65 protein-coding genes (1 of these 65 only partly in view) are annotated in these 53,526 nt (G+C 64.9%); 29 read left to right on the top strand and 36 right to left on the bottom strand.

The window, feature by feature from the left end:
• The 7 genes from pilB to Q0C23_RS02705 form a co-directional block, all read right to left on the bottom strand.
• A protein-coding gene (gene pilB, locus Q0C23_RS02735; protein WP_291510848.1) for a type IV-A pilus assembly ATPase PilB crosses the window boundary here: on the bottom strand, positions 1-645 show its beginning. Its footprint begins 1,062 nt before the window's first position; 645 of the gene's 1,707 nt are visible here — the first part of the coding sequence; it begins with the start codon at positions 643-645; its stop codon lies beyond the left edge, outside the window.
• Positions 621-1,493, bottom strand: a complete 873-nt coding sequence (gene aroE / locus Q0C23_RS02730) for a shikimate dehydrogenase (protein ID WP_291510847.1) — start codon at positions 1,491-1,493, stop codon at positions 621-623. Before aroE ends, pilB begins: the two co-directional genes overlap by 25 nt.
• 2 nt (positions 1,494-1,495) lie before the next feature.
• A complete protein-coding gene (locus Q0C23_RS02725; RefSeq protein WP_291510846.1) occupies positions 1,496-2,692 on the bottom strand; it encodes an anhydro-N-acetylmuramic acid kinase in 1,197 nt (398 codons plus the stop codon).
• Positions 2,689-3,174: a peptidylprolyl isomerase gene (locus Q0C23_RS02720; protein ID WP_291510845.1), complete on the bottom strand. Its 486-nt coding sequence runs from the start codon at positions 3,172-3,174 to the stop codon at positions 2,689-2,691. The genes Q0C23_RS02725 and Q0C23_RS02720 overlap by 4 nt, the downstream gene beginning before the upstream one ends.
• Before the next feature lie 101 nt (positions 3,175-3,275).
• Positions 3,276-4,256 (bottom strand): ferrochelatase, encoded by a 981-nt coding sequence (hemH, locus tag Q0C23_RS02715; RefSeq protein WP_291510844.1) that lies wholly within the window; start codon positions 4,254-4,256, stop codon positions 3,276-3,278.
• Positions 4,253-5,029: an exodeoxyribonuclease III gene (xth, locus tag Q0C23_RS02710; protein ID WP_291510843.1), complete on the bottom strand. Its 777-nt coding sequence runs from the start codon at positions 5,027-5,029 to the stop codon at positions 4,253-4,255. The genes hemH and xth overlap by 4 nt, the downstream gene beginning before the upstream one ends.
• A 4-nt stretch (positions 5,030-5,033) precedes the next feature.
• Positions 5,034-5,639: a glutathione S-transferase N-terminal domain-containing protein gene (locus Q0C23_RS02705; protein ID WP_291510842.1), complete on the bottom strand. Its 606-nt coding sequence runs from the start codon at positions 5,637-5,639 to the stop codon at positions 5,034-5,036.
• Positions 5,640-5,738: 99 nt separating this feature from the next.
• On the opposite strand from Q0C23_RS02705, the gene rlmJ reads away from it, so the two are divergent.
• From rlmJ to prmB, 4 genes are read left to right on the top strand one after another with little or no spacing between them, the layout of a single operon-like run.
• Positions 5,739-6,614 carry a 23S rRNA (adenine(2030)-N(6))-methyltransferase RlmJ gene (rlmJ, locus tag Q0C23_RS02700; protein ID WP_291510841.1) on the top strand — a complete coding sequence of 292 codons (876 nt, stop codon included), beginning with the start codon at positions 5,739-5,741 and terminating at the stop codon, positions 6,612-6,614.
• Between the two features lie 6 nt (positions 6,615-6,620).
• Positions 6,621-6,899 (top strand): DUF2322 family protein, encoded by a 279-nt coding sequence (locus Q0C23_RS02695; protein WP_291510840.1) that lies wholly within the window; start codon positions 6,621-6,623, stop codon positions 6,897-6,899.
• Positions 6,900-7,661: an exodeoxyribonuclease III gene (locus Q0C23_RS02690; protein WP_291510839.1), complete on the top strand. Its 762-nt coding sequence runs from the start codon at positions 6,900-6,902 to the stop codon at positions 7,659-7,661.
• 8 nt (positions 7,662-7,669) lie between these two features.
• A complete protein-coding gene (gene prmB / locus Q0C23_RS02685; protein WP_291510838.1) occupies positions 7,670-8,584 on the top strand; it encodes a 50S ribosomal protein L3 N(5)-glutamine methyltransferase in 915 nt (304 codons plus the stop codon).
• 13 nt (positions 8,585-8,597) lie between these two features.
• Here prmB and Q0C23_RS02680 read toward each other — a convergent pair whose 3' ends face one another.
• Entirely contained in the window at positions 8,598-9,491 is an 894-nt protein-coding gene (locus Q0C23_RS02680; protein WP_291510837.1) for a LysR family transcriptional regulator, read from the bottom strand.
• A gap of 104 nt (positions 9,492-9,595) precedes the next feature.
• Here Q0C23_RS02680 and Q0C23_RS02675 point away from each other — a divergent pair, with 104 nt between their 5' ends.
• The gene (locus tag Q0C23_RS02675) at positions 9,596-11,179 is read left to right on the top strand and encodes an MFS transporter (protein ID WP_291510836.1); all 1,584 of its coding nucleotides are present in this window, start codon (positions 9,596-9,598) and stop codon (positions 11,177-11,179) included.
• On the opposite strand, the gene Q0C23_RS02670 is transcribed toward Q0C23_RS02675, so the two are convergent.
• Positions 11,107-12,015: a mechanosensitive ion channel domain-containing protein gene (locus Q0C23_RS02670; RefSeq protein WP_291510835.1), complete on the bottom strand. Its 909-nt coding sequence runs from the start codon at positions 12,013-12,015 to the stop codon at positions 11,107-11,109. The two genes, Q0C23_RS02675 and Q0C23_RS02670, sit on opposite strands and share 73 nt — an antisense overlap.
• Before the next feature lie 129 nt (positions 12,016-12,144).
• Here Q0C23_RS02670 and argS point away from each other — a divergent pair, with 129 nt between their 5' ends.
• A complete protein-coding gene (argS, locus tag Q0C23_RS02665) occupies positions 12,145-13,887 on the top strand; it encodes an arginine--tRNA ligase (RefSeq protein ID WP_291510834.1) in 1,743 nt (580 codons plus the stop codon).
• 39 nt (positions 13,888-13,926) lie between these two features.
• Positions 13,927-14,727 (top strand): SPOR domain-containing protein, encoded by an 801-nt coding sequence (locus tag Q0C23_RS02660; protein WP_291510833.1) that lies wholly within the window; start codon positions 13,927-13,929, stop codon positions 14,725-14,727.
• Here the strand turns inward: Q0C23_RS02660 and Q0C23_RS02655 are convergent.
• Positions 14,690-15,154 carry a YbjN domain-containing protein gene (locus Q0C23_RS02655; protein WP_291510832.1) on the bottom strand — a complete coding sequence of 155 codons (465 nt, stop codon included), beginning with the start codon at positions 15,152-15,154 and terminating at the stop codon, positions 14,690-14,692. The genes Q0C23_RS02660 and Q0C23_RS02655 overlap by 38 nt on opposite strands.
• Position 15,155: 1 nt before the next feature.
• Positions 15,156-15,965 carry a 16S rRNA (adenine(1518)-N(6)/adenine(1519)-N(6))-dimethyltransferase RsmA gene (gene rsmA / locus Q0C23_RS02650; RefSeq protein WP_291510831.1) on the bottom strand — a complete coding sequence of 270 codons (810 nt, stop codon included), beginning with the start codon at positions 15,963-15,965 and terminating at the stop codon, positions 15,156-15,158.
• A 65-nt stretch (positions 15,966-16,030) separates the two neighbouring features.
• On the opposite strand from rsmA, the gene Q0C23_RS02645 reads away from it, so the two are divergent.
• Complete coding sequence (locus Q0C23_RS02645) at positions 16,031-16,585, top strand: HNH endonuclease (RefSeq protein WP_291510830.1); 555 nt, start codon at positions 16,031-16,033, stop codon at positions 16,583-16,585.
• Between the two features lie 3 nt (positions 16,586-16,588).
• Here the strand turns inward: Q0C23_RS02645 and pdxA are convergent, their stop codons facing one another.
• From pdxA to Q0C23_RS02605, 8 genes are read right to left on the bottom strand one after another with little or no spacing between them, the layout of a single operon-like run.
• Complete coding sequence (gene pdxA / locus Q0C23_RS02640) at positions 16,589-17,578, bottom strand: 4-hydroxythreonine-4-phosphate dehydrogenase PdxA (RefSeq protein ID WP_291510829.1); 990 nt, start codon at positions 17,576-17,578, stop codon at positions 16,589-16,591.
• Positions 17,575-17,853 (bottom strand): S4 domain-containing protein, encoded by a 279-nt coding sequence (locus tag Q0C23_RS02635; protein ID WP_291510828.1) that lies wholly within the window; start codon positions 17,851-17,853, stop codon positions 17,575-17,577. The genes pdxA and Q0C23_RS02635 overlap by 4 nt, the downstream gene beginning before the upstream one ends.
• Positions 17,834-18,766 (bottom strand): ABC transporter ATP-binding protein, encoded by a 933-nt coding sequence (locus Q0C23_RS02630; protein ID WP_291510827.1) that lies wholly within the window; start codon positions 18,764-18,766, stop codon positions 17,834-17,836. The genes Q0C23_RS02635 and Q0C23_RS02630 overlap by 20 nt, the downstream gene beginning before the upstream one ends.
• Positions 18,756-19,094, bottom strand: coding sequence for an STAS domain-containing protein (locus tag Q0C23_RS02625; protein ID WP_291510826.1), 339 nt, complete (start codon positions 19,092-19,094; stop codon positions 18,756-18,758). Before Q0C23_RS02625 ends, Q0C23_RS02630 begins: the two co-directional genes overlap by 11 nt.
• Positions 19,087-19,689, bottom strand: a complete 603-nt coding sequence (locus tag Q0C23_RS02620) for a phospholipid-binding protein MlaC (RefSeq protein WP_291510825.1) — start codon at positions 19,687-19,689, stop codon at positions 19,087-19,089. Before Q0C23_RS02620 ends, Q0C23_RS02625 begins: the two co-directional genes overlap by 8 nt.
• A 19-nt stretch (positions 19,690-19,708) precedes the next feature.
• The gene (gene mlaD / locus Q0C23_RS02615) at positions 19,709-20,224 is read right to left on the bottom strand and encodes an outer membrane lipid asymmetry maintenance protein MlaD (protein ID WP_291510824.1); all 516 of its coding nucleotides are present in this window, start codon (positions 20,222-20,224) and stop codon (positions 19,709-19,711) included.
• A 14-nt stretch (positions 20,225-20,238) separates the two neighbouring features.
• The gene (gene mlaE / locus Q0C23_RS02610) at positions 20,239-21,021 is read right to left on the bottom strand and encodes a lipid asymmetry maintenance ABC transporter permease subunit MlaE (protein ID WP_291510823.1); all 783 of its coding nucleotides are present in this window, start codon (positions 21,019-21,021) and stop codon (positions 20,239-20,241) included.
• A complete protein-coding gene (locus Q0C23_RS02605; RefSeq protein WP_291510822.1) occupies positions 21,018-21,842 on the bottom strand; it encodes an ABC transporter ATP-binding protein in 825 nt (274 codons plus the stop codon). Before Q0C23_RS02605 ends, mlaE begins: the two co-directional genes overlap by 4 nt.
• Positions 21,843-22,018: 176 nt before the next feature.
• On the opposite strand from Q0C23_RS02605, the gene rpmH reads away from it, so the two are divergent.
• From rpmH to mnmE, 5 genes are read left to right on the top strand one after another with little or no spacing between them, the layout of a single operon-like run.
• Entirely contained in the window at positions 22,019-22,153 is a 135-nt protein-coding gene (rpmH, locus tag Q0C23_RS02600; RefSeq protein ID WP_004869469.1) for a 50S ribosomal protein L34, read from the top strand.
• Complete coding sequence (gene rnpA, locus Q0C23_RS02595; protein ID WP_291510821.1) at positions 22,150-22,494, top strand: ribonuclease P protein component; 345 nt, start codon at positions 22,150-22,152, stop codon at positions 22,492-22,494. The genes rpmH and rnpA overlap by 4 nt, the downstream gene beginning before the upstream one ends.
• A complete protein-coding gene (gene yidD / locus Q0C23_RS02590; RefSeq protein ID WP_291510820.1) occupies positions 22,494-22,712 on the top strand; it encodes a membrane protein insertion efficiency factor YidD in 219 nt (72 codons plus the stop codon). Before rnpA ends, yidD begins: the two co-directional genes overlap by 1 nt.
• A 14-nt stretch (positions 22,713-22,726) precedes the next feature.
• Positions 22,727-24,337 (top strand): membrane protein insertase YidC, encoded by a 1,611-nt coding sequence (yidC, locus tag Q0C23_RS02585; protein WP_291510819.1) that lies wholly within the window; start codon positions 22,727-22,729, stop codon positions 24,335-24,337.
• A 12-nt stretch (positions 24,338-24,349) separates the two neighbouring features.
• Positions 24,350-25,699: a tRNA uridine-5-carboxymethylaminomethyl(34) synthesis GTPase MnmE gene (gene mnmE, locus Q0C23_RS02580; RefSeq protein ID WP_291510818.1), complete on the top strand. Its 1,350-nt coding sequence runs from the start codon at positions 24,350-24,352 to the stop codon at positions 25,697-25,699.
• Positions 25,700-25,762: 63 nt separating this feature from the next.
• On the opposite strand, the gene Q0C23_RS02575 is transcribed toward mnmE, so the two are convergent.
• The 4 genes from Q0C23_RS02575 to Q0C23_RS02560 form a co-directional block, all read right to left on the bottom strand.
• Positions 25,763-26,206 carry an Hsp20/alpha crystallin family protein gene (locus Q0C23_RS02575; protein ID WP_291510817.1) on the bottom strand — a complete coding sequence of 148 codons (444 nt, stop codon included), beginning with the start codon at positions 26,204-26,206 and terminating at the stop codon, positions 25,763-25,765.
• 84 nt (positions 26,207-26,290) lie between these two features.
• Positions 26,291-27,238: a lysophospholipid acyltransferase family protein gene (locus Q0C23_RS02570; protein ID WP_291510816.1), complete on the bottom strand. Its 948-nt coding sequence runs from the start codon at positions 27,236-27,238 to the stop codon at positions 26,291-26,293.
• A 35-nt stretch (positions 27,239-27,273) separates the two neighbouring features.
• Complete coding sequence (locus tag Q0C23_RS02565) at positions 27,274-28,212, bottom strand: zinc ABC transporter substrate-binding protein (RefSeq protein WP_291510815.1); 939 nt, start codon at positions 28,210-28,212, stop codon at positions 27,274-27,276.
• Between the two features lie 68 nt (positions 28,213-28,280).
• A complete protein-coding gene (locus Q0C23_RS02560; protein WP_291510814.1) occupies positions 28,281-29,516 on the bottom strand; it encodes a carbohydrate porin in 1,236 nt (411 codons plus the stop codon).
• Between the two features lie 190 nt (positions 29,517-29,706).
• Between Q0C23_RS02560 and nadD the strand changes: the two genes are divergently transcribed.
• From nadD to Q0C23_RS02515, 9 genes are all read left to right on the top strand, one after another.
• On the top strand, positions 29,707-30,351 hold the full coding sequence (gene nadD / locus Q0C23_RS02555) for a nicotinate-nucleotide adenylyltransferase (protein WP_291510813.1): 645 nt from the start codon (positions 29,707-29,709) through the stop codon (positions 30,349-30,351).
• 16 nt (positions 30,352-30,367) lie between these two features.
• Entirely contained in the window at positions 30,368-30,721 is a 354-nt protein-coding gene (gene rsfS, locus Q0C23_RS02550; RefSeq protein WP_291510812.1) for a ribosome silencing factor, read from the top strand.
• Between the two features lie 6 nt (positions 30,722-30,727).
• The gene (rlmH, locus tag Q0C23_RS02545) at positions 30,728-31,201 is read left to right on the top strand and encodes a 23S rRNA (pseudouridine(1915)-N(3))-methyltransferase RlmH (protein WP_291510811.1); all 474 of its coding nucleotides are present in this window, start codon (positions 30,728-30,730) and stop codon (positions 31,199-31,201) included.
• A gap of 7 nt (positions 31,202-31,208) precedes the next feature.
• A complete protein-coding gene (locus Q0C23_RS02540; RefSeq protein WP_291510810.1) occupies positions 31,209-31,640 on the top strand; it encodes a hypothetical protein in 432 nt (143 codons plus the stop codon).
• Positions 31,637-32,527, top strand: a complete 891-nt coding sequence (locus Q0C23_RS02535) for a hypothetical protein (RefSeq protein ID WP_291510809.1) — start codon at positions 31,637-31,639, stop codon at positions 32,525-32,527. The genes Q0C23_RS02540 and Q0C23_RS02535 overlap by 4 nt, the downstream gene beginning before the upstream one ends.
• Complete coding sequence (locus tag Q0C23_RS02530; protein WP_291510808.1) at positions 32,514-33,128, top strand: nucleoside triphosphate pyrophosphatase; 615 nt, start codon at positions 32,514-32,516, stop codon at positions 33,126-33,128. The genes Q0C23_RS02535 and Q0C23_RS02530 overlap by 14 nt, the downstream gene beginning before the upstream one ends.
• Positions 33,121-34,611 carry a ribonuclease G gene (gene rng, locus Q0C23_RS02525; RefSeq protein ID WP_291510807.1) on the top strand — a complete coding sequence of 497 codons (1,491 nt, stop codon included), beginning with the start codon at positions 33,121-33,123 and terminating at the stop codon, positions 34,609-34,611. The genes Q0C23_RS02530 and rng overlap by 8 nt, the downstream gene beginning before the upstream one ends.
• Before the next feature lie 251 nt (positions 34,612-34,862).
• The gene (locus Q0C23_RS02520) at positions 34,863-35,585 is read left to right on the top strand and encodes a translation initiation factor IF-2 (RefSeq protein ID WP_291510806.1); all 723 of its coding nucleotides are present in this window, start codon (positions 34,863-34,865) and stop codon (positions 35,583-35,585) included.
• Positions 35,586-35,624: 39 nt separating this feature from the next.
• Positions 35,625-36,338, top strand: coding sequence for a hypothetical protein (locus tag Q0C23_RS02515; protein WP_291510805.1), 714 nt, complete (start codon positions 35,625-35,627; stop codon positions 36,336-36,338).
• Positions 36,339-36,378: 40 nt separating this feature from the next.
• On the opposite strand, the gene Q0C23_RS02510 is transcribed toward Q0C23_RS02515, so the two are convergent.
• The 3 genes from Q0C23_RS02510 to Q0C23_RS02500 form a co-directional block, all read right to left on the bottom strand.
• The gene (locus Q0C23_RS02510) at positions 36,379-36,585 is read right to left on the bottom strand and encodes a heavy-metal-associated domain-containing protein (protein WP_291510804.1); all 207 of its coding nucleotides are present in this window, start codon (positions 36,583-36,585) and stop codon (positions 36,379-36,381) included.
• A gap of 52 nt (positions 36,586-36,637) precedes the next feature.
• Complete coding sequence (locus Q0C23_RS02505; RefSeq protein WP_291510803.1) at positions 36,638-39,133, bottom strand: heavy metal translocating P-type ATPase; 2,496 nt, start codon at positions 39,131-39,133, stop codon at positions 36,638-36,640.
• A gap of 95 nt (positions 39,134-39,228) precedes the next feature.
• Positions 39,229-39,354, bottom strand: a complete 126-nt coding sequence (locus Q0C23_RS02500) for a hypothetical protein (protein WP_291510802.1) — start codon at positions 39,352-39,354, stop codon at positions 39,229-39,231.
• A gap of 77 nt (positions 39,355-39,431) precedes the next feature.
• On the opposite strand from Q0C23_RS02500, the gene Q0C23_RS02495 reads away from it, so the two are divergent.
• The 3 genes from Q0C23_RS02495 to Q0C23_RS02485 all read left to right on the top strand — a co-directional run bounded on the left by Q0C23_RS02495 (position 39,432) and on the right by Q0C23_RS02485 (position 42,787).
• A complete protein-coding gene (locus Q0C23_RS02495; protein WP_291510908.1) occupies positions 39,432-40,064 on the top strand; it encodes a hemolysin III family protein in 633 nt (210 codons plus the stop codon).
• Positions 40,065-40,074: 10 nt separating this feature from the next.
• Complete coding sequence (locus Q0C23_RS02490) at positions 40,075-41,424, top strand: MFS transporter (RefSeq protein WP_291510801.1); 1,350 nt, start codon at positions 40,075-40,077, stop codon at positions 41,422-41,424.
• Positions 41,425-41,599: 175 nt separating this feature from the next.
• On the top strand, positions 41,600-42,787 hold the full coding sequence (locus Q0C23_RS02485; protein ID WP_291510800.1) for an EAL and HDOD domain-containing protein: 1,188 nt from the start codon (positions 41,600-41,602) through the stop codon (positions 42,785-42,787).
• Between the two features lie 63 nt (positions 42,788-42,850).
• On the opposite strand, the gene Q0C23_RS02480 is transcribed toward Q0C23_RS02485, so the two are convergent.
• The 4 genes from Q0C23_RS02480 to hemC all read right to left on the bottom strand — a co-directional run bounded on the left by Q0C23_RS02480 (position 42,851) and on the right by hemC (position 46,275).
• Positions 42,851-43,456: an energy transducer TonB gene (locus Q0C23_RS02480; protein WP_291510799.1), complete on the bottom strand. Its 606-nt coding sequence runs from the start codon at positions 43,454-43,456 to the stop codon at positions 42,851-42,853.
• A gap of 94 nt (positions 43,457-43,550) precedes the next feature.
• Positions 43,551-44,558: a porphobilinogen synthase gene (gene hemB / locus Q0C23_RS02475; protein WP_291510798.1), complete on the bottom strand. Its 1,008-nt coding sequence runs from the start codon at positions 44,556-44,558 to the stop codon at positions 43,551-43,553.
• Positions 44,555-45,343: a uroporphyrinogen-III synthase gene (locus Q0C23_RS02470; RefSeq protein ID WP_291510797.1), complete on the bottom strand. Its 789-nt coding sequence runs from the start codon at positions 45,341-45,343 to the stop codon at positions 44,555-44,557. Before Q0C23_RS02470 ends, hemB begins: the two co-directional genes overlap by 4 nt.
• Positions 45,340-46,275, bottom strand: coding sequence for a hydroxymethylbilane synthase (gene hemC / locus Q0C23_RS02465; RefSeq protein ID WP_291510796.1), 936 nt, complete (start codon positions 46,273-46,275; stop codon positions 45,340-45,342). Before hemC ends, Q0C23_RS02470 begins: the two co-directional genes overlap by 4 nt.
• Before the next feature lie 124 nt (positions 46,276-46,399).
• Here hemC and pal point away from each other — a divergent pair, with 124 nt between their 5' ends.
• The 4 genes from pal to queC are packed head-to-tail and all read left to right on the top strand — an operon-like array spanning position 46,400 to position 49,185.
• Positions 46,400-46,981: a peptidoglycan-associated lipoprotein Pal gene (pal, locus tag Q0C23_RS02460; RefSeq protein ID WP_291510795.1), complete on the top strand. Its 582-nt coding sequence runs from the start codon at positions 46,400-46,402 to the stop codon at positions 46,979-46,981.
• Positions 46,982-46,998: 17 nt separating this feature from the next.
• The gene (gene ybgF, locus Q0C23_RS02455; RefSeq protein WP_291510794.1) at positions 46,999-47,832 is read left to right on the top strand and encodes a tol-pal system protein YbgF; all 834 of its coding nucleotides are present in this window, start codon (positions 46,999-47,001) and stop codon (positions 47,830-47,832) included.
• A complete protein-coding gene (queE, locus tag Q0C23_RS02450) occupies positions 47,833-48,474 on the top strand; it encodes a 7-carboxy-7-deazaguanine synthase QueE (protein WP_291510793.1) in 642 nt (213 codons plus the stop codon).
• A 24-nt stretch (positions 48,475-48,498) separates the two neighbouring features.
• A complete protein-coding gene (gene queC, locus Q0C23_RS02445; protein ID WP_291510792.1) occupies positions 48,499-49,185 on the top strand; it encodes a 7-cyano-7-deazaguanine synthase QueC in 687 nt (228 codons plus the stop codon).
• Between the two features lie 112 nt (positions 49,186-49,297).
• On the opposite strand, the gene tolB is transcribed toward queC, so the two are convergent.
• The 6 genes from tolB to Q0C23_RS02415 form a co-directional block, all read right to left on the bottom strand.
• Positions 49,298-50,572 carry a Tol-Pal system beta propeller repeat protein TolB gene (gene tolB, locus Q0C23_RS02440; protein ID WP_291510791.1) on the bottom strand — a complete coding sequence of 425 codons (1,275 nt, stop codon included), beginning with the start codon at positions 50,570-50,572 and terminating at the stop codon, positions 49,298-49,300.
• Positions 50,565-51,587 carry a cell envelope integrity protein TolA gene (gene tolA / locus Q0C23_RS02435; RefSeq protein ID WP_291510790.1) on the bottom strand — a complete coding sequence of 341 codons (1,023 nt, stop codon included), beginning with the start codon at positions 51,585-51,587 and terminating at the stop codon, positions 50,565-50,567. The genes tolB and tolA overlap by 8 nt, the downstream gene beginning before the upstream one ends.
• Positions 51,584-51,994, bottom strand: coding sequence for a protein TolR (gene tolR, locus Q0C23_RS02430; protein ID WP_291510789.1), 411 nt, complete (start codon positions 51,992-51,994; stop codon positions 51,584-51,586). The genes tolA and tolR overlap by 4 nt, the downstream gene beginning before the upstream one ends.
• Entirely contained in the window at positions 51,991-52,692 is a 702-nt protein-coding gene (gene tolQ, locus Q0C23_RS02425; protein WP_291510788.1) for a protein TolQ, read from the bottom strand. The genes tolR and tolQ overlap by 4 nt, the downstream gene beginning before the upstream one ends.
• Before the next feature lie 6 nt (positions 52,693-52,698).
• Positions 52,699-53,121 (bottom strand): tol-pal system-associated acyl-CoA thioesterase, encoded by a 423-nt coding sequence (gene ybgC / locus Q0C23_RS02420; RefSeq protein WP_291510787.1) that lies wholly within the window; start codon positions 53,119-53,121, stop codon positions 52,699-52,701.
• On the bottom strand, positions 53,114-53,526 hold a 413-nt coding region (locus Q0C23_RS02415; RefSeq protein WP_291510786.1), incomplete at its 5' end, for a Holliday junction DNA helicase RuvB C-terminal domain-containing protein. The genes Q0C23_RS02415 and ybgC, both read right to left, overlap by 8 nt.

Below are 53,526 nucleotides of genomic sequence, written 5' to 3'. Positions count from 1 at the left end.
CACGCGGATGTCGCGCTCGTAGGGTTCGAGGTGGATATCGGACACCCCTTTCTGGATGGCGTCCAGGAGCAGCTGCTGGACGAAGCGCACGACGGGGGCGTCTTCTACTCCCTCGGTGTCGCTGCCGAGGTCGAACTCGTCCGCGTCCTCGGTTTTCTTGCTGTCATTGACGAAGAGATCCTCGAGCTTACCCTGCATGCTGCTGGTAAAGGCGGCCACGGCCTTGGACAGCTTGTCTGCCTCTACCAGGATGGGGGTGACCTGGAGGCCGGTGTTGAACTTGACCTCTTCGATGGCCTTGAAGTCCGTGGGATCGGCCACCGCCAGGAACAGCATGTCGCGGTGGCGGGACAGGGGCAGGACCTGGTGACGCGCCATGAGCTGGCGGTCGACCTTGGCGACCACGGTGTCGTCTATCTGCACCGCCTCCAGATCCAGCATGGGCACGTTGTAACGATTGGAAAGGTAGGCCATGAGGGCTGGGGCCTTGACGGCGCCCTTGTCCACCAGGTGGAAAAGCAGGGGTCGATTGCCGCGCTTGGGGTCACCGGCCAGCTCGCGCAGCGTTGCCTCATCGCCCAGACCTTGGGCCGCCAGGGCCCGCAGCATGGGATTGAGGGTCAGGGTGTCTGGGCTGAGAGCCATTGGCGTAAACGCTCCTCGACGGGTTCCGGATCGGGCATCACTCCCGTCCACAGGGAAAAGCTTTCGGCCCCTTGCTCCACCAACATGCCGAGACCGTCCACCACCCGCAGACCACGGTCCAGCGCCGCCCGAATCAGGGGGGTGTGCAAAGGGTTATAGACGATATCGCAGACGCTGCCAGTGGGGTCCAGAAGCTCCAGGGCAAGTTCGGGATGGCTCTCGCCGTGCAGGCCGCGGGCGGTGCAGTTGACCACGAGACCCAGGTTGGGAAGGTGTGGGCGCAGGCTCTCCGGGCTCAGGGCCAAGGCGCGCAGAGGCAGGTGCGGGAAATCCTGTACCATGGAGTGCGCCCGCGCGAGGTCCCGATTGGCGAGGAGAATCTCTGGCACCCCGGCGCTGCCCAGGGCGTGGACGATGGCGCGCGCCGCCCCGCCCGCGCCGAGGATCAGGGCAGGCCGCAAGGCCCAATGATCGCCGGCGTGCCGCTGCAGGGCACGCAGGAAGCCCGGGGCATCGGTATTGTCCCCGCGCAGCCCGTCCGCCTCGAAGCGCAGAGTGTTGACAGCGCCAATAGCGGCGGCGTCCGGAGCGATCTGCGTGAGGTAAGGCAGGACCGTCTCCTTGTGGGGAATGGTCAGGTTCAGACCGCGCACGCCCGCGGCCCGCAATCCGGCCAGCACGAGACCCAGGTCCGTGCTGGTCGTGGGGAAGGGGGCGTAGACCAGGTCCTGTCCGGTCTGCGCGGCGAACAGGCGATGCATCCAGGGCGACAGACTGTGGCGGACGGGGTCGCCCAGGATACCGCATACCATGGCTGCGCCGCTGGGGCTGGGAACATCGTCGTGCATGATCACGGATTCTCGCCCATGCAACGTAATTTCGCCAGTAATTCCGCCCAATTGCTGCCCGGCAGGATAGTTCCCAGCACTATCGGCTGCCGCTGCCCCGTCACCTCGTGCAGGTCCAGAGCGACACCGCGCAGGCAGCGATCGCCGAGCCAGGCGAAGGCCGCCGCCTCCACGGCGAGATGCGGCAGGCCACCCTCCGGTGTGCCTTTGTAGAGGGGCAGATGGGGTAGGCGGTTGGCCAGCAGCGCCATGAGGAAGACGTTGTCGGCACCACCCCCAAACACCCAGAGCCCTTCCGCCGGCGCTGCCCAGGACTCCAGGCTCGTGGCAATGCTCTCGACGGTGAGCGCCGTGAGGGTGGCCAGAAAGTCGGCGGCACGGAACGGCCAGTCTCGCCACAGCGACCGTACGAGCTCTGCCGAGAAGTCCTCGCGCCCGGTGCTCTTGGGCGGCGGTCTGCGAAAGTAGTCCCAGGACAGCCAGTTCGCCAGGACCTCGGTGCGGACCTCACCCTGGCGCGCCCAGGCCCCGTCCGCGTCGTAACGCTGCTGCCCGCCACTCAGCAGCACTACCGCTGCATCCAGCAGGGCGTTGCCGGGACCGCAATCCCAGGCCAGAAGCGGACCGCCATCCTCCCGACCCGGCAGGACCGTGAGATTGGCGATGCCGCCAATGTTCAGAAAGAGGCGCGTGCGCTCCGCAGCGAAGAGGGCCTGTTGAAAGGGTGGCACCAGGGGTGCTCCCTGGCCACCGGCAGCCACATCGGCGCGGCGAAAGTCGTGGACGACGGTGAGGCCGGTGGCGACCGCAAGATCGGGCGCGGCGCTGAGCTGAATGGTGAAAGCGGGCTCATGCCGGGGCCGGTGGCGGATGGTCTGGCCGTGCACCGCGATGGCATCCACCCTGCCCCAATCGGCGAGGCAGGCAGCGGCGAAGCGAGCGTGTTCCAGGCCAAGCTCCCGCTCCAGCTGGGCGGCCGTTTCGAGGTCCTGCAGGGCGTTGGCGGCGACGATCCGCCCCTGCAAGGAAGCGGGATAGGGGTGGTGTCGGTGTCCCAGAAATACGGGACGCCCCTCGCTACCGCATTCCAGCAGGGCCGCGTCGATGCCGTCGGCGCTGCTGCCGGACATGAGCCCCAAAAGGCGCAGAACCTCGGCGCCAAGGCTGGCGCGCTCAGTGCCCTGGGTTCCCGGAGTCAATCGTGCTCGTGCGCCCCTGCGCCGTGGGGGTGGCCGTGTGCCAGCTCTTCCGCCGTCGCCGCGCGCACATTGCGCACGACGATGTCGAAGTTCAGGGTCATTCCGGCCAGGGGGTGATTCAGGTCTACCGTAACCTCACCCCCCTCGATCTCGATGATGGTTGCCAGCCGCGGACCCTCTTCCGTGTCGGTCTCGAATTGTGCTCCCACCTCGAGGGTTTCGGGATCGTCGAAATCCGACACCGAGACGATTTCCACCAGGTCCTCGTCCCAGTCCCCGTAACCCTCCTCGGGGGGGATGGTCACTTCCAGCCGGTCCCCTTCCTGGTGCCCGGCCAGAGCCTCCTCGAGGCCCGGTATGATACCGTGATGGCCGTGCAGGTAGACGAGGGGCTCCTCGCCTTCAGAACTGTCGATGAGCTCTCCCTCCTCGTCGGTGAGAGAGTAATCGATGGTGACGACGGTATCCTTGGCGATGATCATGGTGGCGGGTCCTCGGCTCGCAGGTTGAGGTGGCAGAATCCTTCAGGGAGTCTAAACCTTGTGCGGCGACGGGGAAAGCCGTCTTGTGTGCCGCAGCGGCGTCAGTCGTCCCAACCCTGCCAGTGTGGTGCGAGAATGCGGGCAAAATCCGCGATCCACTGAGGATCGTCGTTCAGTGCCGGAATGTAGTGCATGTCCCCGCCGCCCGCCTCGATAAAGGTCTCGCGCCCTTCGACGGCGATCTCGTCCAGGGTTTCCAGGCAATCGGCGCTGAAGCCCGGACACAGGCAGTCGACCCGACCGACGCCCGCCTTTCCCAAGGCTTCCAGGGTCTTGTCCGTGTAGGGCTGCAGCCACTTGGCTGGGCCAAAGCGGCTCTGAAAGGTCTGCAGGTAGCGCTCTGAATCCAGTCCAAGGGCTTCCACGAGGAGGGCCGTGGTGTGTTCGCATTGGCTCCGGTAGGGATCGCCCAGGGCGACACAGCGTTCCGGCAGGCCGTGGAAGGAAATGAGCAGCCGGTCCGGCTCCCCATGGGCCTGCCAGTGCTCGCGCACGCTGCGTGCGAGATTGGCGATATAGAGCGGGTGATTGTGCCAGTCGCGCACCAGGCGTAGGGCGGGAATCTCGCGCCAGCCCATGAGGGTGCGGGCGACGGCATCGAAAGTGGAGGCCGTCGTAGCCGCGGCATACTGGGGGTAGAGGGGTACCACCAGGATCTTGCGACAACCCGCGTCCCAGAGCCTCTGCATGCCCTTGGCCACGGACGGATTGCCGTAGCGCATGGCCAGCTCCACCTGCACCCTTCCCGCCCCTTCGCCATCCCAGATCTCCTGCAGCCCACGGGCAAGCCGCTGACTGTAGACGAGCAGGGGAGAGCCTTCGGGCATCCACACTCGAGCGTAGGCCCGCGCCGAGCGGGCCGGCCGAGTTAGGAGGATGGGGCCGTTGAGAATGGGCCACCACAGGATGGGCGGAATCTCTACCACCCGGCGATCGCTCAGGAATTCCCGCAGATAGCGGCGCAGGGCTGGAGTGGTGGGGGCATCGGGGGTGCCCAGATTGACCAAGAGTATGCCGATCATGGTGTTTGCTCCAGAAAGAGGGACACGGGCGCGTGATCCGAGGGGCGTTCCACAGCCCGCTGCTCACGATGCACGACCACCCGACGTACCTGTGGCCACAGGGCCGTGGATACGAGGATGAGGTCGATGCGCAGACCGCGATCGCGGCGAAAGCCGGCGGCGCGATAGTCCCACCAGGTAAATTCCCGACCCTCTGGATGGAGAGCTCGGTATGCGTCCACAAGCCCCAGTTCCTCCAGAGATCTCAGGGCGGCGCGCTCGGGGGGAGAACAGAGGATATCCTCGCCCCAGGCCTCGGCGTCGAAGACGTCCGAGGCGGCGGGGGCGATGTTGAAGTCGCCCAGTACCACCAGCTGCGGCCAGCGCATCAGGGCGTCCCGCAGATAGTCGCGCAGGGCCGCCAGCCAGCGCAGCTTGTAGGCATACTTATCGCTGTCCAGGGCCTGGCCGTTGGGCACATAGACATTCACGACGCGCAGCGCCCCATGGCTGGCCGCGCAGAGGCGGGCTTGGGGCTGCGCGTCGCCGTCGGCCAGGCCGCATTCCGGATCCCCCAGAACCCCGCGACTGAGCATGGCCACACCGTTGTAGGCGCTCTGACCGTGATACAAGGCCGTGTAGCCCCGCGCGTGCAGGGCCTCGGTGGGAAAACGCTCGTCCGGAAGCTTGGTTTCCTGCAGACAGAGGAGGTCGGGCTGGTGGTCCTCGAGAAAGGCTTCCACCTGAGGCAGGCGTACCTTCAGGGAATTGACGTTCCAGCTCGTGATCTGCACGCGGCTAGGCCGTGGCGGCGGTATCGGCAATGCTGGGGCGTTGGCGCATGCGCTGATACCATCCCATCAGCTCCGCAAACCCCAGCAAAAATTCGGGGGCGCGCAGATCGACATAGGCGATGGCGGCGATGGCCGCTATTTCCGGCAGCTCCAAGTGCTCGGTCTTGTCCTTTTCCTGCCACTGCGGCACCTGCGCCTGCAGCATGGACAGGGCGGTGATCACCTTGCTGCGCATTCGCGCCAGCAGGGCAGCATCCTGACAGTCGCTGCTATGCCGCTGTTCCATGACCCAGGTGATGGTGCTGTCCATGATGCCATCGGCCAGAGCCTCGCCGCGCAGGGCGCGCAGGCGGCCCGGCAAATCCGCCGGAATGAGCGGGGGCTGCGGGTGGGCCAGGTCGAGATACTGGACGATGACGCTGGAATCGTAGACCGGCGTGCCATCGTTCAATACCAGCACGGGAATCTTGCCGAGGGGGTTGACGGTCTTGACGGGGTGGTCCGGGCTACGCAGATCCACCCACTCCAGATCGTAGGGAATGCGCTTTTCCGCCAGGACGATGCGTACCTTGCGGGCGTAAGGGCTGGTGGGCGTGGCGTACAGGCGCATGGTGCTTCTCCTCGCAACGGGTGGGACCAGATCCCGACAGCAAACGACTTTCTGCTATCATGACCGAGCCCGACGACCATGCCAAGACCAAAGGCGCCCGTGAACTACAGCCACGACCATCATGCCGGCAATGCCGCCGACTGCTTCAAGCATCTCACCCTGAGTCTCGCCCTGGAACGTCTGCTGCAGAAGGATTCCCCCCTGTTCTATCTGGAGACCCATGCCGGTGCTGGCCACTATCGGCTGACCAGCGAGGGCGAGAACCGTCTGGGGGTGGACAAGGTCTGGGTCGCGCGTCGAGAACTGACGGGCCTGTCGCCCTGGCTCGACCTGCTGAAGGAAGGGGCTGAGGACGGCGTCCTGCAGCACTACCCGGGCTCACCCGTCATCGCCGCCCGCCTGCTGCGTCCCCAGGACCGCATGGTGCTGGCGGAGACGGTGGCGGGCGTGCGTGAACGGCTGCGTGAGGCCCTGGGCGGGCGGGGACGCACCAGCGTGCTGGGCGAAGACGGTTACGCGGTGCTGCGCGCCCACCTGCCGCCGCCGGAAAAGCGCGGACTGATACTCATGGATCCGCCCTTCGAGCGCCGCGACGAGTGGGAGGCCCTGGCCAGCGCCATCCTTACCGCGCACACGCGCTGGCCGCAGGGCTGCCAGATCGTCTGGTATCCCATCAAGGTTCGCGGTATGATCTCGCGACTTTTTCAGGCCCTCCAGCGCACCCTGGATTTCGAGGTGGTGGAACTGCGCCAGGAACCGGAAATCGGCGGCGCCCATCTGGTAGGTTCCGGTCTCATCCTCGTGCGCCCACCCTGGGGTCTGCGCGAGCGTCTCCTGGCCGCCCTGGCGGCGCTGGGACCGGTGCTGGCCCGTGGGGGATTCTGGGATCTCTCCTACCGCGCCCTGCCCCGAAGCGTTCCCGCCCGGGAGGACACGCGACCAGCGCGCCGCCACCAAGCCACCGTCAAGGAATGAGCGACCATGCCGACCCTGCCCGACACTCAGCACATCCGTAAGCTGCACTTCTATGGCGGACCCACGGCCGCGTTTCAGGGCGAGATGGAAAACAGCGCAGAGCAGGCGCGCAGCGTCCAGGTGCTCTACCACCTGGCACTGCGCCACGGCGTCATCAGCCCCAGTGCCGCCCGCGAGGGTCTGGCCCTGCTTCCCGAGGATCGGGCCGACGCTGCGGCCGGTCGCGTGCTGTTGCAGCGGGTGCTGGAGGATGGCGATTTTCTCGCCGTCCGGGTGGTGCGCTGAGTGCGTCTGTACAGCTGGAATGTCAACGGCTGGCGAGCGGCCCTCCGGCACGGTCTGCGCGACTGGGTGGCGGCCACGCCCATGGACGTACTCTGTGTCCAGGAAACCAAGGTCCAGGCGCAGCAGCTGGATGCGGAAGAGGGACGTCTGCCCGGCTTTGAGAGCCTGTGGGCCGAAGCGCAGCGGCCCGGCTACAGCGGCGTCGCCACCTTTTTCCGCGCTCCCTGCAAAGCCCTGCGCAGCGGTATCGGCCGCGCCGATTTCGATGCCGAGGGGCGGGTCGTGGTTACCGATTGCGGCGACTTCGACCTCTACAATGTCTATTTTCCCAACGGCAAGAAGGATGCGCAGAGGCTCGCCTTCAAACTGGAGTTCTATGCTTTTTTCCTGGAGCAGGTGCTGGCCGTGGTGCGCCGGGGACGACCGGTGATTTTCTGCGGCGACGTCAATACCGCCCACACGCCCCAGGATCTGGCCCGGCCCGAGGCCAACCGCAAGGTTTCGGGCTTCCTACCGGAAGAACGCGCCTGGCTCGACCGCTGGCAAGACGCGGGCTTCGTCGACAGTTTCCGCCACCTCCACCCCGAGGCGCGCACCTACTCCTGGTGGAGCCTACGCAGCGGTGCTCGGGAGCGGGACGTGGGCTGGCGTCTCGATTACTTCTGGGTACACGAAAGTCTGCTGGGACGCCTCAAGGGGGCTGGCATCGCCACCGAGGTACGCGGGGCGGACCATTGTCCCGTGTGGTTGGAACTGGACTAGGAGCGCCGATGGAGCGCCGACAGTACTTGGCCTTGGGCGATTCCCTGCGCCGCATCGGCGACTTCTGCCGCTATGGCTGGAGCCGCTTCAGCGCCGCCGCCATCGATTGCAGCCAGGGTTTCCAGACGCCCCGGGCCGAGGCCTGCGCCCTCGTTGCCCGCCGCCTCGACCTGGAACCCGAGGATCTGCCGGAGGTCCTTTCGTGCCGGGTAACCCGGTCCGAGGCGGAGCGGATTCTCGACGCCTTCTACCAGCGCGAGATCCTGCGCCGACCCACTGCCTATATTCTGGGCGAGGCCTGGTTTGCCGGCCTGCGTTTCGCCGTGGACGAGCGCGTGCTCATTCCCCGCAGTCTGCTCGAGCCTTTCATCGAGGAGGGTTTTGCCCCCTGGGTGCGGGCCGAAGGGGTACGCCGCATCCTCGAGATCGGCACCGGTTCCGGCTGCATGGCCGTGGCCCTTGCCTTACGATTCCCCGAGGCCACGGTGGATGCGGTGGATATTTCCCCGGAGGTGCTGGAACTGGCGGCCGAGAACGTTCGTCGTCACGATCTGGAGGAGCGCATACGCCTCTACCCGTCCGATCTCTTCAGCGCCGTGGGCGATGCCCGTTTCGATCTCATCGTCAGCAATCCGCCCTACGTCGATGCCGCCGCCATGGCCCAACTACCCCCGGAGTATCGGCACGAGCCGCGCCTTGCCCTGGCCGCCGGTGAGGACGGCTTGGACTGCATCCTGCCCCTGCTGGATCAGGCCCACGCGCATCTGCTGCCGGGTGGCGCTCTGGTGGTGGAAACGGGTGATGCCGAGCACACCCTGCTGGCGCGCGACCTTCCCTATCCCCTCATCTGGCTCGAGCATCCGGCGGGTGGCTCCGGCGCCTTCGTGCTGTTGGAGGGTGGGGGCCTGCTGGCGGATCGCTGAGCCTGGGATTGCTTCAGATATCCAGGGCCAGCACCTCCAACAGGGCCTGCAGGGCACGGGAGCGCCGTTCGCCGATGGGATAGACGAGGTAGAGGTCCCAGAACAAGCCGCGGGGCGGGTCCAGATGCAGGGAGGCCAAGGGCCAGTGGACCTTGTCCAAGGCCTCTACGGAGCCGAAGCCAAGACCTAGGCCCGCCGCCACCGCATCGCGCAGGGCCTCGATGCCCGTGACCTCCACGGCATACTGCGGTCGCAGGCCGGCGGCAGCCAGGGCCGCTTCCACCCGCTGCCGTACTCCGGAATGGGGTTCTCGCCAGACGATGGGCTGGGTCAGCACCGTCGGCCAGTCGACGCTCCGGCGACCGGCACGCACCCAGGGATGATCTCGCGGCAGTATGGCGACGATCTCGTCACGGCGCCAGGGGATCTGCCGCATCGAGCTGGGCAGGCTGCTGGCCGCCAGAGCCTCTTCCGTAAAGATGAGATCCCAGTCGGACCAGCGGATATCGCGCTCCAAGGGGCCGGCCTTCAGGCGCAGGCCGATACCCGGATAGCGGCTGCGGAACTCCGCCAGATGCTCCAGCAGGAAGTAGTTGGCCACCGTGCTGCTGGCGGCGATGCGCAGTTCGCCGTCGCGCAGGCTGTGGCGATGGGCGGACCAGAGCTCCACCTCGGCGAGGTCCTCGCGCAGACGCCGGGCCAGGGGCAGCAGGGATTCGCCGGCGGCCGTCAGGCGAATCCCACGCCCGGAGCGGCGATAGAGCGGCTCGCCCAGGGCGCGCTGCAGGTGTTGGAGGCGCTCGGAGACGGCCGGCTGGCTGCGATTGAGGCGCTGTGATCCCGCCGCCACGCCACCCGCTTCTGCAACTTCCAGAAAGATCAGGATATCCTCGGGTGAATATTTCACGATGGCAGAGCTGGACCCCGTAGCTGTAGATATCGGTAATTCCTATTTTAGAGCGTAAATATATCGACTTGTCCAATGGAATTCCGGGGTCTTAGAGTGACGTCATGACCGCCGATTCCCATGCCCTCAGTGGCGATGCCGATATTCGCCCCTTGCGCCAGTCCTGGCCGCTCTTCGTGGGCGTCGGTCTGGGTCTTGCCCTCGGCTCCTTCGAGGGCGCCGGGATCCAGGCCATTTTTCCCTACGTCGCGGGCGGGCTTGCCACCAGCAGCGATCATGCGCTCTGGACCTTGACCTACTTCATCGTCAATTGGTCGCTGGGCATCACCCTGATGCCCTGGACCACCGCCCGCTTCGGCATGCGCCGGGTCTTTCTGGCCGCCACCGTAGTGGCGGCCGTCGGTTCCGTCATCAGCGGCACGACCCACAATCTTTGGATCATGCTGCTCTCGCGAACCCTGGAAGGCTTGGCCGCCGGTCTGTTGGTACCCCTCAGTCAGAGTCTCTTTCTGCGCCACAGCCCCAAGAGCAAGCATGCCCTGGTCACGGTCTTCTGGAGCAACGCCATGCTGGTGCCCTTCTTCTTCGGGCCGGCCATCGGCGGCTGGCTGGCGACGGGACCAGGTTTTCGCTGGATCTTCTGGTTGTCCCTGCCGCTGTGGCTGGTGGCTGCCGTCCTGGGAGCCCGGGCGATCCCCGCCGAACCTGGCGACCCTACGCTGCCCGCCTTCGATCTCGTCGGTTTCCTGCTGCTCTACGCGGGCCTCATGGGTCTGCAGATCACCCTGGACAATGGCGAGCAGTATGGCTGGTGGCACTCGCCTCTGATTCTGCAGAGCAGCGTCTTTGCCCTGATCGCCTTCGTGCTCTTTGCCTGGCGAGAGAGCGAGGCGCGCCATCCGCTGCTGCGTTTCCACTATCTACGGCAGCGCAATTACTGGCTGGGACTCTTGCTGCTCTGCCTCGGCTGGGCCATGTTCATGGGCTGGGCTGCGGCCCTGCCGCTGTGGGTCGAGCAGAATCTGGGCTACAACGGTTTTTGGGGAAGCATCGTCCTGGTGCCCATCGCCATCGGCGCCATTCCCCTGTCCATAATCATGGATCGCCTGCGCGGCCTGGTGGGACTGCGGCGCCTGGCTGCCCTCTGTTTTCTGCTCTTTGCCGCCAGTTACGGCAGTTTTCGTCTGAGCCCCATCAGCAGCCTGGGGGACGTCTTCTTACCCATGTTGCTGATGGGCTTGGCCGTGGGCAGTCTGTTCGTGCCTCTCACCCTCATCCTGCTGTCGGAGGTGCCGGCGGCGGAGATCCCTCGGGCAGCCACCACCAGTAATTTCATTCGGGTCTTCAGTGCCAACATCGGTGTCAGCCTGATCAGCGTCTACTGGACCCGCGGCAGTGCCCTGGCGGCCACGCAGATGCGCGACGGCATCGATCCCTACCACCACAGCGCTTGGCCACTGTGGCAGCTGCAGCACCTCCTCGGGGTAGAGGCTGCAACCCTCAGCATGAATAATCTGCTGCGTCTGTGCATGTGGATCGCCTTGCTGGCGGCGCTCGCGGCCTATGTCCTCATCATCCCGCCACGCCGCATCGACCGGCCCGACATGCCCCACAACTATGTCGAAGAGGAGGAGCTGGAAACCGGCGCCTCGACGGCTCGGGATCTGCCCGCCAGTACCACCTCCTGACGCGGCCGCGGTATCTCGATCCCAGCGGACTCCAGAGCGTCGGCCAGCAGTCCGTGGTAGTGCGCGCGGGTTCCGCCCGGCCGCATCAGACCATCGCGGTTGACCCAGACGATCATTTCGCAGTCGTAGCCGGCATCGCCAAAAGCGACGATCCACAGACCCGGGCGATGCTGCTCGTCGTCCACCGTAAGGGGGGAGCGCCGTGCCGTTTCCACCACCAGCTCCTGAAGCCGCTTGCGGTCGGTCCCGTAGGGCACGCGAAAGGGGATGTGGAGGCGGATGACGGGTTCGTCGAGACTCCAGTTGATGACCTCACCGTTCACGAACTGGGAATTGGGGACCAGGATATCCACGTGGTCGTTGGTCTTGACCTGGGTGTAGCGCACGCTGAGCTTGGTCACCATGCCGTGCATCCCGTTCTCTTTGAGCTGGATGTAGTCACCCACCTTGATGCTGCGCTCGAACAGCAGGATCAGGCCCGAGGCAAAGTTGCTGAAGATGTTCTGCAGGCCAAAGCCCAGACCGACCCCGACGACACCGCCGAAGATGGCCAGGCTGCTCAGATTGACGCCGAGGGTCTGGAGCGCTACCAGCAGGCCAAAGGCAATGATGAGGTAATAGCTGATGCGAGAAATGGCATAGGCGGTGGCGTGGTCCATGCGCCGGCTCAGGACCTGGCGCAGCAGTTTGCGCAGACGGATGGCTCCCCACCACAGCACCACCAGGGTGAGTATGAACTCGAATATGGCCAGGGGGGTGACGTGGCCTTCACCGGGAAGGGTGATGGGTAAGGTCAGCCAGTGCCAAAAGAAGGACAGGGGGTGGGCATCCGACATCGTCACATTCCATGGGGCGCCGCTTGGACCAGGGTGGGCGCGCATCCTGTGGTCGCCGCCCGCGCCACTGCCGTTCATCGGCTACTTGCGGTACACTGCCGCAAAAATGCATCCATCTCAAGGCCTATCGTGAAAGCATTCGTCACCTCCGCGTTGTCCGCAGCCCTCCAGCAGCTGGTGGAGTCCGGCACCCTGAGCCAGGTTCCCGCATCCTTGGAGCTGGATCGCCCCAAGCAGGCGAGTCACGGGGATCTGGCCAGCAATGTGGCGCTGTTACTCGCCAAGGAGGCGCGCTGCAAGCCGCGCGAGCTGGCGGAGCGCATCGTGGCCGCGCTGCCGGAGTCGTCCCACATAGCCCGCTGCGAGGTAGCGGGGCCCGGTTTCATCAACTTCTTTCTGCGGCCGGAGGCATTTCAGGAGGTCGTGCGCCGGGTCTACGCCGAGGGGGAACGCTTCGGTGCCCACGACTTCGGGCAGGGTGAGACCCTGCACTTGGAGTTCGTCTCTGCCAACCCGACCGGTCCCCTGCACGTTGGCCACGGCCGCGGTGCCGCCTACGGTGCCAGTCTTGCCAACATCCTGCGCTTCTGCGGCTACCGGGTATTCTGTGAGTACTATGTCAACGATGCCGGCCGGCAGATGGATATCCTCGCCGCCAGCGTCTACCTGCGCTATCTGGAGAGCGCCGGTCACCCCTTGCCCTGGCCTTACCCCAGCAATGCCTATCGCGGCGACTACCTGCTGCCCATTGCCGAGGCCTTGCGCCGGGAGTTGGGCGACCGTCTCTTACCCGCCGCCGCGCATCTGCCGGACCTCGGCCGCTTCGCCGATCCCGACGAGGCCATGGATGCCCTGATCCAGCAGCTCAAGACGGATCTTGGTGCCGATTATGCGCCCCTGCACCGGGCCGGTCTGGAGACCATTCTGGCGGACATCCGCGCGGATCTCGCCGAATTCGGAGTCCACTACGACGGTTGGTATTCCGAGCGCAGCCTGATGGACAGCGGCGCCATAACGCGCGCCGTGGAGGCCCTGACGGCCGCCGGACACACCTACGTCCGGGATGGTGCCCTGTGGTTCCGCTCGACGGCCTATGGCGACGACAAGGATCGCGTGCTCCGGCGGGACAATGGCGCTTATACCTATTTTGCCTCGGATGTCGCCTACCATGCCGACAAGTTCGCACGCGGCTTTCATCGGCTCGTGGACATGTGGGGCGCCGACCACCACGGCTACGTGGCGCGGGTGCGTGCCTCCTTGCAGGCCATGGGGCTCGATGAGGCGGCCTTGGAGATCCTACTGGTGCAGTTTGCCATCCTCTACCGCGGCGAGGAAAAGGTATCCATGTCCACGCGTGCCGGCGAATTCGTCACCCTGCGCCAGCTGCGAGCAGAAGTGGGCAACGACGCCGCCCGTTTTTTCTACGTGCTGCGACGTGCCGATCAGCACCTGGACTTCGATCTGGAGCTGGCCAAGCAGCGCAGCGAAGAAAATCCGGTCTACTACATCCAGTACGCACACGCCCGCGTCTACTCCCTCTTCCGCCAGGCCGAGGAACAGGGTCTGTCGACGCCGCAGGAGCAGGTCCCGGAGCTTGCGCCCCTGCAGGATGCCCGCGAGCTTGCCCTGGCGGATCTGCTCTGGCGTTTTCCCGAGGTCGTCGGCATCAGCGCCCGGGCGCGGGAGCCACACCAGATCGCCTTCTATCTCAAGGAACTGGCCGCCGCCTTCCATACCTATTACAACGCCACCCGCATCCTGGTGGAGGAGAGCGCCATCCGCCATGCCCGCCTTGCTCTGGTCAGGGCCGTCGCCCGTACCATTGCCAATGGTCTGACTCTGCTGGGTGTCAGCGCGCCCGAGCGGATGTGAGCGGCCTCGTGTTTGGTCTCGACCGCGCCCCCGCTGGCCATGCGTGACTACAAGAGCCACAGCAGCCGTCCCGGTGCGCCGACGCCGCGGCCTTTGCCGCCAAGGGAGCGCGAGGACGAGGAGCCATCGGGGCCACCACCGTCCCGCCGCCGCTGGCCCTGGCTGCTGATTCTGTTGATCCTGCTGCTGAGTGTTGCCACTTGGTGGTGGCTCGCCCAGCTACCTCTGGATCGCGGTCAATTGGGCCTGCTCAAGGTACCGCAGAAGCCCGTCGCCCCAGTGGACAGCGGGCAGGAGACACCGGCGGTGGCAGGGCCGCTCTCCACGGCTCCGGTTACCACCGGGGCGGCGAGGTCTGCGAGTACCACCACCGCTGCTGCCGTCTCAGCGCCCGCAGCGGCAGCCTCCAGCCCCACCGCCTCCGCCGACAGCGCGGTAGATTTCAATTTCTATCGGATCCTGCCGCAGATGAAGGTGGAGATCCCCAAGGATATCCTCGGCAGTGGTCCGGGCATTCCCGACACCGCCGCCACGCGCAGCAACATCGCCCTCAAACCCGTCGTCATCCAGGTGGGTGCCTTCAGCAACCACGGTGCAGCGCGGGTCTTGCAAGAGCGTCTCGCGCTCCTCGGCGTCTCGACGCACCTGCGTGAGACCCAGGGTGAGGATGGCCAGGCCCTCTACAGTCTGGTCAGCAATCCCTTCCCCTCACTGGTGCAGGCGCAGCCGGCCTTGACGCGGATTCGCGGGCTCGGACTCACGCCCGTACTCAGTTCGGCGGCACCGGATGCGCCGGACCGGATCAGTTCGACGTCGCCCTCCGCTCCAGATTCTCGATGACCTGCGCCGCGGCTGCCCCGGCCAGCACCTGACGGATGCCCGGCAGATAAAAGTTGCAGGTCTCCACGGCGTGCAGCAGATAGGGTTTCAATATCTCGGCGTCGACACAGCGCTCGGGCAGCTGCACGCTGTTCTTGAAATTGAGCTCCTGGTCGCTCAGGTCCAGTTCGAAGTTTCCAAGAGGCAGGCCGTAGTTGGCCCGAGTCAGAAACTCCATGAGCATTCCTAGGCGAGCCTGAGGAATATCCAGCTCCTGAGGTCGGACATAAAAGAGGATGCGCTCGCGTTCGGCGTGTACGTGGCAAAAAATCTCCAGCGGGCCATTGGGCACCGCCAGGGCACAGCTGTAGACCGGATAGTCGGGGACGGCGCGGGCCGGCCAGTTCAGTTCAGCAAAAAGGGCGGCGACCGCCTTCATGGCTTCCATATCATGCTCCTGGGGTATCGAGGGCCTCGGCGAGGCGGAAAAAATCTTCGACGCTTAGGGTTTCCGCGCGGCGTCCCGGATCGATATCCAGCCGCTGCCAGATCTCGGCCGGCAGATGCCCGCGAAAGTTGTTGGCCAGGGTCTTGCGCCGCTGGGCAAAGGCCTGGCGGACGAGCTCGGCAAAGCCTGCCTGCTGCGCCGGGGGGATGGGAGCGGGACGGCGCGGCACGAGACGCAGGAAGGCCGAATCCACCTTGGGTACGGGATAAAAATTCCCGGGCGCCACGGGAAAGAGCATCTCCACCCGACAGTAGGCCTGCAGCATGACCGAAAGGCGCCCGTAGGTGCCGCTACCGGGCGCGGCGACGATGCGTTCCACGACCTCCCGTTGCAGCATGAAGTGCATGTCTTCCACGGCCTGCGCCTGTGTCAGGAGGTGAAACAGCAAGGGCGTGGAAATATTGTAGGGGAGATTGCCGACGACGCGCAGCCGCCGGCCGGCAGTGGCGGCAAGCTCGCCAAAATCCACTTTCAAGGCGTCGGCGTGGACGACCTCCAGACGCTCTGCAGGGGCCAGATCCCGCAGCAGGGGCAAGAGCTCGCGATCCAGTTCGATCACCTGCAGCTTCTGGTCCGGGGCAAGGGCTGCCAGCAGCGCGCGGGTCAAGGCACCGCGACCAGGGCCGATCTCGACGAGGGCATCGCCGGGACTCGGGCCGAGCTCCGCGACGATTCTCTGGACGACGGCCGGCTGCACCAGAAAATTCTGGCCGAAGCGCTTCTTGGCTCGGGGGGCGGGCTCTGCTTGCATTCTTCTCGGTCCTTCATGCTATATTCAAGCGACGCCTTATTCAGGCGCTACCTGACGGAAAGTCTATGCACCTCGTGCTGCGTCTTGACGTGAGTGGTCGTCCCATGGCCTGGGAAACCTGGGAAGAGGCCGCAGCCCACTATGTCCGGGGCAATGTGGCCTGGACCTTGGGAAGCCCTTTTTTCACGGCCCACGGCGGCATCAGCAGGCTGAGCGGTCTGCCCTCCAGCCTGGAGATCCACCCGGTCATCGCCGTACGCGGTCGCCATCTCGGTAAGGTGCGACCGCCGGCCCTGAGCAATCCTACCCTCTTTCACCGCGATCGCCACCTCTGCATGTACTGCGGCCGGCACTTCCCGCAGCGCGAGCTGACCCGGGACCACATCATCCCTCTTTCGCGCCGCGGCCGCGACATTTGGACCAATGTCGTCACCGCCTGCCGCTGGTGCAACAGTCGCAAGGACAACCGTACTCCGGAAGAGGCGGGCATGCCCCTCTTGGCGGTACCCTTCACGCCCACCTGGGCCGAGTATCTCCTCTTGAGCAATCGTCGCATCCTCGCCGATCAGATGGAGTTTCTGCTGGCACAGGTGCCGGCCGACCGACAGCACGTCTTCTAGGCCTCAGCCGCGCCGGTTGTGGTGTATTTCCGCTGCCATGTTCAGGGCGGCGAGCAAGCTGCTGACCTCTGCCTGCCCGGTTCCGGCCAAGTCCAGGGCGGTTCCGTGATCGACACTGGTGCGGACGATGGGTAGGCCCAGGGTGATGTTCACCGCCGCACCAAAGGCATGGTACTTCAGGACGGGGAGACCTTGGTCGTGGTACATGGCCAGCACCGCGTCGGCTTCTTCCAGAGTGCGCGGTTGAAAGAGCGTGTCGGCCGGCAAGGGTCCGTGCAGCCGCATTCCCTCCCCCTGCAGGGCGTGCAGGACGGGCTCGATGACGTCCAACTCCTCGCGCCCCAGATGCCCGCCCTCGCCGGCGTGTGGATTCAGTCCGGCTACCAGGATGCGAGGATCCGCAAGGCCGAAGTCGGTGCGCAGGGCTTGGTGGAGGATGCGCAAGGTGGTTTCCAGGGATTCCATCTGGATGGCGTCGGCCACGGCGCGCAGCGGCAGATGCGTCGTCGCCAGGGCAACGCGCAGACCGCGTCCGGCCAGCATCATGACCACCTGCTCGACCCCGCACAACCGTGCCAGATACTCGGTGTGTCCGGCGAAGGGAATCCCGGCGTCGTTGATGACACCCTTGTGCATCGGTCCCGTGACCAGGGCATCGGCCAGGCCCAGCGAGAGGATTTCCACGGACAGGTCCAGGCCCCGCAATACCGCTTCGGCATTGCCCGGCTCGAGCTGGCCGGCGCGACAGGGATGGGGCAAGGGCAGGTCCAGTACCGCAAGGCTCCTCGCTTCTGCCTCGGGCCAGGGCTGCTCTGGCTGCCAGGGGCGCAGACGCAGGCCGACGCCCAGCTCGGCGGCGCGCCGCTGGAGACATGCGCGACTACCGATGACCACCGGGGTACCCGGCAGATGGTGTTCGCCCAGGGCCAGGCAGAGGTCGGGACCGATCCCCGCCGGCTCGCCCATGGTGATGAGCAGCCGTGGCGCACTCATCGCGGTCGCTCCTCGTGGCGGATGATGTCCACCACACCGTCGGGCCCTTCGATACGGGTGGGCAGACGCAGCACTCGCAGCTCAAGGTAGCGGTCGCGAATGTCGATACAAAGCGCATCGCCGGCGCGCACCTCGCTGGCGGCCTTGGCGGTGCGGCCGTTGAGAGTGACACAGCCGCCGTCGCAGATGGTCTTGGCCAGACTGCGCCGTTTGATGAGCCGCGCCATCTTCAGGAAAAGGTCAAGTCGCAGGCCGTCAGGGGCGCGCTTGGTCATGACCCTGGGCAAGGAGTTCGGTGAAGGCATCCTCCAGACGCGGTTCCTGCACGTGCAGATCGACGATCTGGGCAGGAAGCGCCTGCAGCTGGCGCAGGACGGGTCCGAGTCCCCGTTCGCGCTGGATGCGCAGCACCCAGGTACGCGGATCGGCGCGCATGAGGGCGTCCTCCAGTTCCGGGGGCAACGGCCCCGGGTCGCGCTCGAAGCTCACCGACAGCACCCGGTGCCGGCTGTGGGCGAGCAGGGCCTCCTTGCTGTCTAGGGCAAGGACCTGGCCGTGATCGAGAATGGCGATGCGACCGCAAAGCTCCTCGGCTTCTTCCAGGTAGTGGGTGGTGAGGATGACGGTATGGCCCTCCGCGTTGTAACGGCGCATGAAGCGCCACAGTCCCTGGCGCAGTTCCACGTCGACGCCGGCGGTGGGTTCGTCCAGAACCACGACGGGGGGGCGATGGACCATGGCCTGGGCGATGAGCACCCGTCGTTTCATGCCCCCGGAGAGCGCGCGCAGGTTGGTGTTGGCTTTGTCCGCCAGATCCAGTTCCTGCATGAGGACGTCCAGCCAGTCGTCGTTGTGGCGGATACCGAAGTAGCCGGACTGCCAGCGCAGGAACTCGCGCACGGTGAAAAAGGGGTCGTAGGCCAGTTCCTGCGGCACGACCCCCAGCATCTGGCGGCTATGGCGATAGTCTTTTTCAACGTCGAAACCGAAGATCTCGGCGACCCCGCTGCTGCGTCGGACGACCCCGGCCAAGATGTTGATGAGCGTGGACTTGCCGGCACCGTTGGGGCCCAGGAGACCAAAGAACTCTCCGGCACGCACATCCAGGTCGACGCCGCCCAAGGCGAGGAAATCCTTGCCGTAGACTTTACGCAGACCGCGCACGTGGATGGCGAGATCAGTGCTCACGCGGCGTGTCGCCCGCAGCGCGGGTCTCGTCCAGGAGGGCCTCCAGACCGTAGAGATGGATCAGCTCGCGCAGGCCCGCCCCGAGGCCGGTCAGAACCAATGGCCGTTCTCGCCGTAGCGCTTGGTCCTGCCAGTCCAGTAGCAGTGCTAGGGTCGCGCTGTCGGCAGTGTCCACGGCGTCGAGACAGACTCGGTCCACCGCCGGCGCCCGCAGCTCTGCCGCGCGCAGTGCCTCGTTCAGAGCGTCGAGCCGCCAGTCGCCGGACAGACGCAGCACCGTTTGCTCGCCCTCGCGACCGAGCTGCCAGCGTGCCCGTGCCTCAGTCATCCACTTTAGCCTTGAGATCTCGCAGGAGCGTCGGAATGCCGCGGCTGGCGGCGATCTGACCAAAACTCTGGCGGTAATTGAGCACGAGACTGACGCCGTCGATGTAGACGTTATAGATGCGCCAGGTGTTGCCCTGTTGAAGCAGGGCATAGATGACGGGGATCTCGGGACCGCCGTCAGGCTGCTGGATCACCATGTTGACCTGAGCCACGGGCGGATTCTGGGAGATCTGCTGGCTGCCGGTAATCTTCACCTTCTGGCCATGGTAGTGGTTCAGGGAGTTGCTGTAGGTCTTGACCAAAAGCTCCTTGAACAGGCGGACGAAGGTTTCCTGTTGGGCGCTGGTCATCTGCCGCCAGTACTGCGCCATGACGTACTGGGACATGGTGGTGAAGTCGATGTGCGGCAGGATGATATCGGCCACCTCCTTCTTGAGGGCTCGATCCACGGGGCGCCCCTCGTTCTTCTGCAGCACGGTGAGCACCGAGTTGGTCATCTGCTCCACGACCTTGGCCGGCTCGGCGACATCGGCTGCCTGCGCCGGCAGGGTCCAGCCGAGAACCAGAAACATCAATGCATAGGCTAGGAACTTCATGGCAATCTCCTGGAATAGGTCACTGTCCTGGGGGGTTGGGAATGGCATTGGCGCTGGAGCCAGAGCTTGAACCACCGCTTCCACCTTCCGCCTTGCTGAAGACCATCTGCCCGATGAGCTGATCGATGTTCACAGCGCTCTGGGTCAGGGTGATGGTGCCGCCGGGCTTGAGGTCCTGGGGCATACCACCCGGCTGGATGGCGATGTATTGCTCGCCCAGCAGGCCCTGGGTGTAGATGGAGGCACCGGTATCCACCGGCAGCTTGAGCTGAGGATCGATGCGCATGCTCACCTCGGCCTGGAAGGTTTTGGGGTCGATGCGGATCCCCGTCACCTCACCGACGGTCACCCCGCCCAGCTTGACGGGGCTGCGGACCTTGAGGCTCCCGACGTTATTGAAATCCGCATGCAGGATATAGCCTTGGCCGTACTGGAAACCCGATAGGTTGCCGACGCGAAAGGCCAACACCGCCAGCGCGGCGATTCCGAGCAGGACGAAGATCCCCACCCACCAGTCCACTGCACGATTGCTCATCGAACGGTCACCTGTCATGAAAAGAGTAAGGCCGTCAAAATGAAATCCAAGCCCAGCACCGCCAGGGACGCCGCTACCACGCTGCGGGTGGTGGCATTGCCCACACCTTCAGCCGTGGGCTGGGCGCTGTAACCTTGCCAGGCGGCGATCCAGGCTACCACCAGGCCAAAACACAGAGCCTTGAACAGGCCATTGAGTATATCGCCACGGAAGGACACATTGGACTGCATCTGCGACCAAAAAGTCCCGCTGTCGACGCCCAGTACCGGCACGGCGATGAGATAGCCACCGAAAATGCCCACGAGATCGAAGATCACGCAGAGGATGGGCACAGTGAACACCGCTGCCCACAGCCGCGGCGCAACCACCCAGGCCAGCGGGTCGACGGCCATCATCTCCATGGCCGAGAGCTGCTCCGTCGCCTTCATGGTGGCAATTTCCGCCGTCAGGGCGGAGCCGGCGCGCCCGGCGAAAAGGAGCGCCGTCAGCACTGGACCGAGCTCCCGCAGCAGAGACAGGGCGACCAGGGTTCCCAGGGCGGAGGTGGCGCCAAAGCGCACCAGGGCGTAGTAGCCCTGAAAGCCCAGCACCATGCCGGTGAAAAAGGCCGCCACCACCATCAGAGCGAGAGACAGCACTCCAAAACCGTAGACCTGCCGCAACCATTGCTGGATGCTGAAGTGGCGATGGAACGGGCGACCGAGGCCAAGGACCAGAAAGCGGGTGGCAGCACCCAGCCTCGGCACGCTTTCACGCACTCTGTGGCCGAGCTCGGGGATGAAGTCCAAAGCGCTCACGATCGTCCTGCCTCCCATCGTTTCAGGCCCATGGCCTCCAGAAAGCTCTGCGCGCTGGGGTAGTGGAAGGGCACGGGTCCGTCCGGTCGTCCGCCCAGGAACTGCTGGGCCAGTGGCGACTCGCTGGCGCGCAGCTCTGCGGGAGTCCCCTGGGCGATGATCTTGCCACCGGCCAGGATGAAGCCGTAGTCGGCAATGCTGAAAGTCTCGCCGACATCGTGGCTGACGACGATGCTGGTGGCGCCCAGGGCGTCGTTGAGGCGGCGGATGAGGGTGGCAATGATACCGACGCTGATGGGGTCGAGGCCTGTGAAGGGCTCGTCGTAGAAGATGAGGATGGGATCCATGACCACCGCCCGAGCCAGCGCCACGCGCCGGCCCATGCCGCCCGACAGCTCTCCGGGCCGGAGCGTGGCGGCGCCGCGCAGACCAACGGCCTCGAGCTTCATCAGCACCAGCTTGCGCAACAGGGTTTCGGGCAGGCGGAAATGCCGGCGCAAGGGAAAGGCGACATTCTCGAAAACCGACAGGTCCGTGAACAGGGCGCTATGCTGAAAGAGCATCCCCATGCTCCGACGCAGGGCGAAGAGTTCGCTGCGACGGAGCTTTGCCGGCTCCCGGCCCTGCACGCGAATGCTGCCGGCGTCGGGACGCAGGGTGCCGGCCATGAGGTTGAGCAGTGTCGTCTTGCCGCCACCGCTCGCACCCAGGACCGCTACCACTGCGCCCTGGCGGACACGCAGGTCGACACCGTCCAGGACGCGATGGCTGCCCCGGGAAAAGCGCAGCTGTTCTATTTCTATGAGATCGCTTGCCGCCACATTCCTTACCGTTCCGTATTAGATGTCGGCATTATAGCCCGAGGAGGAAAGCGGTGGCTAACGGTCAGGGGCGGGGAGGGGCTGCCGCGGTCGGGGCGAGGGGCCCGCTTCTGGCTTGACATCTCAGGAGCATCTCCTTATCTTCTCGGCTCTTGAGAGAACCAGGATAAAGTCCCATGAAGCGTACTTTTCAACCCAGCGTCGTTCACCGCAAGCGCACCCACGGCTTCCGCGCCCGTATGGCGACCAAGGCTGGCCGTCTGGTGCTGAAGCGCCGGCGTGCCAAGGGTCGTGCCCGTCTCTGCCCGTGACCCCCAAGGCGCGGCCCCAGGACTTTGGACGCCGCTGGCGTTTGCGGCACAAGGCGGAGATCCGGCGCGCCCTCAGCGAGGGACGTAAGCGCAGCTTTCCGGAGCTCGCCTGCTATGTCCTTAGTAACGGTGAGGGCCACGCACGCCTAGGGCTGGCGGTCAGCCGCAAGGTCGGTAACGCAGTCCAGCGCAACCGCGTCAAGCGGCGTCTGCGCGAAGCCTTTCGCCAGTCTCTCTGGCGCGATCAGGCCAAGGACCTCATGCTGGTAGCGAGGCCGGCATGTGCGCAGTGCTCCTATCAGGTTCTGGCGATGCGGGTCGATGCGGTGTTGCGCCCCTGATGGTCTGGTTACGACGGGGAGCCATCCTGCTCATCCGTGCCTACCAGCTGCTGCTGAGCCCCTTTCTGGGTAACAACTGCCGCTACCACCCCAGCTGTTCCGAGTACGCTTGTGAGGCTATCGCCCGTTACGGACTGCTGAAGGGTTCGTGGATGGGCATCAAACGTCTTGGTCGTTGTCACCCCTGGCATCCGGGTGGCTTCGACCCCGTTCCCTGAAGCCGTGGAGCCCCATGGATACGCAACGAACCCTCCTTGCCGTCGTGCTCTCCGTCATCGTCCTCGTACTATACGAGCAGTGGATGGCGCCCAAGCCCTCCCATCCCGGATCGCCCACCGCCGCCGCACAGAGTGCGACCGCCCAAGCGGCGCCGCGCCCTGCCGCCACTGTGCCCCCCGCCTCCAGCGCGGCGGCGACGGCCGTGGCCAGCAGCACGGTGATCGGCCTGGCAGGTCCGGCGCAGCTTGCCGCGGCACCGACGGTTTCCTTTGCAACTCGCGTGTATCAAGGCTCGGTCAGTCTCGTGGGTGGCGATATCGTCCACCTCGGCCTCAAGCGCTACCCCACCAGCAGCAGCGATAGCGCACCCTATCCGATCCTGACGCCCGAGAGCAGCCGCCTCACGCTGCAGCAGAGCGGTTTTCGCAGTCTCGACGGGCAGGTCCTGCAGGGACGCTACCGCCTGCTCCAGGATACCGGCCACGCGCTGATCCTGCAGGGCGAAGCGGGCCCCCTGCGCGTGGAAAAGACCCTGGAGTTCGCTCCGGACAGCTACCTCATCCACGAGACCATCCGCGTCACCAATGGCGGCAGCACCGACTGGAACGGCAGCTACCTCGATCAGATCCTCCGCAACGACCGTAGCGAGAGCCACTGGTTCATGTCCATCTTCACGGGCGCAGTGCTCATGCACAACGGCAGCTTTTCAGAGAAATCCTTCTCGGATCTGCGCAGCCATCCCGAGGAGTGGAGCGGCTCCGGCTGGGCCGGGATGACCGATCATTATTTTCTGCAGGCCATCCTTCCCGACCCCAGGGCCACCGGCCAGATCTATGCCCGCTCCGTTGGGCCGGACTCCGTCGCCGGCGTAGCCCTGCCTCTGCCGCGCCTTGCACCTGGGCAGAGTACGACCATCGAGCAGGATCTCTATCTCGGTCCCAAGGAGCAGAAAACCCTCACGGCTTTGGGCCGTGGCCTGGAGCAGACCGTGGACTACGGCTGGTTCGCCATCATCGCCGAGCCCATGCACGGAGTCCTGAGCTGGTTCCACAGCTGGACCGGTAACTGGGGTCTGGCCATCGTGCTGCTGGTGCTGGCGGTAAAGATTCTCTTCTTCTACCCCTCTGCCATCAGCTATCGTTCCATGGCCAACATGCGCAAGCTGCAGCCGAAGCTCGAGCAGATCAAGAAGCTGCACGGTGAGGATCGCCAGAAAATGGGTGCGGCCATGATGGAGCTGTACCGCAGCGAGAAGGTCAATCCCATGGCTGGCTGTCTGCCCATCGTCATTCAGATGCCGGTCTTCATCGCCCTCTACTGGGTGCTCGTGGAGAGCGTGTCGCTGCGCATGGCGCCTTTCGTACTCTGGATACACGATCTGGCGGCGCCCGATCCCTACTATATCCTGCCTCTGCTCATGGGGGTGTCCATGTTCATCCAGCAGCGTCTCAACCCGGCGCCCATGGACCCCATGCAGAAGAAGATTCTCTCGGCACTGCCGGTGATCTTCGCGATTTTCTTCTCCTTCTTTCCGGCGGGCTTGGTGCTTTACTGGCTGACCAATAACGTGGTCTCCATCGCCCAGCAGTACCTCATCACTCGCCACGTGATGAAGGAAGCCTAAGAGGAGGCGGCCATGGCCCTGGACTACCGTCTGGGGGACACCATCGTTGCCCCGGCCACGGCCGCGGGTGTTGCCGGGGTGGGTATCCTGCGCCTGTCCGGCCCCGAGGCGCTCGCCATCGCCCGATCAATCTGCCGTCGGCAGCGTCCTTGGGAGCCGCGGCGGGCCTATCTGCAGCGTTTTTACGACGAGCACGGTGCTGCCCTGGATCAAGGCCTCGTCCTCTATTTCCCGGGCCCCCACAGTTTTACCGGAGAAGACGTCGTTGAGCTGCACGGCCACGGCAGTCCCCTGGTTCTGCAGCTCCTGCAGCAGAGCGCTCGGCGCTTGGGAGCCCGCGACGCCCGCCCGGGAGAGTTCAGCGAGCGCGCCTTTCTCAATGGCCGTATGGATCTGGCCCAGGCAGAGGGTCTGGCGGATCTCATTCACGCCCAGAGCGAGCACCAGGCACGTGCCGCTCTGGCAAGTCTCGAGGGGCGCTTTTCCGAGCGGGTCACGGACCTGCGCCGCGCCATCCTGCAAGTGCTGGCGCTGTGTGAGGCGGGTCTCGACTTTAGTGAAGAGGACCTCGGGACCTCCCATCGCCAGGCTCTGATGCAGGCTCTGGCCGAGGGGCAGCAAGGTCTCGAGTCCCTGTTGCGGCAGGCGCGCCAAGGCGCCCGCCTCGCCCGCGGTGCCCGGGTCGCCCTCATCGGCCGCCCCAATGTCGGTAAATCGTCCCTGCTCAATGCCCTGGCCCAGCGGGACAGCGCCATCGTCACGGCCATCGCTGGTACCACCCGAGACCTCGTCCGCGAGGAGCTGCAGATCGGCAACCTGACGGTGGAGCTCGTGGATACTGCAGGGCTGCAGGAGAGCATCGATCCAGTGGAGCGCGAAGGGATCCGCCGCAGCCGCGCCGCCGTCGCCAGCAGCCAATGGGTACTGCTGGTGGTGGATGCCGCCGAGGGCTGGTGCGATGACGATGCCCGCATCCTGGCAGAGCTGGACCCGCAACGGCTGACTGTCGTCTGGAACAAGGGGGACCTGGTGGCCGAGGAGCCTATGCTGCCCACTATCCATCGCCAAATAGTGTTGTCCGCACGCACCGGTCAGGGCCTCGATAAGCTGCGTGAGGAGCTGCAGCTCTGTCTGGGCGCCAGCGAGGCGGCGCCCTTCAGTGTTCGCAGCCGCCACGTGCACGCCCTCGAGCACTGCCGTGCTGCCATGGCCGATGCCGAGGCGGCACTGGCCCAGGGTAACGAGGAGCTCTGCGCCGAGCACCTGCGGACCGCTGCCGCGAGTCTTGGCCGCGTTACCGGAGCCATAGACGTGGAAGAAATTCTGGGGGAGATCTTCTCCCAGTTCTGTATCGGCAAGTGAGCACGACAAAGGCCCGGACGCCCCGGTATATGGCGTCCGGGCCTGCAGGGTGCCTGCTGAGCCTTACTCGACGGTGATGCGACGCCGCTTGGCCGATTCCGCCTTGGGCAGCGTCAGCTCCAGCACGCCATCCTTGTAGACCGCGCGGGTCTGGGTGGCATCCACATCCACCGGTAGCTGGATGGTACGGGAGAATTCTCCGTAGCGCCGCTCCCGGTAGATGTACTTGCCCTCACCCTTTTCCACTTCTTCGGTCTTGTTGCCGCTGATATAGACCTGGTTACCATGGACCTGGATATCCAGATGATCCTTGTCCACGCCCGCCACCTCCGCCTTGATGACGATTTCGTTGTCACGGTCGATGACATCAATATACGCCACGTTGGGGCGGGCCATTCCCGAGGGCAGATTCACCGGCCGGAAGAATCCGGGCAGCATGGCATCGAAAAGCTGCTCCACGGGGTCCGTCACCCTCGCGGGGGCTACCACTTTGCTTTCTTCACTCATAGCGCGTCTCCTTTCCTGAAAAAAACCAACCGCACCCGGTAGTTGGGGATGGCTCAGAGGCTTTTCAAGGGGCGGGCGACAGCGTCAGTCGTAGGGATAATCCCAGCTGGGGGCGGGGTCCTTGTAGCGCCGATGCACCCACCAGTACTGGGCAGGTGCCTGACGGATGGCGTGCTCCAGCGCGGCGTTCATGACTGCTGCATCGTTCTCGGCGTTGCCACTGGGAAAATCCTCGGGCATGGGCGTGATCTCGAGACGGAATCCCTCGCCCTGCTCCAGACGGTAGGCAAAGAGACCGAAGACGGCACTGCGTCGTCTCTCGGCCAGACGTCCCAGCAGGGGCGTGGTACAGGCAGGGCGGCCGAAGAAAGGTGCAAACACGCCCTCGCGCGGGTCTACGTTCTGGTCCGGCAGGATGCCGACAGCCTCGCCGCGCTGCAGAGCCTGGAGCAGTGGCCGGATACCACCCTCCTTGGCCACCAGCCGGGCGCCACTGCGGGATCGACCGGACACCAGACGCTCGTTGATAAGCGGGTTTCGGGTGGCCATGTAGAGCACCGTCACGGGCCAGCGCTGGCCGATGTACTGCACCGCCGCCTCCCAGGAACCCAGGTGGGCCGTGAACAGCACGACCCCGCGGCCCTCGGCGATGGCGGCATCCACGGCCGCGCCCCCGCGCACCTCGCGGATGAGCGCCAGAGCCCGCGGCAGGGGCCACAGCCAGAGAGGGCCCAGTTCGAGGAGGGCTTCGCCCAGGGCGTGAAAATGCGCGCGCAGGAGGCGCCGCTGTTGCGCTTTCGAATACTCCGGAAAGGCTATCTCCAGATTGCGACGGGCGACCCGACGCGCCCGTGGCACCAGCAGGCGCGCAAGGTCGCCGAGTCCATGCGCCAGACCGAGGCGCGCCCGCCGTGGCAAGCGCGCGGACAGCCGCATCAGTGCGACAGCGGCGCCCGCGGTAAAGCGTTGGACGAGGCTGGGTGAAGGCGCAGGTGAGGAGGCTTCCATGACGGCATTATGACAAAAGTCCAAGGCCAGTCCACGCGCTCCGGACGCCTCCGACAGACTCAGTGCAGTACCGTAGTGGATCGACCCTGGGCCACAGCGGCCATCAGGGCCTTGGTCTCGGCCAACATCCAGGTCTGGTAATGGTAGCCCTCCGGCATGGTCTCGTAGACGCCCACCACGGGGATGCCGTGTTGGCGGGCGCGATCCAGAAAGGAGCGGGTGAGGGGATCCGTCACCTGCTGATTGTACAGAAACACCTTGACCTGGTGCCGATCCAGCAGCCGGTTCTGGTAACTGACGTCCTGGGGTGCCGGATCGGTGCCGTTCATGATGGCCGCCTGCAGGGCCCAAGGCGTCTCGATGCGGCAGCCCGCTGCTTCGAGAAGGTAGTCGGCCACCGGTTCGGTGACGGCCACGGGGGTGCCCTTATAGCGGGCCTTGAACTGAGCGATGGCCTGGAACCAGGGCTGCAAGGACCGATCGAAATCCTGGACCCGCGCGGCAAAGTAGGCGGCGTGAGCTGGGTCGAGCTGGGCCAGCGCCTGAGCCACTGCCTGAGCCACCTTGGGCATGGTTTCGGGTCGGTACCAAAGGTGCGGGTTGGGCGTATTGCGCGGTAAACCCAGCAGATCCTGCACCACGATCACGCGACGTTCACGCATTGGATTGGCCGCCAGAATCTTCCGCGCCCAATCGTCATAGCCCAGCCCATTGCGCACTACCAGGCGCGCTTCGGCCAGTTCACGGGCCACCGCCGGGCTGGCCTCGAAGCTGTGGGGATCCGTGTTGGGATTGCTTTCGATGGCGCGTACCTGCACGTAAGGGCCGCCGATCTGGGCGATGACATCGGCGTATTCGTTTTCGGCGCCGACGGCGGGGATGGCTTGCGCAAGGGCCGGGCTGGCGCATCCCAGACACAGCGCCAGACCCAGCCAAGACAGTATCCCTGAAACACGCAGCGGGTGCAGGAGGGGAGGGACGAGGCGGCGGAGGACCATGACATGACTCCTGTAGGTGCAATCAGGTTGCATTATGAGTGCAGACGACATTCTGTCAAGGGAGACTCTCAGAAGAACTCCAGGTGCACGCGCAGCAGGGCGGCGGTGGCATCGGGATAGACCCCCTGAGGTCTGTGGATGAACTGGATATCCGGCTGGACACTGAGATAGGGACGCAACTGGGCCACGTAGGTAAGCTCATAGGCCGTTTCGGCGGGATGGATGGGCCCGGCGGGAAGGTCCTCGTCCCCTCGCAGCACCGCGCTGCGCAGCCAGGAGCGAGTCACGCCGAGACTGAGGCTATCGCCGGACCGACCGGGAAAGGGCTGCTGTAGACGTAGACCCAGAGCCAGCTGCCAGGGTATGCGATTGATGGTCTGTGGCGCCGCCGCCCCCTGCAGAAACAGTCCCAGGCGGCGGCCCTGGGTCAGATCCCGGCGCGCCTCCCACACCGTATAGACGCCTGAGGTGCTGGGGCTAAGCTCCGGAAGCTCGGGATGCGGTTGCCGATAATGCCAGGCCCCCAGTTTCAGCACGTAGGCAGCACCATCGTCTCCCTCCTCCCCCTCCGATGCACCGCTCGCCGATCCCCAGCGCAGCCCACCCTCCCACAGAGCGAGATAGCCACGGGCAAAGGTGTGCGTGAACTGGTGCTGAGCGTCTCCCTGGAAGATCCCGAGTTTCGTCCCCCAATGGTCCCCGTGCAGGCCGATCAGAGCGCCTAAGGCGCTGTAGGGATAGCTGCCGTTGCCGGGGACATTTTCCGTGATGGTCGGCGTGAAGCCGAAGGCACTGTTCAATAGGTTCTCGGCATTGCCGACGACATCAAAGTAGTGGTTGATGTCGTCGTAGCCCAGCCGCAGCTGGACGCCCGCCCCGATTTGCTGGCGAAAGCTCAGTTGGTATAGATGCAGCCGCGACGGCGCATAGATATTGCTCGGCGACTGCAGCGCGGCGCTGTAGCCCTCGGGATCGGCACCGGCCAAAATCCCAAGGCCGGTGAGCGTGAACTGTCCCCCAGTCCAGAGACCGGCGCGGCCGGTGTCCAGACGCCCGCCCAACTGTCCCAGCAGATTGGCCGTAGTTCCCCGCGCCTGGCCACCGGCGAGGTTGCTGTAGCTCTCGGTGTCCAGGTGGCCGGCCCAGGACCAGCCATCGGCCAGTCGATTGTAGGCGGGCAGGAAGCTGGCAGGGATACCCGGGACCTTTGCCACCGGGCCTTGACCCTGCTCGGCCGGGGTGAAGGCGAAAGCCTTGGAAGCGACCATAATGCTCAGCAGCGCAGAGATGACTGTACGACGCATGGATTTCCTCTTCGTTAAATGTAAACGCGTATCATTATCATTAACGATAATGATCGGTGGGGTCAAGCTCTGTGGATGGCGAGAAATTATGCAACTAGGTTGCATTTGTCAAAGTCGCGGTGGCGGGACTCTCACGGTGGCTTGCCAGACCCACTTTCCACTCACTCGGACCATGGACTATAGTGCCCGCATGAAGCATGACCTGGTCATCCTCGGCGGCACATTCGATCCGGTGCACTATGGGCATCTGCGCGCTCTGGAAGAGGTTCGGGAAGCCTTGGGCTTGCCCAGGGCCCTGCTGATCCCGGCCGGTCACCCGCCGCACCGTCAGAGCCCCTGGGCGCCGGCGCGCCACCGTTTGGAGATGGTGCGGCGCGCGGTACGGCGATACCCGCAGCTTGCAGTGTGCAGCTTCGAGGTAGAGCGGGAGGGCCCCTCCTACACCGTCGATACCCTGCGTCACCTGCGCGAGGAGCATGGGGCGGCCTCACTGTCCATGGTGATCGGCATGGATGCCTTCCTGCGCTTCGACACTTGGCGCGCGTGGGAGCAGATCCTCGATCTCGCCCACCTCGTCGTCACGGGTCGGCCGGGGTGGCCGGCTGCCGAGTTGCCGGAGGCACTGCGCCAGGCCCTGTACCAGCGTCGCTGTGACGACCTCGCGGCATTACGCGCGGAGCCGGCGGGCAAGATTGCCTTTTTGAATGTCACGGCCCTGGAGATATCGGCCACCCGCATCCGCAGTCTGCTTGCGGCCGGACGGAGCCCCGCTTTTCTGTTGCCCGAAGCCGTCTTGGAATATATTGTGGCGGAAAGGCTCTATTGCAGCTCCTGAATGAGGATTCTGGCCATTGCCAAGCGCTGAAGAAGTTCGTGATCTTGCCGTACACGCCCTGGATGAGCACAAGGGTCAGTCCATAGAGACCATCGATGTCCGGTGCCAGACCGACATCACCGATTACCTGGTCATCGCCTCCGGCAATTCGGACCGTCAGTTGCGGGCCTTGTCCGAGGCCGTGGTCGATGCGCTGCGGGAGCGAGGAATAAGACCGCTCGGCACCGAGGGCGGGGCCGGCGGCGACTGGCTGCTGGTAGATCTGGGGGATGTCGTGGTTCACCTCATGCGCCCCGAGACCCGCGACTTTTACCAGTTGGAGCGCCTCTGGGGCGAGCTGCCGCGGACGCGAGAGCAGGACGGACGCTAGGCGTCGGTGCAGGTACGCATTCTGGCGCTGGGTACCCGCATGCCGGGCTGGGTAGAGATGGCGGTAGTGGAGTACACGGCAAGAATTCCGCCACCATTGCGGCCAGTGTGGCAGTCCCTGCCCTTGGCGACACGCCGGCCGGGAGGGAGCGTTGAGCGCTGGCGGGCGGAGGAAGGTCGTCGGCTGCAAGCGGCGACTCCCCGCGGTGCCGAGGTGATTGCCCTCGATGTGTGCGGCCGCGCCCTCAGCAGTGAGGATCTGGCCAGGCGCCAGGTCGACTGGCTCGAGCGGGGACAGGATCTGGTATTCTGGATAGGCGGGCCCGACGGCCTGGACCCACAGCTCGCACCCACCTGGCGTTGGTCGCTGTCGCCGCTCACCCTCGCGCATCCGGTGGTGCGCGTCGTTCTGGCCGAGCAGTGGTACCGGGCCTGGAGCATTCAGGCAGGGCTTCCCTATCATCGAGGTGCAAAGGAGTGATGCTGTGGTGAAGATCTCAACGCTAGGCCTAATGGGACGCGGCGCCCTCATGGCGAGCCTGCTGACCCTTGCCGCCTGCGCCCAGATGGTGAGCCCCACGCCGGCGCAGGTGACGGACAATGCCATCGCGGTGCAGGAGGGACGGGCGCATATCTTCTCCTTGTCCCCACAGGTCAAGGCAGCGGAGCTGGTGCCCGCCCAGCGGGCACTGGCGGCAGCCCGTGCTGCCGATGCTCGCGGCGACTATCTCTATGCCGATCGCCAGACGCAGCTGGCCAAACTGCTCCTGGACAACGTCCAGGCGCGCCTCAACGGCGCTCCCGGCCGCGCCGAGGAGGCTCAGCTCAAGAGTCAGATTCGTCAGGAGCAGCAGCGCGTGGCGGAACTGCAGCAAAAGGTCGCGGCCACCCGCAAGCAGTTGGGGGATACCACACCATGAAAGTTCTCGGTACCTTGACTCTGGGCGCGGCCCTCATCGTCTGCCCGCTTCTGGCCCGCGCCGACATTCGTACGACCCAAGAATTGCAGAGCGATCTGCGCGCGCTCCAGCAGTTGGAGCAGCAGCAGGTGCCGGCGGATCGGCTGGCGCCAATGCGTTCGACCTTGCAGCAGATGACCAGCGATCAGGTCAATCCGGCACTTTTTGCCGTGGATCGGGCCATCTTCGCAGCACAGCTGGAAGGTATCCGGATCGAACGGGACAACGCTCAGCAAAGCCAGCGTCTCGCCTCGCTGCGACGGCAATTGCAGGACCTGCAGAGCCAGAGCCAGCATCTCCAGGATGAATACGCGCGCCTGCGCCAGCAGCTGGCGCAGCAGACCGCGACCGGTGCCCAGAGCGAACGCCTGCAACAGGAAATCCAGCAGCAGAAGCAGACCCTACGACAGGAGCAGCAGCGGCTGGAGGAACTGTCCAAGCAGGCACCCGCAGCCCCAGGCGCGGTGCCCAGTCCCAGCGTCGCGGTGCCGGGGATCCCCGCCGGTCTCAGCCAATATGCCCAGATCAGCACCGGCAAGGAGGGGGTACGCCTGCGGATGCCCGTGGCCCAGCTCTTCGTGCCTTCCAGTCATCAGCTGACTGCCAATGGCCTGCAGCGTCTGCGTTCGGTGGCCAACAGCCTGCGTCAGAGCAGCGCCAGTGAGATCCTGGTGCGGGTGTCGCCCCAGCCGGAGGGGACCAACACCGCCACGCGCCAGGCCGAGAGCATTCTACGTGCCCTGCGTCAGAACGGTATCCCCGATCAGCGACTGGCTCTGGCCAGTGGTTCCGGGGTACCGGCGGGAATGGCAGAACTGCTGCTCGTGGGGCTTGGTGCCCAGCCCTGACGCTTCCGGCACGCCCGCTCTGACCCTCGCCTCGGCCTCACCGCGGCGTCTTGAGCTGCTGCGTCAGCTGGGTTACGCGCCGCGGGTGCGGGCGGCCGCCGTAGACGAAACCCCACACCCCACGGAAGGACCGCAGACCTTGGTCCGCCGCCTCGCTCGGGACAAAGCCCTGGCGGTCTGGCACGCGCTTCCGGAAGGCATCGTCCTGGCCGCCGACACCGTGGTGGTCCAGGGTGAACAAATCTTCGGTAAACCGCGGGATTTTGCCGAGGCGCAGCGCATGTACGCGGCTCTCGGGGGGCGTTGGCATCGGGTGCTGACGGCGGTGGCCATATACGACGGCCAACGTTGGTACCGCGGCCTGAGCCGCAGCGCCGTCCTGCTGCGTCCGCTCAGCCGTGCCGAGGCGGCAGCCTACTGGGCCAGTGGCGAGCCATGGGACAAGGCCGGTGGTTACGGTATTCAGGGTCTGGGCGCCAGCTTTGTACAGAGTCTGCGCGGGTCCTACAGCGGCGTCATGGGTCTGCCCCTCTACGAAACGGCGACGCTGTTGCGTGCCGTCGGTCTGTCACCCCCCTTCTTGCGAGATCGACATGAGTGAAGAGCTGTTGATCAACGTCACCCCTCAGGAGATCCGTGTCGCCTTGGTGGACAACGGGGTACTCCAGGAGGTCCAGATCGAACGCAGTAGCCATCGGGGCCTGGTCGGAAATATCTACAAGGGCGTGGTGCGGCGGGTACTGCCCGGGATGCAGGCGGCCTTCATCGATATCGGCCTCGAGCGTACGGCCTTTCTGCATGCAGGCGATATCCAGGACGAGGAGATGGACAACGGCGATGCCGATCTCGAGACCCGGGTCGATGTGAGCCACGAGGTGCGCAGTGTCGCCACGCTCCTGCACGAGGGGCAGGAGGTGGTCGTGCAGGTCATCAAGGATCCCGTCGGCAGCAAGGGGGCGCGGCTATCCACCCGTATCACCCTGCCGGGCCGCTATCTGGTCTACATGCCCTACGTGCCACGCCTCGGGGTGTCCAGTCGGATCGAGAACCCGGAGGAGCGGGAACGCCTGAAGGGCATCCTCAAGGCGATGATCCCCGCGGATGAAGACGGCGGCTATATCATCCGGACCCTGGCCGAGGGAACCGAGGCCGAGGATTTTGCCAGTGACCTCGATTTCCTGGGACGGCTATGGCAGAGCATCCACGAGCAGATCGCCGGCGCGCGGGCTCCCCAGCTGATCCATCAGGATCTCAACCTCGCCCTGCGGGTCATGCGCGATGTCATGTCCGACGACATTCAGCGCGTACGCATCGACAGCCGAGAGACCTATGAGGCTGCCCGCCAGTTCTGCGCCGAGGTGATTCCGGAGGTGGTGGAACGTATCGAACACTACGCCGGCGATCGACCGCTGTTTGACCTCTACAATGTGGAAGACGAGATCGAGCGCGCCCTACAAAGCCGTGTCACCCTGAAATCCGGAGCCTACCTCATCATCGATCAGACAGAGGCGCTGACCACGGTAGACGTCAATACCGGCGCTTTCGTCGGTCGCCGCAATCAAGAGGAAACCATCCTCAAGACCAACCTGGAAGCGGCAGCGGCTATCGCCCGGCAGCTGCGTCTGCGTAACATCGGCGGCATGATCATCATCGATTTCATCGACATGGAGGATGAGGAGCACAAGCGGCGGGTGCACCGCGCTCTGGAAAAGGCCTTGCAGAGCGACCACACGCGCTGCAGCATCACCCAGATTTCGGCTCTGGGTCTGGTGGAGATGACCCGCAAACGCACCCGCGAGAGCCTGCGCCAGATCCTATGCGAACCCTGTCCCTACTGCCACGGACGCGGATTCATGAAAACCGCCGAGACCATCTGTTACGAAATCCTGCGGGAGATCGTCCGCGAGACTCGGGCCTACCCCGCCGAACGTTTCGTCGTCCTGGCCTCGACAAAGGTAGCCGACAAGCTGCTGGACGAGGAGAGCACGAGCCTGGCGGCTCTGGAGGAGTTCATCGGTCGCCCGATCCGGGTTCAGGCGGAGCAGACCTACACCCAGGAACAGTACGATATCATCCTGATGTAGATGGTCTTTGCGCGAAGCGCCCCGGCCAGCGCCGCTTTTCTGTCGCTCTGTAGCGACGTTTGCCATCCGTCGGGATGGCAGCCGACCTTCTTTTGCCCACCTCGTTCGGGACTTCAGACTCGATACGGCGCGCTTCGATCCCGATTTAGCCCGTCGGCGGCCCGCCTGATGCGGAGCAAAGAACACCCGGCATGAATCCTGCTTGATGGGTGGACGTGAAGCCGTCCTGAAGTGGGACTGGAGAGAGAACGATGCATCCCAAAAAATCGCTGTTAATGGCCGGGGCAATCGCCATTCTGGGTTCCGCAGGGATCGGACCGGTCCTGGCCGATGTCCAGTTGCAGCTGAATCTGGGAGGGCCCGGTTATCCTATTGGCTTCTCCAATTTTCCGCAGTACGCCTACCTCGTGCCGCCGCCCACATATGTGAGGTACTATCCGGCGCCGTTGTATGCGCAATATGTGATCTGGCAGTACTACCCGCAACTCTACTATCGCTACTATGCGGCGCCGCCGCCACCTCCACCCTATGGCGCCCCGCCGCCGCCCCCGCCGCCGCGCGGCATGCCGCCCCCGCCGCCGCCGGACCGCTTCTTCCGGGTACTCGGTGTTGCCCCGCCGCCGCCACCACCCCCAGGACGGTATCGGCCGCCGCCGGGCCGTTGGCTCTGGGCGGAGCACGATCGGGGCCCACGGTTTCGCGGGCCCGGGGAGTATCGGCCAGAGTTCCAGGGGCGTGGACGGGAGCGCTACCCGGAGGACCGGGGTCCCGATTTTCGCGCTTACGGGCCCGGTCCGCACGGTGGTCCCGGGGAAGGACCGCGAGGTCCACGTCCCGGCGGTCCACATCCTGGCGGCGGACCCCACGGTCCCGAAGCCCACGGACCTGGGCCCCACGGGCCTGGGCCGGAGCAACGTGGACCCGGGGAGCCGGGAGGGGGCATGGGCCCACACGGCGGCCCGCCGCGGCCCTGAATCTTGGTTTCAATCTTGGCAGTCTGGAGTGCCGTCCTCGTGAAAAGACCCGTCCCTCTGCTCACCATGCTGGCCGCTGCCCTCTGGCTACCGGTTTCCGCGTCTGCCCAGGCTACGGTGCCGGCGTCCAGCGCCCCGTCCGCCGCCATACCACCCCTGCTGGCGGATGCGGTACAGCGGGCCATGGATACTCCCTACCATTTTCACCTGGTGGTTCGTTCATCCATGCTGCCCATCTCGGCAGAATCCACGGGGGCCATGGATCTCGAGGAAAAAGCCAGCTCCGTCGAGGCGCGCCTGCATCCGCTGCCCGGCGTCACTCTGGAGGCGCAGAGCATCACGCTGGGGGATCGCGTCTGGTATCGGACGACGCCGCCCGGCGGGCCGTTCCGTGAGGAAGCCGCAGCGATACGGATTCCCAAGGCCATTCCCTGGCAGGATCTGGAGCCTTATCTTGGAGCATTGCAGACGCTGCCGGCGCGACCCATCGATGGCCAAACCTGTATCGGCTACGCCTTCACCCTGAGTCCTGCCGGAGTGGCCAGTCTTTCAAGGCACGCTGAAGGGTTACAACTGGGAACGATCCAGGAGGCCTCAGGGGATCTCTGGGTAGCCGAGGCCGCTCCCCACTATCTCTGCGCCGCCCACCTCCTGGAGACGGCAGTACAGGCGGGCATCCCCTACCAGCTCACGGAATCCATCGTCTACAGTCGCTGGGGAGAGGCCCTGCACATCGTCCCGCCCAGCTCCTGAGCGGCCCGGATCCGAGTGTCGCGCTACAACGGGGCATGCCTCAGGTCCGGACCTCGGCGCTGTAACCCTCCGCTTCTACGGCGGCCACGAGCGCTTTGGGGTCGACATCCCCCTGAATGGTGGCCTCGGATGCTTCGAGGCTGACTTCGGCCCGAGTGACGCCAGGGACGGCTTCCAACGCCTCACGCACGGCGCGCACGCAGTGGCCACAGGTCATACCGCGGATGTTCAAGTGCAGTTCCTTCACGATTGCCTCCTCAAAAGCTCTAGTGAAATCTCAGTATCTCGCCCTCGCCGGTCTAGGGATACTGCTCTGCGACCGGCGCCGATGAATGGCCTGCCGTCACGGCTATCTCCGGGAAAGGCTGCAGTCGCCGCAGACGTAGGCTGTTGCTGAGGACGAAGACCGAGGATAAGGCCATGGCCACGCCCGCCGCCATAGGGTTCAGGGTCAACCCCCAGGGTGCCGCAAGCCCTGCGGCGACCGGTATCAGCAAAATATTGTAGAAAAAGGCCCAGAACAGATTGCCGCGGATGTTGGCCAGGGTGTGCCGAGCGACGTCGACGGCAGTGACCACGGCTTCCAGTCGCCCATGGGTCAGGGTCACATCCGCCGCCGCCCGGGCTATATCCGTAGCGCTGGCGAGGGCAATGCCGACATCGGCCGTGGCCAGGGCCGGAGCATCGTTGATGCCGTCACCGACGAAGACGATCTTCTTGCCCGCTTCGCGCAGTTCCCCCACCCGCTTGGCCTTATCCTGGGGCAGCACTCCCGCGTACCAGTGCTGGATACCCAGTTCTCGCGCCACCGCCATGGCGGTGCTCGCCGCATCCCCGGTGATCATCCAGAGCTCGAAACCGCGGCGGCGTAAACTGTCGACCACGCGAACGGCCTCCGGGCGCAAGGGGTCGGCAAAACGGAAGCTGCCCCAGAATCGTTCGTCCAGGGCCAGATAGATCCGGCCATGGGCGGGCATGTCCGCGGTGGTCGTGACGCTGGTCTCGTCCACGACGATGCCCTCGCCACGCAGAAATTCGGCGGAGCCCAGCAAGACCGCGTGGTCTTCTACTCGGGCACGCAGGCCGAGGCCGGGCAGGGCCTGAAAATCCTGCAGCGGCGGCAGGACCAGGCCGTGCTCACGTGCGGCATTGACCAAGGCCTGCCCCAAAGGATGCTCCGAGCCTTGCTCCGCCGCGGCTGCCAGGCGCAGCGCTTGGTCGGGATCGGTTCCGTGGTAGCCCACGAGAACCGGGCGGCCGGTGGTCAGGGTACCGGTTTTGTCGAATATCAGAGTGTTGGCTCGAGCCAGATGCTCCAGAGCCTCACCGGAGCGAAACAGCACCCCCAGCTCCGCCGCCCGCCCGGTACCGACGAGCACGGCAGCGGGAGTCGCGAGGCCCATGGCGCAGGGGCAGGCAACGACGAGCACCGCGACCGCAGCGACCAGCGCCTGGCTGAGATCTCCCGTCAGCGCCAGCCAAGCGCCGAAGCTGAGGGCGGCGGTGAGCAGCACCAGGGGGGTGAAGACCCGCACGACGCGATCCGCGAGCCCCTGAATGGGCAGTTTGCCGCTCTGTGCGTTCTCCACCAGACGGATGATCTGGGCGAGTACGGTATCACCGGTGCGCTTCGTGACCTCGATGACCAGGCGACCATCCCGACACAGGGTGCCGCCCACTACGTTGTCGCCGGGACGGCGGACCTGCGGCAAGGGCTCGCCAGTCAGCATGGCTTCATCCACCTCGGCCCGACCCTCGACCACCCGACCATCGACGGGAATGCGTTCACCCGGGCGCACCAGTACCCGCTGCCCGGGCCGCAGTTCCGCAATGGGGGTCTCATGGGTCTGTCCGGCCTCGTCCAGAACGGCGGCGCTGCGGACCTGCAGCCTGGCCAGCTGGGCTATGGCCGCGGCACTGCGATCCTTCGCTGCCGCCTCCAGATATTTCCCGACGAGGATGGCGGCGACCACGACCGCGGCAGAATCGAAGTAGACATGCCGAGCGGCCGCCGGAAAGATCCCGGGCGTCAGCAATACCAGCAGGCTGTAGAGCCAAGCGGCGCCGGTTCCGGTGGCGACCAGAGAATTCATGTCCGGGGCAAGGTGACGGTAAGCAACCCAGCCGGCCCGAAAAAAACGTCGGCCCGGGCCGAAGAGCACGAAAGTCGTCAAGAACATCTGCAGCCACTCGGAAGCTCGGGGGAAGGGGCTGATGGAGCCGACGAGTCGCTCAAGACCGGGCCACCAGGGCGGTATCATGGCGAGGCAGAGCACGATGAGCGCGGCCCCCGACGCTAGCCACAGCGAGCGCGCCGCCGTTTCGCGCGATGCCTGCAAGCCGGCATCGGCGCCTTTGGTCGGATTCGTGAGGCTTGCCTCGTATCCCGCTTTGCGGATAGCCGCCAGTAAATCCTCGGTCTTTACCATGGTGGGCAGATAGCGGACCGTGGCTTTCTCGGTGGCGAGATTCACACTGGCCTCGAGTACCCCGGGCTGCCGGCGCAAGGCGCGCTCGACCCGGCCCACACAGGACGCACAGGTCATTCCGGCGACGGCGATTTCCGCCTCTTGTACCACCGGCTCGTAACCGCTGGCCTGGACGGCTGCGACGACTGCCGGCGCGGACTGCTGCCCAGGGGTGAAACAGACCTCGGCACGTTCCGTGGCAAGATTCACCTGCGCCGACACTACCCCCGGAAGACGCTCCAGGGCGCGCTCCACTCGACTGCTGCAGGAGGCGCAGGTCATCCCGCGAACGCCGATATCCAGTCGCTCCGTCTCTGCTTCGCTCATGTCGTCATCCCCGCACAGCACACGATGTCGCCATTCTAAACTCTACAAGGCAGTGCAGAGTCAAGGCCCGGGAAACGGAGCCCGCTCCTCTTGGTTCAGCCATGGTGTACACCCCCGATGCGTTCGGGTCCAGCCGCCTGCATGGCCAGCTGAAGCGGCACGCCGCCGACACTCTTCGGACGCTGATCATGGCCGTGGATATGGGCCCGTTCCCTGGACACGACGCCCACCGCGGTCATTTGCCACGGTGCGCAGCGGCTGCTATAACCGCAAGCATTTGGGCAAGGGGGGTGCGGTGATGCGGGAGCAATCTCTGCGAGAAGAGCAGATCAACGCCGTGTCCCACGGTGCGGGGGTGGGGCTTGCATTGGCGGCCTTTGCGCTGCTCGTCGTACCACGCTGGTCGTCCCTGTCGACGCGGGCTCTGCTCGCCCTGGGCCTCTTTCTCCTCACCGCGGCTCTGCTCTATCTGAGCTCTCTCCTGTACCACGCCTGGCGCAGCGGCCCGCAGAAAGAGCGCTTGCAGCTGCTGGACCGTACCGCCATCTACGGCCTCATCGCCGGCACCTACACTCCCGTGAGTCTCCTCATGCTGCGCGGGCCTCTCGGTTGGGGAATCTTTGCGGCAGAGTGGCTGCTGGCCATAATCGGGGCCCTGCTGCTGTGGCGTTTGCGCGAGCGTTTCGCGGCCCTATCTCTGTGGTGGTATCTCGTCATGGGTTGGCTCATTCTGCTGGCGGTCGGCCCTCTGTACCAAGCGGCACCGGGCCTATCCCTGTGGTACCTCGGGGCGGGTGGGCTCGCCTACACGGCGGGCGTGGTTTTCTTTGTGATGGATGCCCGACGCTATTTTCATGCCATTTGGCACCTTTTTGTCCTGGCGGGTACCGCCCTGCAATTCTGGGGTATTTGGCTTGCCGTGAGTTCCTGACGGGCGCCCCATGCGCGCAGTGGCAGCCTCCGGCAAAAATACCCGAGCCCTGTGGGCAGCCACCCTCGGCATGTTTCTGGATGGTTTTGACCTCAGTATCCTGGCCATCGCCCTCCTGCCGCTGAAAAGCCAGTGGCAGCCATCCGCGGCGGATGTGGGCACCCTCATGGCCATGGCCCTGTTGGGTTCTCTGGTGGGCGGTGTGCTGGGTGGATGGGTGACGGATCGTTTTGGCCGCCAGCGTCTGCTGCTGCCCAATGTGATGCTCTACGTGCTCGGGGCCGTCATCAGCGCCCTGAGTCCCGACCTTGGAATCCTGTTCCTCGGACGTTTCGTGACGGGTCTTGCCATCGGTCTCGATTATCCCCTGGTAGCGACCATCGTTGCTGAATACAGCGCCACGGTGCGCCGGGGTCGCGGTTTTGCCTGGGTCAATCTGGCCTGGTTCGGTGGCGCTGTATTTTCTACCGTTCTGGGCCTGATCCTGCTGCCTGTGGGACCGGACTCCTGGCGCTGGATGCTGGCAAGCGCGGTGATACCGGCCGTGGGTCTTTTATGGCTGCGTCGTCGGCTTCCCGAGTCACCGCGCTGGCTGCTGCGACAAGGGCGCAGCAAAGCGGCCGCGGCGGCCCTGCGTGCCCTCGAGCCGGGTCTGGACGAGGACGCCGTGCGTGTCCGCCTGGATGGATTCGGTGCGCAACGCATGTCACTGGCGCCCCTGTGGCAGAAGCGGGCATGGCGCCGTCGGCTGGTCCTCGGTGTGCTACCCTGGTTTTGCCTGGACGTGGTGAGCCTGGGGATTGCGCTCTACCTCCCGAGCGTGTTGCGCAGTACCCAGGTGGCCAGCAGCGATATGGCTGCTGCCGGTATCAATCTTATCTTCGAAATCGTCACGGCCAGCGCCATCGTCTACATTCTGCCCCGGATCGACCGAGTAGGTCGCATTCCTCTGCAGAAAGGGGGGTTTGCTCTGATGGCCGTGGGCCTTGCGATCTTTGCCCTGGGTGTGGCCATGCCCTCGGTGGTGGTTCTCTTTTTCGGCAGCACCCTCTATGCCCTGGGTCTGGGCCTAGGGCCGGCGGTCACCATCTTTGCCCTTGCGGTAGAGATTTTCCCAACGGAGTGGCGGGCAAGTGTGGCCGGTCTGGCCACCTCTGTCTCGCGCCTCGGCGCCGTGTTTTCGGCAGTGCTCTTTCCCATCCTGGAACAGCGTGTGGGTGTTGCCGCATTGCTCATGGCGGTGGCGGCGGTGGCCTGGCTCGGTCGTGCCATCACCGCCCGCTTTGCCGTCGAGAGCAGTGCCCGCAGCCTCGAGGCGTTGGAACGCGAGGCGCTGGAGGCTGCCAAGCCGGGACCTTGACAGATACGCCTTTGCTGACCATCTAAGAGTTCGATGGCGCCACGCCACAAGGTTCGCGCCGAAAGCGTCCTTGCCATTGCCGAGCCGGATAAGCACACCGATGATGTCACCACCCCCCGAAGTACCCACAGAAAGCAAGTCCGTAGGTCCCGAACTCGTCGCCAGGCAGGCTATCATGGGGCGCCATGGCGAGGTCATCGCCTACGAGCTTTTTGCGCGCGACAGCGAAACGATTCTTGCAGATCCATTTCTGGCTTCGGCCAGGGTTCTGGTCAAGGCTTTCAGCTGGTTTCCGGTGGAATCTCTGCTGGGCGGCAAGCCGGCTTTTGTGAATTTCACCGACAGTCTGTTCGACGAGAAGAGTCTCGAACTGTTTCCCGTGCGTCAGATCGTCCCCGAGTTTACCCTCGCGCAGGCGCCCGGGCAGGAGTTCCTGGACAAGATCCTTGCCCTGAAAAAACATGGCTTTCGTCTGGCTCTGGATCGCTTCTCGGGTCTGCCCTGGCAGCTGGCCCTGCTGCCCTTGATGGATTACGTGAAGATCGACCTGTACGAGTCCGCTCCGGCAGACTGGCAGCGCGCTCTGATGCTCATCCGCCGGGCGGGGTCCATCACGGCACACCTTGCTACCGTCGCTACCCGCGTAGAAACCCGAGCATTGGCGCAACAATGCTTCGAGGCGGGCTTTGATTACGCCCAAGGCTATTATTTCATGCGCCCGGAGACCGTCGCGGGAAAGAAGCTCAGCAGCCAGCAACGTGTGGTGTTTCACCTCATCAATCTACTCGCTGCCGAGGGCCCGCTGGAAGAGATTGAGGAAGGATTCCGCCGCGATCCCGCCCTCTCCTATCAGTTGTTACGTTACCTCAATTCTGCAGGACTGCGTCGTGGCGAAACCATCGACAGCATCCGACGCGCCTTGGTGCTGCTGGGACGTCAGCCCCTGCAGCGCTGGCTCACTTTGCTGATGTTCACCACGCAGGGACCTGCGAGGGCGTCGCTTGCACTGCAGGCAAGCACGCGCGCGCGTCTGGCCGAAATCATCCGCGAGAACTCCACCACACTCGACCAGCACCCCGCCGCACTGCATCGCAGCTTCCTGGTCGGCATGCTGTCTCTGCTGGACGCTCTCATGGACCAGCCCATGCCCGATCTCCTGCACGAACTGCATCTGGCCGATGCCCTGCGAGAGGCGCTATTGTCGCGGACTGGAGAGGATGGCCAGATTCTCGCCTTGGTAGAGGCCATCGAGCGCCAGGATGAAGATGCGGCTCAGAAGCTCCGGCAGCGTCTGGGTCTGCCCGACGGTATCCTCGGGCGACTGAGTCTGGATGCGTTGGCCTGGTCTGCAGCCTTGCCCTAGAGTTCTGGCCCAGGTCTGCGGCTATCGCGCGCCCCTTGGGAAATGTCTTGGGTTCGGTGGGTGTCACTCGAAGTTCCAGGTGCGCACGATGCGCAGATCCTGGGGCGGATGCTGCCAAGAGGGCGGCAGAGGCGGGAAGGGTGCTGCCTGCTGCAAAATGTTTTCCACGGCCAGGACGAGATCGCGGTGCTCCCCACCACGTAGGATCTGCACTTGGCGCAGATGACCGGCGGGGTCAATGGTGATGGCGACCACCAATCGACCTTGAGGGACGGCCTGCCCTGCCAGAGTGCCTCCGGCAATTTGGGCCACCCGTCGTTCCCATTCCCTCAGATAGGCGGCGAGCTGCTGTTGCGGGTCCGATGGTGTGGCACTGGGGGCACGCGCCGTTGCGGCGCGCTGCACGGGGAGCCCCTGTCCCGCCGCGGTAACGGGCAAGGCGGGACTGCCCGCGTTGTCGGCAGGTGCCGCCGAGACGAGATCGATCTGAACGTAGGACGAGATGGGTGGAACCCGGGGCAGGGTCAGGGCGCCGGTACCCAAGGCTAGCAGAAAGAGGCTGCCGAGGCACAGGCTGGACAACAGCAGCCAGGGGAAGAGCTGATCCAGGTCACCGGCACCCAGCCCAAAGGACACAGAGCGCAGGATGCGGCGCTTCAGATGCGGCATGGTTTATCGCCCGTCCCGGATACGCCGTCTCGCCGTACCGCAGCGAGGAGGCTGGGACAGCTACCGGTGCCGTGGCGGCTGGGCACGAAAGCGCTCAATCCAGCCAGTCTACGACCTCGATGGCGAAATAGCTGATGATGGCATCGGCGCCGGCGCGCTTGATCGCCAGCAGAGACTCCAGCACGCTGCGCTCGAGTTCCAGAACACCAGCGTCGGCGGCCGCGCGAAGCATACTGTATTCGCCCGACACCTGATAGGCCAGAACGGGGAAATCGCAGCGTTCCCGCAGGTCTCGGAGTATGTCCAGGTAGGGCATGGCGGGCTTGACCATGACCATGTCGGCGCCTTCCTCCAGATCCAGAGCCAGCTCCCGGAAGGCTTCGCGGCGGTTGGCGGGATCCATCTGGTAGGCGCGGCGATCGCCGAAGCTGGGGGCACTGTCGGCGGCGTCGCGAAAGGGACCGTAGAAGGCGCTGGCGTACTTTACCGCGTAGGAGAGGATCGCCACCCGCTCGTAGCGGGCCGCATCCAGGACCTCGCGAATGGCCAGCACCATGCCGTCCACCATGCCCGAGGGAGCGATGACGTCGACGCCGGCCTCGGCATAGGAGAGGGCCTGTCGCTGGAGATTCTCGAGGGTGGCCGGATCGTCGCGATCGCCATCGGCCGCGAGCACCCCGCAATGTCCGTGGTCGGTATATTCGCAGAAGCAGGCGTCGGCGATCACCAGAAGATCCGGATAGCGCTCACGGATGGCGCGGGTGGCGCGTTGGACCAGGCCGTCGCTGGCCCAGGAGGCAGAACCTGCCGCGTCCTTGCACTGCGCGGGCACGACCCCGAAGAGGAGCACTCCGGGGATCCGCCGCGCGACCGCCTCGCCGCAGAGTTTCAGACAAGAGTCGATACTGTGCCGGTACACGCCGGGCATGGACGATATGGCCTCACGTATGCCCTCACCGTCCACCAGAAAGATCGGGAGGAGGAAATCGCTGGCCTGCAGCTGCGTCTCGCGCAGCAGCGAGCGCATGGAAGGACGGCGGCGCAGGCGGCGCGGCTGGTGGCGCGCCATCAGGCGATGTGGCATGGGCAAGGTGGTACTCATCGTTCCGAATCCTCCATGTGCTTGGCCCAATCCCGAAGCGCTTGCAGCAGACCCTGATTGCTGGCCTCGGGAGCCACCCAGGGTGCGGGCAGTCCTTTGGCCGTGACGGCCTCGGCGGTGAGCGGGCTGATGGCGACAATGGGAGTGTTCTTGAGCCAACGCTGCCCCAAGCCCCCTACCATCTGATAGAAGTTGTTGAAAATCTCAGGACTGGTGACCGTCACGGCATGCAGTTCGCCCCGTGCCCAGGCGTGCAGGAGGGGTGTAGGGTTGGCGCCGGGCACGCTGCGTCGGTAACAGTAGACCTTTTCCACCAGCGCGCCGCGCTCGCTCAGGGTGTGCTCCAGCAGCTCCCGTCCTTGGTCGCCTGCGAATATGGCGACTTCCACTCCCTGCACCTCCCGCAAAGCAGGATGCTCCAGCAAACCCTCGGAGCTGAAGCGGTCTGGTACGAGATCGACGCTCAGGCCGAAATCCTTCAGGGCGCGTGCGGTCTCGCGACCGACAGCGGCGACCTGCACGGACTTGGGCCACTCCTGTGCGCGCCCCTGCAGGCGGCTGAGCGCAAACTGGACGGCGTTGCGGCTGCTGAAGATCGCCCACCGAAAGCGCGCCAGCCCATCCAGGGCGGCATCCAGGGATTGCCAGTTTTCCGGCGCCTCGATACGGATGGCCGGAAAGGGAATGGGATGCGCACCGGCCGCTTCCAGCAGAGCGATGAGCTCGGCAGACTGTTCCTTGGGGCGCGTGACCACGACGCCCTTGCCGCGCAGAAGCTCGCTCATGACCGTCTTACCTCGTCGATGATGCCTTGCGCCCCCTGTGCCAGGAGCGCTTGGGCGACGTTTTCTCCCAGGGTCTCGGCTTCGTCACCTATCGCCTCGGCCCGCAGCACTTCGCGCCCATCGGGGCTGGCCACCAGCCCGCGCAGCCGCAGAGTGTCGCCGTCGGCCTGTGCCAGGGCAGCAACGGGCAGGCGGCAGTCGCCGCCGAGGAGGCGATTCATGTGGCGCTCGGCACGGACGCAGCGGCTCGTCAGCACATCGTTCAGGGGCTCGAGCAGGGTGCGGATACGTGCGTCATCGCTACGGATTTCCACGCCGATGGCACCCTGGCCTACCGCCGGGAGCGAGAGCTCGGGCTCCAACACCTGGCGGATCCGATCCGCAAGACCCAGACGTTTGAGACCGGCCGCCGCCAGCACGATACCGTCGTAGTCACCGGCGTCCAGTTTGCGCAGGCGCGTGGCAACGTTGCCGCGCAGGTCCAGTACCACGATTCCGGGGAGACGATGCAGAAGCTGCGCCCGCCGACGCAGACTGGAGCTCCCCACCCGGCCGTCGGGCGGAAGGTCGTCGGGACCCGCAAATTTAGAAGAGACCCAGGCGTCCCGCACGTCTTCCCGCGCCAGAATGGCGGCGATCTCCAGACCCTCCGGCTGCTGCGCCGGTACGTCCTTCATGGAGTGCACCGCCAAGTCCACGACACGCTCCAGCAAGGCGGTCTCGATCTCTTTGACAAAGAGACCCTTGCCTCCAATCTGATGCAGCGGGGCGGCGAGCATCCGGTCCCCCTGCGTGGTCATGGGCACGATCTCAACCTGTATTCCGGGATGCTCGCGCAGCAGGCCCGCGCGCACGTGTTCGGCCTGCCAGAGAGCAAGCGGACTGGCGCGCGTGCCGATACGCAGGGGGGATGTGGAGCTCGAGCGGGACATATCCTGCCGTTTATGCCATGGCGATGCCCCACCTTAGCAGCGCAATGGGGCCTGTCAAGGGATGCCATTGCTTCGGGTAGAGCGCGCAATATACAATTCGCCCATTCTTTCTGGAGATTAGCACATGGAACGCACAACGATATGGATAGCCGCCACCGCTGCGGGAATCTTGGCCCTCGCCGGTTGCGCCAGCAACGTCGGCAGTGGCGCGCCCAAGGCCACCGGACCTGTGGCGCCGGTGGAGTCGGCCGGTACGGCCGCCTACAACGGTGCGGGGATCGGCTCCCAGCAGCTGGATGCCAACGGTCCCATCGGTGGTGCCAACAGTGGGCTCACGGCGGCCGAGCTGGCAGCACTGCCGCAGCATCTGCGGGTGCATTTCGCCTTCAACAGCGACAGCCTGGATGCTCGCGCGCAGGAGATCGCCAGTCAGAATGCCCAGTTCATGATGAACCACGCCCACGTCAAGGTGCGTTTGGAGGGCAACACCGACGATCGCGGCACCCAAGAATACAACCTGGCCTTGGGCGAGCGGCGTGCCGAGGCGGTGAAGCGTTACCTGGAGGCTCAAGGGGTGAGCGCTGCACGCATCAGCACCGTGAGCTTCGGCAAGGACAATCCGCTGTGCAACCAGAACGATGAGAGCTGCTGGGCCAAGAATCGGCGTGTCGATTTTGTCTACAGCGGCGGTTACAACGGCGGATGAGCCAAGGTGGTTAGAGAATGAGAAACACAACCCGACTGCTCCTGGTCCTGGGCCTCTCGGCACTGAGCCCGGTGGCCATGGCGCAGTCTACCAGTGAGCAGTTGCTGCAGTTGCGCCAGGAAGTGTCGGTGCTGCAAGGTGAGGTCAACAGTCTCATCGCCGTGCAGAAGGCCGAGCGAGGCAGCCAGAGCGCCCTCGCCGACCTGGTCAACCGTTCCCAGAGAATGGAGGCGGAGATTCGCGACCTGCGCGGCGAACTGGAGAGCAAGACCCACGCTCTGGAGCAACAGCAAAAAGCGACGCAAGAGCGGCTCAATAGCGTTGCGGCAGCAGTTGCCACCGTGGCGCCGGTCAGCAGCGCGGGCCTCGGCAGCAGCGCTCCCACGGCTTCGGTAGCGTCCGTTGCCCAAACGACCAATACCAGCAGCGCCCTGGCCAGTGCCTTGGGCGGAGCGTCGGAGTCCAGCGTACCGGGTCTGGGACAGGCCGACTATCAGCGCGCCTTCGATCTGCTGCGCGCCGGTAAATACGGCTCAGCGGTGACCGCCCTGCAGGAGTTCATCCGCAAGTATCCCCAGAGCAGTCTGGTGGTCAACGCCTACTACTGGTTGGGTCAGGCGCAGTATGTGCTGGGACAGAACGATGCCGCCATCAAGAGCCTGACTACGGTCGAGACGCAGTACGCTCAGAGCAGTCTGGCACCGGAGGCGATGCTGCGCCTGGCGGAGGTCTACCAGTCCACAGGTCAGTCGGCCAAGGCGCGCGGTGTTCTCAACAAGATACTCAAGCAGTACCCCAGTACACCCTCGGCGCAGAAAGCTCAGGCTCAGTTACAGGCCATGTCGCGCTAGATGTCCCGGCTGCGCGTCAGCGAAATCTTCCACAGCCTGCAGGGTGAGACTAGCGCGTCCGGTGTTCCGGCAACTTTCGTTCGCCTCACGGGCTGTCCGCTGCGCTGCAGGTACTGCGATACGGCTTACGCCTTTCACGGCGGCGAATGGTTGGAGCGGGACCAGGTCCTGGCGCGGGTCGCAGAGCGCGACAATCGCTTGGTGGTCGTCACGGGTGGTGAGCCCTTGGCGCAGCCGGCGGTGCACGACCTCATGACCGCTCTGTGTGACAGCGGGCGCGAGGTCTATCTCGAAACCAGTGGCGCCCTGAGCGTGGTGGACGTCGACCCGCGGGTGGTCAAGATTCTCGATCTGAAAAGCCCGGCATCGGGAGAGTGCGACCGTAACCTCTGGGAAAATCTGGACTATATCAACAGCCGCGATCAGCTCAAGTTCGTGCTCTGCGATCGCAGCGATTACGAGTGGGCACGGACCACCGTGCGCGAGCGTGGGCTCGTCGGCCGCTGTGAGTTGTTGTTCTCGCCGGCCCATGGGGAGTTGAGCCCCAGGGATCTGGCGGAGTGGATTCTCGAAGATCGTCTGCCCGTGCGTCTGCAGATTCAGTTGCATAAGCTCATCTGGGGAGATGTCCCCGGCCACTGAGAGGGCAGCGGGAGGGTTGGCGGCATGGGCGACACCGACAAAGAGGCCATCGTTCTATTATCGGGCGGACTGGATTCTGCCACGGTGCTCGCCATTGCTCGCGAAGCCGGCTTCGCCCTGCACGCCCTATCCTTCGACTACGGTCAACGGCACGCCACGGAGCTTCGGTTTGCACGGAAGCTCGCCGATGCCGCAGGGGTGCGCAGCCACCGTATCCTCAAAATGGATCTACGGGTGTTTGGCGCATCCGCCCTCACGGACGAGCGTATCGCCGTGCCCGAGCGGTCTGGAGAGGCGGGTGTTCCCGTCACCTACGTGCCGGCCCGCAACACTCTGTTTCTTTCCTATGCCCTGGCTTTGGCCGAGGTTCTTGGAATCCAAGACATTTTCATTGGTGTGAACAGTCAGGATTACAGCGGTTACCCCGATTGCAGACCGGAATTCATCCAGCGTTTCCAGGAGCTTGCACAGGTGGCCACCGTACTCGGCGCCGAACGGGGTCAGAGACTCACCATCCATGCCCCGCTGCAATATCTCAGCAAGGCCGAAATCATTGGCAGGGGGCTGGAACTGGGCGTCGACTATGCCCAGACGCGGTCCTGCTATCAACTGGACGCCGAAGGACGTTCCTGTGGTCGCTGTGACAGCTGCCGCCTGCGCCTGGCAGGTTTTGCCGCGCTCGATCGACGGGATCCCGCCCCCTACCGTTGAGTGTCCGGCCTGGTTCGGTCTGCGGTCCTGGCGGCGGCGGACGCGAGACCGAGCCCGGGCGGACTGACACCGAGCCGCTTTCCACGGCTTCGGTCCGTCACCAGGGGCCGCGTCAGTGTGACCAGGCCGGCTGGCTGTCCTCGCCCGCTGCGCCACGCAATATCGCCAAGGTCTTGCCATCGACGCTCGCCTCGGCGAGGACCTTGCGACCACCGCGTTGGGTGCCGTACAGAATCATCTGACCGTTACCGGCAAAGCTTGGGTGATCGCAGTTACCTTGCGCGTCCAGGACACGAAGGTCGCTGCCATCGGCCCGCATCACCGCCAAGGCATAGACACCACCGGTGCGGTGAATGAAGGCGATGTCCTGACCCGTGGGCGAATAGACGGGGCTGGCGTTGTAGTTGCCGGAAAAGGTCAGCCGATGGACCTCTCCTCCAGCCACATCCATGGAATAGATCTGGGGGCTGCCGGCGCGATCGGATACAAAAACCAGATGCTGGCCGTCGGGCGCCCAACTGGGTGAGGTATTGATGGCGCTGCCGTGGGTCAGCTGTCGGCGTTGACCGGTGGCGAGATCGACGACGTAGAGGTTGGTCGCTCCGCCTTGGGCGCGGGCATAGGCCAGCTCTCGACCGTTGGGCGAGAAGGCCGGCGCGCTGACGATCTCACCGCCCGGAGCGACGGCCTGACGCTGCCCCGTGGCCAGATTTTGGATGTAGATGATGGCGCGCGCGTCGTGATAGGTGACGTAGGCCAAACGGTGGTTATCCGGCGACCACACCGGCGAAAAAACCGGCATCCGGCCGCGTACGACGGGGTGCGGGTTCCAACCATCGGACTCGGCCACCAGCAAGGTATATTCGTTGCCTATCTGGCGCACGTAGGCGATGCGCGCGGCAAAAGGTCCCGCCTTGCCAGTGAAGGCCTGGTAGATGAGATCGGCAACGTGATGCGCTGTCATGTGCAGCTCCGCTGGCGAACAGGTATAGCGGCGGGCGGCCAGTTCCTGTCCGGTCTGCACGTTGTAGACGTAGACCTGCACCACGTAATCGCCGTTGGCCTGTTTCTGGGTGTCACCGATGGCGAGGCCTGTCGCACCGATGCCGCTCCAACTGCTCGCCTTGACTTCGATGGGCTGGTGCGGGTCGCCAGGATAACTGCCGGGAGCGAGAACCCGGAAGAGTCCGCTGTGACTGAGATCGCTGCGGATGACTTCCGCCACACTGGGTTGACCGGGTAGGCCGGGTCCAAAGGACGGTATGGCGATGGGCAGAGCCGAGGACACACTTTTGGTCACGTCGACGGTGAGTGCGGCCTGCGCCACGGGATTCCAGAAAAACCCCAGGCCAAAGGTCAGAAGCAGAATCCACAGACGTCTAGCCATGATTGAGTTCCTCAGCGTTGAATTTGATGTCGACTTCCTTGTAGAGATTGTACGACAAGCCCAGGGGCGGCACGAAGGGGGCGGCCTGCTCCACGGCGTTGACCACGGCGCGGTCAAACTGAGGATTGCCGCTGGAGCGCAGGATCTGCGGCGAGCCGATGATCGCGCCGGTGGGACTGAGGCGGATCTGCACGACACAGGAGAGTGCGGCGGCAAAGTTGGTGTCCCACTTGCTGTAGACCCTTCTCTGGACCTGCTGGCTGAACAGGGCGATGAGCTTTTGGTTTTCTGCTGCCTGGGCGGCGCGCGCGGCCGCTATGTTGGCTTCCGCCTGGAGCTTGGCCTGCGCCTCCATGCGTTCGCGCAGGGCCTTGGCGCGCGCTGCCTCGGCAGCTTTGGCCGCCTGTTCGGCCAGTTCCTTCCTGAGCTGGGCGGCACGCTCGGCAGCGGCCTTTTCCGCAGCCGCTTTTTCTGCCGCGGCCTTCTCTGCTGCGGCCTTTTCCGCGGCCGCCTTCTCTGCCGCCGCTTTTTCTGCCGCGGCCTTCTGCTCCGCCGCCTTTGCTTTCGCCTCGCGCTCTGCCGCACGTTGCGCGGCGCGTTTCTTGGCGGCGAGTTCTTCGGCGTGCTTCTCCGCAGCGGCGCGCTGCGCCGTCAGTTCTGCCGCTTGTTTCTGCTCTTCCAGGCGCTTCTGGGCTGCCTCTGCCTGCTTTTGTGGTTGGACTTGTGGCTTCGGTTTCGGCTCTGGCTCAGGCTGTGGTTTGGGTTCCGCTTTGGGCGGCGGTGTGGGGGCCGGTTTCGGCGTGGGCTGTGCTTGGGTAGTGGGGGTCGGCTTCACCGGCGTTTTCGCCGGTGCCGTAGTCGCCGGGGTCGCGGCGGAGCTGACCAACTGCGCCTGCATGGGTGTGGATCCGGCACTGGGAATATTGACGTGGAAGGTCCAGAACAAGGCCGCGAGCAACGCGGCATTGAGCAGGATGGCCAGGATCAGTGGCGCTGTGCGCGGCTCCCGTTTCAATGTCCCTCCGGGCGTGTCAACAGGCCCACCTTGGCAATCCCCGCCTGCTGCAGACGAGCCATGACCGCCATGACCTTGCCGTAGTCCACCGCGGCGTCCCCACCCACCAGGACCTGCGTGCTGCCACTATGACCGTGACTCAAACGTTCCACGACCTGCGCCAGATCGTCCAGTTTCACCGCCTGGTGGGTATCCTTATACTGCAGGAACAGCTTACCGCTACGGCTGACGGAAATGACGATGGGCGGGGTCTTGTCCGGTACGGGTTTGCTGACGCCTTTGGGCAGGTTCACGTTCACGCCCTGGGTCAGCAGTGGTGCCGAGAGCATGAAGATCACCAGCAGTACCAAGGAGACGTCGATATAGGGGACGACGTTCATTTCCGCCAGTAGTCGCCTTCGCTTCACGGTTTCGCCTCCGGGGTCTGCCGGTGCAGGATGTTGGTGAACTCATCCATGAAGACCTCATAATGGGAGTCCAGTTCATCCAGCCGGTGCACGAAGCGGTTGTAGAAGAAGGTCGCGGGGATGGCGGCGAAGAGGCCGGCCAGGGTCGCAATGAGCGCCTCGGCCACTGGAGGCGCTACCGTCGCCAGCGTCGCCTGCTGGGCGGCGCCGATGTTCATGAAGGTCGTCATGATGCCCCACACCGTGCCCAGCAGACCGACGAAGGGGGCTACCGAAGAGATGGATGCCAGCAGCGGTAGATTCCCCTCCAACTGACCTACCTCGCGGATCTGGGCACCGCGCATGGCGCGTCGGGCCGCATCCAGGGCGTCGGCTCCGCGTACCTGCTTGCGCTGTCGTTGGAACTCCTCGTAGCCGGCACAGAAGATGGCCCCAGCACCCGTCTCCAGTTGTGGGTTGCCCGTCACCTGCTGGTAGATCTGGGCCATCTCACCACCACTCCAGAAGCGTTTCTCGAAGCGTTTCAGTGCCCGTTGGGCGTGGGCAAAGACCAGGGCCTTCTGGAAGATGACGTACCAGGAGGCGACGGAGGCGACGAGCAGGAGCACGAGGATGGCCTGCACCACCCAGCTGGCGTTGAGCACCAGGTGCGTTAGGGAGAGGGATTCGGCGGCGGCAATACTGTGTTGGGGGTCCATAGAGTCTCACTGAGTAGAAATATCGGAAAAAACCACGCGCAGGGCCTTGGGGATGGGGGTCGGACGGAAGCTGTCGGCGCGCAGCGAAACGACCTCGATGTCGCCGCGGCAGAGTAGACCCCGCTCACAGCGCACCTCCTGCACAAAAAAGGTGCGCGTGGGGCTCTGTCGCTGAACGCGGGTCAGAATGTCTAACAGATCGTTGAAACGAGCCGGTGCCAGGTAGTCGAGGTCGGCCCGGCGCACGGCAAAGACCACGCCCTCGTCCCGCTCCAGGGCATCCAGAGAAAAGCCCAGTGTCCTCAACATCTCCGTTCGCGCGCGCTCCATGAAGCGCAGATAATTGGCATGATACACGACCCCGCCGTGATCCGTATCTTCATAATATACGCGCACTTGGTGACGTCCCAGGAAGCCTGCCTCAGACATCGAAGAGGTCCCCGCTGCGTTCGGTCGAGACCGTGTCCGGGGCCGGCAGCCCCAGAGCGAGGTAGCTCTGCTGGGTCGCGCAGCGCCCACGCGGGGTGCGTATCAGGTAGCCTCTCTGGATGAGAAAGGGCTCGAGCACTTCCTCGATGGTGCCTCGTTCCTCGCCAATGGCCGCGGCCAAGCTGTCCACCCCCACCGGACCACCGCCAAAGCGCTGGATCACCGCCTGCAGCAGCTTGCGATCCTGGCCATCGAAACCGTACTCATCCACCTCCATGAGTCGCAAGGCGGCCTGTGCCGTGGCCTCGTCGATGACGCCCCGACCGCGCACCTGGGCGTAGTCCCGAACCCGCCGCAGCAGGCGGTTGGCAATGCGGGGGGTGCCGCGGGAGCGGCGGGCGTTCT

It is taken from the genome of Acidithiobacillus sp. (assembly GCF_023256195.1).
In the GTDB taxonomy this organism is placed as follows: domain Bacteria; phylum Pseudomonadota; class Gammaproteobacteria; order Acidithiobacillales; family Acidithiobacillaceae; genus Acidithiobacillus_A.
This window is presented reverse-complemented; position numbering and strand designations above follow the sequence as displayed.

What these genes read in the sequence shown, in the direction of transcription:
- pdxA (WP_291510829.1), bottom strand. Translation starts at nt 17,578, where the DNA reads ATGAGTGCGCCACGGCTGCTCATCACCATGGGCGAGCCGGCGGGGATC.
- tolB (WP_291510791.1), bottom strand. Translation starts at nt 50,572, where the DNA reads ATGGCTAGACGTCTGTGGATTCTGCTTCTGACCTTTGGCCTGGGGTTT.
- Q0C23_RS02660 (WP_291510833.1), top strand. Translation starts at nt 13,927, where the DNA reads ATGCGTGACTACAAGAGCCACAGCAGCCGTCCCGGTGCGCCGACGCCG.
- Q0C23_RS02705 (WP_291510842.1), bottom strand. Translation starts at nt 5,639, where the DNA reads ATGCGCCTGTACGCCACGCCCACCAGCCCTTACGCCCGCAAGGTACGC.
- rsmA (WP_291510831.1), bottom strand. Translation starts at nt 15,965, where the DNA reads ATGCAAGCAGAGCCCGCCCCCCGAGCCAAGAAGCGCTTCGGCCAGAAT.
- Q0C23_RS02505 (WP_291510803.1), bottom strand. Translation starts at nt 39,133, where the DNA reads ATGAGCGAAGCAGAGACGGAGCGACTGGATATCGGCGTTCGCGGGATG.
- Q0C23_RS02720 (WP_291510845.1), bottom strand. Translation starts at nt 3,174, where the DNA reads ATGATCATCGCCAAGGATACCGTCGTCACCATCGATTACTCTCTCACC.
- yidD (WP_291510820.1), top strand. Translation starts at nt 22,494, where the DNA reads ATGGTCTGGTTACGACGGGGAGCCATCCTGCTCATCCGTGCCTACCAG.
- Q0C23_RS02675 (WP_291510836.1), top strand. Translation starts at nt 9,596, where the DNA reads ATGACCGCCGATTCCCATGCCCTCAGTGGCGATGCCGATATTCGCCCC.
- Q0C23_RS02470 (WP_291510797.1), bottom strand. Translation starts at nt 45,343, where the DNA reads ATGAGCGAGCTTCTGCGCGGCAAGGGCGTCGTGGTCACGCGCCCCAAG.
- Q0C23_RS02490 (WP_291510801.1), top strand. Translation starts at nt 40,075, where the DNA reads ATGCGCGCAGTGGCAGCCTCCGGCAAAAATACCCGAGCCCTGTGGGCA.
- Q0C23_RS02565 (WP_291510815.1), bottom strand. Translation starts at nt 28,212, where the DNA reads ATGGTCCTCCGCCGCCTCGTCCCTCCCCTCCTGCACCCGCTGCGTGTT.
- Q0C23_RS02645 (WP_291510830.1), top strand. Translation starts at nt 16,031, where the DNA reads ATGCACCTCGTGCTGCGTCTTGACGTGAGTGGTCGTCCCATGGCCTGG.
- Q0C23_RS02625 (WP_291510826.1), bottom strand. Translation starts at nt 19,094, where the DNA reads ATGACTGAGGCACGGGCACGCTGGCAGCTCGGTCGCGAGGGCGAGCAA.
- rng (WP_291510807.1), top strand. Translation starts at nt 33,121, where the DNA reads ATGAGTGAAGAGCTGTTGATCAACGTCACCCCTCAGGAGATCCGTGTC.
- mlaD (WP_291510824.1), bottom strand. Translation starts at nt 20,224, where the DNA reads ATGAGCAATCGTGCAGTGGACTGGTGGGTGGGGATCTTCGTCCTGCTC.
- hemC (WP_291510796.1), bottom strand. Translation starts at nt 46,275, where the DNA reads ATGTCCCGCTCGAGCTCCACATCCCCCCTGCGTATCGGCACGCGCGCC.
- Q0C23_RS02575 (WP_291510817.1), bottom strand. Translation starts at nt 26,206, where the DNA reads ATGAGTGAAGAAAGCAAAGTGGTAGCCCCCGCGAGGGTGACGGACCCC.
- tolQ (WP_291510788.1), bottom strand. Translation starts at nt 52,692, where the DNA reads ATGGACCCCCAACACAGTATTGCCGCCGCCGAATCCCTCTCCCTAACG.
- queE (WP_291510793.1), top strand. Translation starts at nt 47,833, where the DNA reads ATGTCCCGGCTGCGCGTCAGCGAAATCTTCCACAGCCTGCAGGGTGAG.
- hemB (WP_291510798.1), bottom strand. Translation starts at nt 44,558, where the DNA reads ATGAGTACCACCTTGCCCATGCCACATCGCCTGATGGCGCGCCACCAG.
- Q0C23_RS02495 (WP_291510908.1), top strand. Translation starts at nt 39,432, where the DNA reads ATGCGGGAGCAATCTCTGCGAGAAGAGCAGATCAACGCCGTGTCCCAC.
- Q0C23_RS02670 (WP_291510835.1), bottom strand. Translation starts at nt 12,015, where the DNA reads ATGTCGGATGCCCACCCCCTGTCCTTCTTTTGGCACTGGCTGACCTTA.
- Q0C23_RS02485 (WP_291510800.1), top strand. Translation starts at nt 41,600, where the DNA reads ATGGGGCGCCATGGCGAGGTCATCGCCTACGAGCTTTTTGCGCGCGAC.
- Q0C23_RS02655 (WP_291510832.1), bottom strand. Translation starts at nt 15,154, where the DNA reads ATGGAAGCCATGAAGGCGGTCGCCGCCCTTTTTGCTGAACTGAACTGG.
- Q0C23_RS02520 (WP_291510806.1), top strand. Translation starts at nt 34,863, where the DNA reads ATGCATCCCAAAAAATCGCTGTTAATGGCCGGGGCAATCGCCATTCTG.
- Q0C23_RS02480 (WP_291510799.1), bottom strand. Translation starts at nt 43,456, where the DNA reads ATGCCGCATCTGAAGCGCCGCATCCTGCGCTCTGTGTCCTTTGGGCTG.
- hemH (WP_291510844.1), bottom strand. Translation starts at nt 4,256, where the DNA reads ATGATCGGCATACTCTTGGTCAATCTGGGCACCCCCGATGCCCCCACC.
- prmB (WP_291510838.1), top strand. Translation starts at nt 7,670, where the DNA reads ATGGAGCGCCGACAGTACTTGGCCTTGGGCGATTCCCTGCGCCGCATC.
- yidC (WP_291510819.1), top strand. Translation starts at nt 22,727, where the DNA reads ATGGATACGCAACGAACCCTCCTTGCCGTCGTGCTCTCCGTCATCGTC.
- Q0C23_RS02635 (WP_291510828.1), bottom strand. Translation starts at nt 17,853, where the DNA reads ATGACCAAGCGCGCCCCTGACGGCCTGCGACTTGACCTTTTCCTGAAG.
- Q0C23_RS02695 (WP_291510840.1), top strand. Translation starts at nt 6,621, where the DNA reads ATGCCGACCCTGCCCGACACTCAGCACATCCGTAAGCTGCACTTCTAT.
- rpmH (WP_004869469.1), top strand. Translation starts at nt 22,019, where the DNA reads ATGAAGCGTACTTTTCAACCCAGCGTCGTTCACCGCAAGCGCACCCAC.
- aroE (WP_291510847.1), bottom strand. Translation starts at nt 1,493, where the DNA reads ATGCACGACGATGTTCCCAGCCCCAGCGGCGCAGCCATGGTATGCGGT.
- ybgC (WP_291510787.1), bottom strand. Translation starts at nt 53,121, where the DNA reads ATGTCTGAGGCAGGCTTCCTGGGACGTCACCAAGTGCGCGTATATTAT.
- queC (WP_291510792.1), top strand. Translation starts at nt 48,499, where the DNA reads ATGGGCGACACCGACAAAGAGGCCATCGTTCTATTATCGGGCGGACTG.
- Q0C23_RS02560 (WP_291510814.1), bottom strand. Translation starts at nt 29,516, where the DNA reads ATGCGTCGTACAGTCATCTCTGCGCTGCTGAGCATTATGGTCGCTTCC.
- Q0C23_RS02620 (WP_291510825.1), bottom strand. Translation starts at nt 19,689, where the DNA reads ATGAAGTTCCTAGCCTATGCATTGATGTTTCTGGTTCTCGGCTGGACC.
- Q0C23_RS02535 (WP_291510809.1), top strand. Translation starts at nt 31,637, where the DNA reads ATGAAAGTTCTCGGTACCTTGACTCTGGGCGCGGCCCTCATCGTCTGC.
- pal (WP_291510795.1), top strand. Translation starts at nt 46,400, where the DNA reads ATGGAACGCACAACGATATGGATAGCCGCCACCGCTGCGGGAATCTTG.
- mnmE (WP_291510818.1), top strand. Translation starts at nt 24,350, where the DNA reads ATGGCCCTGGACTACCGTCTGGGGGACACCATCGTTGCCCCGGCCACG.
- ybgF (WP_291510794.1), top strand. Translation starts at nt 46,999, where the DNA reads ATGAGAAACACAACCCGACTGCTCCTGGTCCTGGGCCTCTCGGCACTG.
- nadD (WP_291510813.1), top strand. Translation starts at nt 29,707, where the DNA reads ATGAAGCATGACCTGGTCATCCTCGGCGGCACATTCGATCCGGTGCAC.